The sequence below is a fragment of the Dyadobacter sp. 22481 genome (genome assembly GCF_052044875.1).
Lineage (GTDB): Bacteria > Bacteroidota > Bacteroidia > Cytophagales > Spirosomataceae > Dyadobacter > Dyadobacter endophyticus.
On the sequence record NZ_JBQENV010000001.1, the window covers coordinates 461,372 to 519,042 of the forward strand.

A 57,671-nucleotide genomic window follows, 5' to 3' on the forward strand; every position below is an offset into this window, starting at 1 on the left:
TTGAATTTGGCCTTGAACGACTTGGTGAAATAGTTGGGCGTGGCAAAACCGGCCGTGTAGGAGATCTGCGAAACATTCATATCGCTTTTTTCGAGCAATAGCGCAGCTTTTTCCAATTTGATCGACCGGATAAACTCGATGGGTGTTTGTCCGCTGATTTCCAGTACTTTGGTATAAAGCGTCCCCCGGCTCATGCCCACATGCCGGGCGAGGTTTTCTACACTGAGCTGTGGTGAATTCAGGTTGTCGTCGATATACGAAAGCATGTCGCGGAGCAGTTTTACATCCCCGGATTCGATTGCCACATCACGGCCCGACATTTGTATCTGCCTCGAATACACATCTTTAAGTAGCCGGTTGAGCAGCAGCAGGTTATTGATCTTCACATTCAGTATTTCAAAATTAAAAGGCTTGGTCAGGTAATCGTTTGCCCCGGAGCTGAGCCCTTTCAATTGCTGTTCTTCGCCGCTCGACGCCGTTAGGAGAATGATCGGGATGTGGCTGGTCCGTTTATCGGATTTGATTTTTTCGCTCATGGCCAGCCCATCCATTTCCGGCATCGCGATGTCGCTGACGATCAGCTCGGGGTGGTAGCTCAATGCTTTTTGCCAGCCTTCCCGGCCATCAGCCGCTTCCAGCACACGGTAATGCGTTTCCAGGTTCTCTTTGAGATAATGCCTGAACTCCACATTATCCTCCACGATCAGGATTCGGGGCAAGTCGTTGCCCGGCAAGTCGTTGCCCGGCAAATCGTTGCGCGGCAAACCGTTGCGCGGCATTTCATCGGGGGCTGGCGGTATTTTACCGGCCGGTTCGGCGACTTTTTCAGGTAGAACAATGTCCGCGAAAGGAGCCGCGGCTGCATCCGCCGGCGTAATTTCGACGGGGTTGAACACCAATGTTTCACAAGGCAGCCCGACAGTAAAAATGCTGCCCTTACCCGCATTGTTGCCGACGGTGATGAACCCGCCATGCATTTGCACAAACTCCCTGACAATGGAAAGACCGATCCCGCTGCCCTGATTGAGTACCGAAGCGTCGGCCTCGTCCTGGAAGAACCGGTCGAATATTTTTTCGTGATTTTCGGTCGAAATACCGATGCCGGTGTCGGATACCTTGATATACAGCCAGTTTTGCTGCGAATCGTCGGTGCTGCATTTCAATTGCAATGCCACCTCGCCGCCCTCGGGTGTAAATTTGAATGCATTCGAAAGCAAGTTAAATAGTACGCGCTCCATTTTGCCGGCGTCGAAATCGATCAGTAAATGTTCCACAGCACTGTCGAAAGTGAAACGGATCCTTTTCCGCTGCGAAAGGTCGCTGAACGAATCGCAGGCGTCGCGGATGAACGGCACGATGTCGGCGCGTCGCAAATCGGCTTTCAGTTCCTGTTCCTGCAAGTTTTTGAAATCCAGCAGCTGGTCAACCAGATTGAGCAGTCGTTTGGCGTTGCGTCGGATGGCCGCAATTTGCGGCTGATGCCGTTGCTCCTGGCCGAGCAGGTTGTCGACGGGTGCGAGGATGAGCGAAATAGGCGTGCGGAATTCATGACTGAGGTTAGTCAGAAACTTAATTTTGAGCCTGTCCAGCTCTTGGGCGCGTTCGGTTTCCCGGCGGGCCTGCTCTTCCCTGAATTTCCGGTGCAGCCTGCGGATACCGCGCCGCCGCATGAGGAACACCGCCGCAACGGGCGCCAGCACATAGAAAATGTAGGCATAAATGGTAAGGTAGAACGGCGGCTTCACAATCACGGCGACAGTCGCCGGTGGAGAGCTCCAATCACTGTCGTCGCTGCTGGCCTGTACTTCGAAGCGGTAATCGCCGGGACTGAGGTTGGTATAACTGGCGGTAGTTGCCTTGCCCGCCTGCTGCCACTCGTTTTGCAGTCCCACAAGCCGGTACCGGTAGGCGGTCTGTTCGGGGTTGGTGTAGTTGAGTGCCCCGTAAGCGATGGAAAAATTCTGTTTGTAATCGAGCCGGATCGACTGCGCGACGGAAATATCGGCATCGATCATACCCGAATCTGCGGAGGTAATGGTGCGGTTTCCTACTTTCAGGTCCCTTAAGATCACCGGAGTTTGGCCCTGGTTCCTTTTCAGGCCATGGGTATCGATGTAGTTGAAACCCGCAATGCCGCCGAAAAAGAGCAGGTTATCGGACGTGCGCAGGCCTGCCCCTAATGCGAAAGTGTTGTTTTGCAGGCCATTATGCGTGGTATAGTTGGTAAATTTCTTCTTATGTATATCAAAAAAACTGATCCCTTCATTGGTACTCACCCAGATACGCCCCTGCGCGTCCTCCAACACCTTGTTGATCATGCCGCTCGAAAGCCCCTCATTGACGCCGAATGTGATGAATTTTCGTGTTTTCGGATTAAATAAAGCGAGACCTTCGCCGCCGGTACCGGCCCAGATGTTTCCTCGGCTGTCTTCCAGGAGCGAGAGTACATTGTTGCTGGGCAATGCGGCTTTGTCGCGATCGAGCAGTAAGGAAGTGCGCCTATCGGGGTCAAAAACAGCGATGCCGGTACCGTGCGACGCGATCCACATTTTGCCGTGCCGATCTTCCAGAATATCGCGGATGTAGGCATTCAGCGGGATAATACGATTTGGCAGGGAAATATTCTGGTCAAAAAGCCGTTCAAACTGCTCCGTTTCGGGGTGGAATATATTCACTCCTCCGCCATTGGTACCGATCCACAGCCTTCCTTTTTTGTCTTTGGTAAGGGCAAAAATGTTGTTGTTGCCCAGCGAACCGGCTTCCGTGCCCTGCGTGAACTGCTCGTACCGGCCGGTAGCGGGGTTGAGCCGGAAAAGTCCGTCCTGAAATGTGCCGATCCAGAGCGCATCGGGCGCGGTCAGTTTCAGCGACAGCACGGCAAGCCCCGATGAAGCGGCCTTGTTCCTCGGATGAATGGCGTATTTGCGGAAAAGGTTGGTTTTGCGGTCGTACAGGTTCACCCCGCCGTCGTCGGTGCCAACGAAAATGCGGCCATCGGAATGCTCGGCGAAGGAAGTCACAAACGGAGCACTGAGGCCGTACGGGTCGTAAGGATCACAACGTTTCAAGCCGAAAAGCATGAGGTTGCGATCGTATTTGTTGACACCGCCTTTGTAGGTGCCCAGCCAGGTAATGCCCGCAGGATCGGTGAGAATGCTGCGTATAGACTTGTTCGTTATGCTGAACGGCGTGCGCGGGTCGGGTGAGCGGTGCGTAATGCCGCCCGTGCGGGTATCAATGATGTTCAATCCGCCGTCGGTGCCGACCCAGACTTCCTCCCGGCTTTGCGCGGCAACCGAGAAGATCATATTGTTGCTGATCGAATGGCTGTTTCCCGGTTGATAGCTGAAACGCCGGATTTGTTTCCCTTCCGCAGAAAGGACAAACAGGCCATTCTGCGTGCCGACCCACATGCTGCCGGTACTGTCCTCTTCAATGGACGTTACAAATTCTGCCCCCGCCTGATAGCTTTCGGCAGCGCGGTAGTCTATGGAGAGGAAGCGATTATGTTTGTTCAAATACCTGAAAAGCCCATTGCCAGTACCGACCCACATTTGCTGTTGACGGTCGCGGAATATCCGGTGTACGTGCTTCCCCGCTACCTGCGCCGGAGTACCGGGAACAGCTGCGAAAGTTTTGATCTCAAATGTAAGAGGATCGACGATAATCAGGCCCTGCGTAGTTCCTATCCATATTTTGCCCTGTCCATCCTCGCATATCGAATTGATACTGTGATAGGTTTTGATCCGGACGAACGAATCTTTCCGGCGGTCGTACAGATGCAGGGAGCCCATGATCGTCCCGACCCATATGCGGCCCGCTTGATCTTCGTAGAGCGCCGAAATGTCGTTCGATTTAAGGGAGTTCGGATCTGTTTTCCGGTGCCTGTAAACGGTGAAACCTGTCCCGTCGAATTTGTTAAGGCCGTCGTCGGTAGCGAACCAGAGCAACCCGTAACGGTCTTTCAGGATTGCGGTGACCGTGTTGGAAGAAAGCCCGTCCATGGAAGTAATGGCTGTAAAACGAGGCTGTTCGTTTTGGCCCATGGCCGTCCTGCCGGTGCCGATGAACAGCAGCAGGAAGCAAATCGGCAGGAGCAGGAAAGGCCTGGTCTGTTTCAATTTCAATGCTTTAAATAGAGGTCAGTGATAAAGACGAAAGAAAGGTGCTTTTCTCCTCGTCAGGAATGGGTTAAATGCAACTTTGTCCCTGAATCGGCCACTTCTCGCCCTGTTTTGAACATTTGTTCCCATAGTTTGAACAAATGTGCTCACGGGCCGCCTCACGGCCATGCTACTTTTGTCCATTGCCAGGTTACCATAAATTATTGGAATCATTATGTTCTAAAAATATATTGTCAAAATGACAAATAAAAATTTTCAACAAAAACCCTGCAAGCCTATGCGCTACTTTTTACAGAACAAGAGAAACCGGCTCGAAGCATTAGCGACCATAGGATGGCCGATAATGCTCATGGCGACGCTGGGCCACGCGGCCCCCGTCCGTGCATCGGAAACCGATTTGAACAAACGGTTGGCAAGGCAGGCCAGCCATGTCGTTGCGGATGTGGAGATAACGGGCAAGGTTACTGGCGAGACGGGCGATGCATTGCCTGGCGCGAATATCCTCATTAAAGGCACCACACGTGGCACGAGCGCCGACGAGAATGGTAATTTCAGAATTTCGATCCCCGATAATGAGAGCACTGTACTCGTATTTTCGCTGGTGGGTTACGCTAGCAAAGAAGTGGTGACGGGCAATCAGAAGATCATCAACGTGTCGCTCGCACCCGATCACAAGGTGCTGGAAGAAGTGGTGGTGGTCGGCTACGGAACGCAACGCAAACGGGATGTGACCGGCTCGGTGGTGTCCGTAAGCGAGTCAACCCTCAAAGAAGTGCCCGCGCCCAACCTGATCAGCCAGCTTAAAGGCCGTGCGGCGGGGGTGTCCATTATCAGCAATGGCAGCACGCCCGGCTCGCAGGGGCAGATCAGAATCAGGGGCAATAGGACGCTTACGACAAGTTCCGGATCCAGCGATGGGCTGGACGGCCCGTTGGTGGTGGTCGACGGAATACCTTTCGGAGGGTTGAACGACATCAATCCCGACGATATCGTAAGCCTGGAAGTATTGAAAGACGCTTCTGCAACGGCTATTTACGGCTCGCGCGGCGCGGGTGGTGTGATCCTCGTGACAACCAAAAGAGGGAAGGTAGGCAAGCCCGTTTTCAGTTACGACGGTTACCACGGAGAGACCCGCATTATGGGTAAATTCAATGTCATGAACGGCGCTGAATATGCCCAGTTCAAAACCGACGCGGCGAAATACAACCGCAGCAGCCCCGGCACATCGGGTTATCTGCTCACTCCTAAGGAGCAGGAAGCCCTGGCCAACGGCGTGTCTACCGACTGGCAGGACCTGATCTACAAGCCGGGTTTCATGTCCAATCACCAGCTTGGCATGCAGGGCGGCGTTGAAAACACGCAGTATTCGCTCGGGCTGGGGTATTTCAATGAAACGGGCATTATCCCTAATCAGAGTTTCCAGCGCTTCAACCTCCGCGCGACCGTTGACCAGCGCATTGGGAAGAATATCAAAATCGGGCTGAACACGCTGAATACCCTCACCTACCAGAACACGCCCGGTGGTGGCGGCGTACCAGGCGGATTGGTACGCCTGACTCCGCTGGCGTCACCTTACAATGCCGATGGCAGCGTCAATATGTTCCCGTCGGAGGGCTCGATCGATGCTGCCGGCGTGAGTCCGCTCACGATTCTGACCAAAAAGGATTCGTACCTTGGCCGTACGCGCTCGGTGCGGACGTTCAATAGCCTCTATGCGGAGGTGACCATTTTGCCGGGTTTGAAATACCGGTTTAATGCGGGTTTGAATTTCAGTCAGTCGAATTACAATGGCTACAATGGCCCGCTCACGTATTTCAATTCTGCGACGGTACAATCCTCGTCGACAGCCGAGATCAGCAATACCGAGTACTGGGACGTGAACCTGCAACATTTGCTTTATTATGACAAAACATTTGCAGATAAGCACAAACTGGGCTTCACCGCACTTTATGAATATACTAAAAACCACTCATTAGGGAGCCGCTTCACGGTGACGGGCGTTCCGGCGGATTACATTAAAACTTCGAACTTCTCGCTGGCATCCGGCCAACCGGTTGCCAATTCGGATTTCGGTAACTCGTTTTCGGAAACCGGCCTGCTTTCCTACATGGGCAGGATCAATTACAGCTATGACGACCGCTATTTGCTCACGTTGACATTGCGCAGAGATGGCTCTTCCACCTTGTCGCCCGGTAATCAGTACTTCAACTATCCGGCCGTGGGGGTGGGTTGGAATGTGATCGAGGAAGGATTTATGAAAAGCATTGCCTTTGTTTCCAACCTGAAACTGCGTGGCGGCTGGGGGGTATCGGGGAACCGGAATGTGGGCGCGTATTCGACGCTGGGCGCATTGTCGGCCGGGTATTACAACTTCGGGACCGGTACCGCAGGGCAGCAACTGGCCTACACCGTTACCAGCCTTCCCGCGAGCAACCTAAGTTGGCAATCAACCTCTCAGGTCGATATTGGTATCGACTTCGGGTTTCTGAACAACCGCATTACCGGCTCCGTGGACTGGTACCATCAGAAAACCAAGAATATCCTGCTCTCCGTACCGCTTCCTCCAAGCAATGGAGCCGGTTCCACATTGAAAAACCTGGGTAAAACAGAGGGTAAGGGACTGGAAGTGGCTGTCACTTTTGAAATTGCCCGAAAACCGAAAGGGTTCAACTGGAGCGTGGACGCGACCTATTTCTTCAACCGCGAGAAAATCACGCAGCTGACCACCCCGCAGGAAAAGGCTAACCTGGGCGCGGGATGGTTCGTAGGACAGCCGCTTTCGGTGATTTATGATTATAAAAAACTGGGTATATGGCAGCTCAGCGACGCCGAGAATGGTACTTTGGCTAAACAGACCTCTCCCTTGCAATATCCGGGGCAGATCAGGGTCCAGGACTTGAATGCGGACGGGAAAATCGACGCGAACGATCGGCAGATCCTCGGTAATTTCCAGCCTAAATGGGAGGGAGGGCTTACTAACCGTTTCAGTTTCAAAAACTTCGACGCGTCCATCGTTACCTATGCGCGGATGGGTATGAAAGTGCTTGTCCCTTACCTTACCGGCAACTCTACGGGTTCGGGTGGGTTTGCATTCTTCAACCAAAGCCGCGTCAACCAGGTGAAAGTCGACTACTGGACTGATACCAACCCCACCAACGCATTCCCGGCGCCCGACGCCAGCAGCGCGGTCGCCAACTTCGGTTCGACGCTGGGGTATTACGACGGCTCGTTCATCAAATGCCGCAGCATTAACCTCGGGTATACGTTCGCCAGCGACATTATCAAAAAGATCGGGGCTACGTCAGCCCGTATTTACGTCAACCTGACGAACCCGTTCATTATCTATTCACCGCTGGTGAAAGACAATCTGGCTGTCGATCCGGAAGGGAACAGCTATGCCAGCGGTCAGTCGACGCTTAACCCGCAAGGGGCCAGTGAGCGTGGGGCACCGGAGCGGCAGATTTCCGTAAACCTTAATAATCCGCCGGTAAGGCAATTCACCGTGGGCGTAAACCTTAAATTCTGATCCGACTATGAAATCCATAAAAGTTTTAATCACCGCGGGCCTGGTCACATTGCTGGGTTCCGGTTGTGAAAAAGTGCTCGAAGAGCATCCGCAATCCCAGATCGTCCCTTCGTATTTCAATAGCCCGTCGGGTGTGCTCGGCGGCATTGCCGGGGTGTACAACGACATTCGTAGTCAATGGGGTACCGAAGGTTTTACCGTGGAAATGCAGGCCGGTACCGATGAGTTTATCCAGGGCCTCAGCGCTGGTACGCCCATTCCTTATACTTACAATGGGCTGAACGGCAGTAATTTCGGGTCGGCCTGGGGCGTCGCATTTCAGGATATCAATACATTGAACGGCGTATTGCAATACGGCCAGACGATCGACCTCCCCGAAGCTACCCGGAAGCAATACCTGGCCCAGGCGAAGTTCCTAAGGGCATTCTGGTATTTCTATCTGGTCCAAACCTGGGGAGATGTGCCCTTGCATACCGAGTTTATTACCGTGCCTTCGCAGGCCGCATCGCGCCAGCCAGCGGCGCAGGTTTATGAGTTGATAATTAAAGATCTGACCGAAGCTGCGGTCGACTTGCCTAACCAGCCGACCGCGCCGTTTTTGGGGAAGGCGGCTACCAAGGCGGTGGCGCAATTCCTGCTCGCAAAAGCATACCTTACCCGAGGCTGGCTGAACAACACCGCGGCCGATTTTACGAAAGCAGCCGCATTGTGCGACGAGATCATCGCCAACAAATCGGCTTACGGGCTGGATTTATGGCAGGATTACGGCGACGCATTCGTGGCCGGCAATGATTACGGGAAGGAAACCATGTTCGTCAGCGACCACGTCCTCGACCCTAAATACGGCTATTACAGCGTAGGTGGTGCGGCCGGCGGGGGTGCGGCACAGAACCTTTCGCCGTGGTTTACCAACTGGAATTACCCGAACAACAGCGGTATCAACTCATTTAAAAATGCCGCTGGCGCGTTTGTCAACAGCGGTACTTCGGGCATGATCCGCGACTCGTATTACGGTCGCCCTTATATACGTATGCGCCCGAACTCCGACAAATGGCCCACCGGCCCACACGCAGGCAAGAACTATTTCCTCGACCAGGCGTTTACCAAGCGCGACGTTGACTCCCGTTTTGCCAATTCTTTCTACACGGTTTATATTTCCAATACCTCCATCACCAATGCGGCTAATGCGGCCAACAACAGCCGGGGGATCGGTTATACCACCGTCGTTGGCTCGGATACGGCTGTATGGCTGCCGGATTACGAGGTGCCCGGTGCCCCGCAGTTCGTTGGCACGAGGCCATTCAAGGGCATTGTGGTGCCGCCGAGTCTTTGGAACAACGGTATTTTCCCTGCATTAAAGAAATTCATGGACCCGAGCCGCGGTGCCAACTTTAATGATCCCTCCACTCGTCCCTGCGTCTTGTACCGCTTTTCGGATGTGTACATGACTGGCGCGGAGGCCTATTTCAAAACTGGTGACGCCGCGAAGGCTGCCGCCCTGATCAACGTCGTACGCCAGCGCGCGGCATTCCGCAAAAGCAACACCACCGCGCAGAATGCAGCCGCAGCCGCAGCCATGGCTATTACCGCTGCCGACGTGACCCTGGATTTCATCCTCGACGAGCGTAGCCGCGAGTTTTTCGGAGAATGGCAGCGCTGGCACGACCTCGTACGTACGCGCTCGCTTGTGCGCCGCGTGCAGGAATGGAACCAGGAGGCGGCACAATATGTGAAGGAATTCAATATGTTAAGGCCAATTCCACAGTCTCAGATCGATAGAGTTGTGGACGGGCCTGCTTTTCCTCAAAATTCAGGATATTAAACCGTATTAATCAGCATTCTATATGACCCGCAGCTTTTTATCAGCCGGACTACTGGCTCTGGCGGCTATGGTTGGCCCCGGCCTGGGAACGGGCTTTTGTCAGCACGCCAAGGTGAAGCCATTGATCAGCGACCTGTTCACCGCCGATCCGTCCGCGCATGTTTTCAACGGCAGGATTTACATTTACCCATCCCACGATATCGAGGCGAATGTGCCTCAGGACGATGAAGGCGGGCATTTCAACATGCGGGATTACCACGTGTATTCGATGGATAACATCGGCGGCAAGGTGACCGACCACGGTGTGGTGCTGGACCTGAAAGACATTCCCTGGGCAGGGCGCCAGCTGTGGGCGCCCGATGCGGCATTTAGGAACGGTACTTATTATTTGTACTTTCCTGTGAAAGATAAGGAGGATGTTTTCCGGATCGGAGTGGCTACTGCCCAATCGCCCGCGGGCCCTTTCAAGGCTGAGGCAAAGCCTATTCCGGGTAGTTACAGCATCGACCCGGCCGTTTTTACCGATACCGATGGGCAGACTTATATGTACTTCGGGGGCATCTGGGGCGGGCAGCTGCAACGCTGGCATTCGGGGAAGTACGACAAGTCGCTTTCCACCGACCTGGGCAAGGGCCACGACCAGGAGCCTGCATTAAGCGCCAAAGTGGCGAAGATGAGTGGCGATATGCTCACGTTCGCCGAAACGCCGCGCGACGTGCAGATCCTGGACGAGCAAGGAAAACCGCTGCTCGGTGGCGATCACGATCGCCGGTTTTTCGAAGGGGCATGGATGCACAAGTACAACGGCAAATACTACTTTTCGTATTCTACCGGCGATACCCACTTGCTCTGTTATGCCGAAAGCAACTCGCCTTACGGGCCATTTACTTACAAAGGCGTGATCATGAAACCGGTGGAAGGCTGGACGACCCACCATTCCATTGTAGAATTCAAAGGAAAATGGTACATCTTTTACCACGACACCGAGATTTCCGGCAAGACACACCTGCGTAACGTGAAGGTACGCGAGCTCGTGCGTGGCGCGGATGGCGCGATCCTACCGATCGTCCCTTAAAATAATACCGATTATTTTGGTAAAACGGATGCCGGTACTGGCTTTTAAAAGCTGTACCGGCGTGTTCGTGCCGATGACCTATCCCAAAGCATTCAATCATACAAGCTATGCAAATCGAAAGACGCGATTTTTTATCGACACTAACACTGGCCGGGGCCGCTACGTTGTTCTCCGGTAACCCGCTTATCGCAGCAACTTCCCCGAAAAAGGACAAGCTCGGCATTGCGCTCGTGGGTCTGGGCTATTACAGTACCGACCTGCTTGCTCCCGCGCTGCAACTGACCGAAAAGTGCTATCTCGCGGGCATCGTCACCGGCACGCCCGCGAAAGCCGAAACCTGGAAAGCCAAATACAATATTCCCGACAAGAACATTTACAATTACCAGAACTTCGACCAGATTGCTAAAAACCCGGATATCGACATTGTGTATGTCGTATTGCCGCCCTCGATGCACCGCGAATATGTGGTAAGGGCAGCCAAAGCCGGTAAACATGTGTTTTGCGAGAAGCCCATGGCGCCGTCCGTAGCCGACTGTGAAGCGATGATCGCGGCCTGCAAGAGCAATAAAGTGAAGCTCGCGATCGGCTACCGTTGCCAGCACGACCCGAATATCCAGACTTACATGAAGGTAGCAAAGGAACAGAAGTTCGGGAAAGTAAAAATGGTCAACAGCGCCGCCGGGTATTTCGATGCCCGTACCGACCACTGGAAGCAGAAAAAGGCACTTGGGGGTGGTTGTATGGGCGATATGGGCGTGTATGCTTTGCAGGGTGCGCGCCTGGCCACGGGCGAAGAGCCTGTCAGCGTGATCGCCCAGGCTTCGACCACCCGGCCCGACATTTACAAGGAAGTGGAAGAAACAATGATGTTTATGCTCGATTTTCCGAGCGGGGCCAGGGCTGCCTGCCAGACCAGTTTCGGCATTAACATGAATTACCTGCAAGTAAACTACGAAAAAGGCTGGCTGAAAATGGAGCCGCAATCGGGTTACAACGGGAACAAGGGCAGCATGTCGGACGGAACGATTATCAATTTCCCGATCAAAAGCCAGCAGGCGAAGCAAATGGACGAAGACTGCCTGGCCATTATAAACAACACCGACCTGATCGCCCCCGGCGAGGAAGGGCTGCGCGACATACGTGTCGTGGAAGCGATTTACAAATCGGTAGCATCGGGTAAGAGCGTCAGAATTTAAATTTATACAAATAATTATGCTCAAAATTTTCCTGTTTCTGATCCCGTTTCTGGCGGGTTGGGGGGCTTTTGCCCAAAACAATACCGCGAAGGAAATGCCGAAGGGCTTCGATGTGCCCCGGCAGGGTGTTGCGGCCGGGCGAATCGATACGGTAAGCTACAAGTCGAAGACTGTGGGCACGGTGCGGAAAGCGCTGGTGTACACGCCGCCCGGCTATTCCAAAAGGGTTAGATACCCGGTTTTGTACCTTTTGCACGGTATTGGCGGGGATGAAAAGGAGTGGCTCAAAGGCGGTAATCCGCAGCTGATCCTGGACAACTTGTATGCCGACGGGAAGATTGAGCCGATGATCGTGGTAATGCCCAATGGCCGTGCGATGAAGGACGACCGCGCCACCGGCAACATCATGGCGGCCGATAAGGTGGCGGCATTTACGACGTTCGAGCAGGATTTGCTCACAGACCTGATCCCGTTTGTCGAAAGCAAATATCCCGTACTTACCGATCGCGAGCACCGCGCCATCGCCGGGTTGTCGATGGGCGGCGGGCAGTCGCTGAATTTCGGGCTCGGGAATCTCGACAAATTTGCCTGGGTGGGCGGCTTTTCTTCCGCTCCCAACACCAAAAAGCCCGAAGAACTGATCCCGGACCCGGCGGCTGCACGGCGAAAGTTGAAGTTGTTGTGGCTATCTTGCGGCGACGACGACCGGCTAATCACTTTCAGTAAGCGTACACACGACTACCTGTTCGTGAACGACGTGCCGCATGTGTACTATGTAGAGCCAGGCGTGCACGATTTCAAGGTTTGGAAGAATGGGCTGTTTATGTTTTCACAGTTTCTTTTCAAACCGGTGGACATCAAAAGTCTCAATCAATACACTATCCTCGGTTCACCGGCTGAAACCAATATCCGCTCGGCGAAATATCCGCAAATCCTGCCCGATAACCGGGTCGTGTTCCGTACCAAGGCGCCGGGTGCACAGCGGGTGCAGGTGGATTTGGGTAAAAAGTACGATATGGTGAAAGATACCGCCGGTTTCTGGTCTGTCACGACCGATTCTATCGGGGAAGGCTTTCATTATTATTCGCTTCTGATCGACGGCGTTGCGCTGGCCGACCCGGCCAGTGAAACCTTCTACGGAATGGGCCGCATGGCGAGCGGCATTGAAATACCGTTTAAAGGAGGCGGGTATTATGCGCTCCGCGATGTGCCGCATGGGGATATCCGTGTGAAAAAGTACTTGTCGAAAGCTTCCAACGCCTGGCGCGAAATGTGCGTGTACACCCCGCCAGGTTACGACCAGTTGGCCGAAAAGCTGCCGGTACTTTACCTGTTGCACGGTGGGGGTGAAGACCAGCGCGGCTGGGCAACCCAGGGCCGGACTGGCCTCATTCTGGATAACCTCATCGCCGAAGGCAAAGCCAAACCGATGGTGGTGGTCATGATGGATGGTAACATGGGCGGTGGCGGCGGCATTGCAGGTTTTAATGAGAATGCATTGAAAATGTTTGAAAATGAACTGAAACAAGGTGTTATGCCATTTGTTGAGGGCAATTTCAGCGTGAGAACCGACGCACAGGGCCGGGCGCTGGCGGGCCTTTCGATGGGCGGTTTGCAGACTTTGTATGCGGGCGTGAAAAATACCGACCAGTTTGCCTACCTGGGTGTATTTAGCTCGGGTTGGTTTGCCAACAACGCGGAGCTTTCGAAGTCGCATTATGCTTTGATCGAAGGTAATTCGAATAATATCAACACTAATCTGAAACATTTCCGCATTTCGATGGGTGGCCAAAAGGACATCGCCTACGAGAATTGCAAGGTAATGCTGGCGAAGTACGACAAGGCGGGCATTCGCTACCAGTACAGCGAATATCCCGGAGGGCATACCTGGCCGGTATGGCGGCACGACCTGTTCGAATTTGCGCAGGTGCTTTTCAAGTGATTCAGGTCAAAAGCAATTTTTGGATTATGAAAAAATACAATTTGCAGGCCGTGCTATCTGCCATGTTGGGCTGCGGGTTTTTGGTCCTGGCCACAGAACAGGCATTTGCCCAGAAAGCTTTGAAGGATGCTTACCAGGACTATTTCCCGGTCGGTGTAGCGGTGGCTCCAAGGAATTTGTCTGGCCCGGAAGCGGAGCTGATCGTCAGGCAGTTCAACAGCATCACCCCTGAAAATGCGATGAAAATGGGGCCGATCCATCCCGAGCCGGATCGCTATGCCTGGGAGGCGCCCGATGCGATTGTGGCATTTGCGCAGCAGAACGGTATGAAAGTGCGGGGCCACACGCTCTGCTGGCATAATCAGACGCCAAAATGGTTTTTTACCGATGCCGCGGGCAAGCAGGTAACGCGCGAAGTGCTCCTGGAACGCTTGAAACAGCATATTACCGACGTAGTAAGCCGCTATAAGGGCCGCATTTACGCCTGGGATGTGGTGAACGAGGCGGTGCCTGACACGGGAACGGCCATTTACCGCCCATCGAAGTTTTATGAGATCATCGGGGAAGATTATATTGAAAAGGCATTTGAATATGCCCACGCCGCCGATCCTTCCGCGAAGTTGTTTTACAATGATTATAATACCGAGAGCAGCGCCAAACGGGCGAAGATATTTGAGCTACTCAAAAAACTGAAAGCGAAGAATGTGCCCGTCCACGGCGTGGGATTACAGGGGCATTGGTCTGTGTATGAGCCTTCTGAGGCGGAACTGCAAGAGTCGATCAGCCGGTTTGCCAGCCTGGGCCTGGCGGTTCAGATCACTGAACTGGACGTTTCCATTCATGCAAAAGAACACGGCAGACGCGAACTGACCGAGGCCGACAAAACCGTGCTCACGCCTGAGATTCTCGCCAAACAGGCAGCGCAATACGAAATGCTTTTCAAAATATTCCGCAAAAACCGCGGCGTGCTTACCGGCATTACTTTCTGGAATGTATCCGACAAGACCACCTGGCTGGACAATTTCCCGGTACGCGGCAGGAAGGATTACCCGCTGCTGTTCGATGAAAAGCTTCAACCGAAGGCCTATTTTAATAGGATTGTTGATTTTTAAAATGAATGGGGATGGTTTGCCTAGCGCTTTAATTGGTTTCGACTGTCAGGCACGCGTTTTCGAGTTCTTTTTTCTTGCATGCCTGGGTGGAAATAGCCTCATTTTCATGAGAAAGCGCAGCTGTTTCTAGTTAATTCAAAAACACCCTAAATTGCAGCAATTAAGCCACTTTTCATCCTTCAATACATCTCAACATCTACAATGAACAACACCCGTCGTAAATTTATCGCAAGTTCCGTCACACTGGCAGCAGGCGCTGCCGCGTCGGTAGCTGCGCCCGCCGCACCTGCGAAAGGCAAAACGCCATTGGTTCACCATGTATTTTTCTGGCTTAAAAACCCCGGCTCCGTGGCCGATCGTGACCGGATCATCGAAGGCCTGAAAACATTGCGGAAGATCGAGGCTATTAAGGAGCTCCGTATCGGCGTAGTGGCGAGTACCGAGAAAAGGGACGTCGTCGACAACAGCTGGGGGGTGTCGGAACTGATGTTTTTTGAAGATCTTGCCGGCCAGGCCAGTTATCAGGACCACCCGATCCACCAAAAGTTCATCAAGGATTGCAGCCACCTTTGGGACAAGGTGATCGTGTACGACGCGATGGACGTTTAGGTAAAACAAAAAATGAAAGTGGGTGTCCCGATTGGATTTGAGACACCCGCTTTTGCTTTTTACTAATCCATAATACTCGATGATGCGGCGATTTTGATGTCGGCATGCTGCCAGGATTTGCCGAAAGCGGATTTTGCCGCTTGCGCTTCGGTGGTGTTTTTTTGTTGTTCCAAAGCATTGTAGAGACCAATCAGCGCCCAGCCGTTTTTCTTCCAGGTCAGTAAATCCTGGCGATAGACGCGTTCGGCTTCTGCATTCTTTCCGGCTTTAAGCAGCACCGCGCCCAGGTGGTGCCGGACCGAGAAAAACCAGTCGGGCGGCTCATTGTAGTTGAGGTTGTCTTCGATGGCAATGGCCTCTCTGAGCAGCGAGGCTGACTTGTCGAGCTGATTTTGCTGTGCTGCTAGGCCGGCCGACAGCACTTTGGACGCGATTTGTACCAGGTCCGCCGAAGTGTTGATATTCCAGATGGTGAGGTGTTTCAGGGTGGTGTCGGCTGCCAATGCACCGAGTGCCTTCACTTCTTCCTGCGCGTGGGGCAGGTCATGTTTTCCTAAAAAAGCCATTCCCCTCGCGTAATGCCAGATTGCCCGCGGGTAAACCAGATCTTTTGCCGGGCTCGGCTCTGCAAGAAGGGTGTCCCACATCGAAAATTTCGCAGCAACATAATAGGGGATGGTATAATAATGCTGCAGCGTGCCCCAGCCGGGTTGGCGCATTACCTCCTTCGCGGTGTATTGCTGTACTTTCCGTGCAGCCAGCCAAGCCAGCTCCGAGTTGCCTTCCAGTGTAGCGGTAGCGGCCAGGAAGTGGTAATTGTGCGGAAAATAGGCGAGTGGGTAGGCACCTTGCGCATGGCAGGTGGTAATGTAGCTGCTGTCGGCCTCTACCGAGCGGACGTTGGAAAGCGAGCCCAGATGGTAGTCGCCGGTATTGATGTAAACATGCGACGGCATATGGAGCAGGTGACCGGCACCGGGAACCAGAGAATCGAGCAGCGCGGCAGAAGCCAGGGCTTTTTCAGGCGTTGCGGAAGCCTCCTGTGCGTGTATGTACAGGTGATGCGCGCCCGGGTGCTGCGGGTTCTTTTGTAGCAGGCCTTCCAGAACAGCTACCAGCGCCGGTGTCCAGGATTTCGGAGCCTTCGTTTTTTTTTCGTACAGGTCCCAGGGGTGCAGGTCCATCTGCGCCTCGGCATACAACGCCCCGATATCAGGATCGGAAGGAAATTGCGTGTATACTTTTTTCATGGCCGCGGCATAAGCAATGTCCAGCGAAGCTCTGTCGGCGGGAGGTACTTTGGCATAACGTGCGGCGAGCGCGCCGATCAGCGCCTTTTCTTTCGGCGTGCAGTTGGCTGCCAGCCGTTGTGCTTTCTCGCCCGCAGCCCAGGCGCGCTCGAAATTGTCTTCCTCCATACCTGCATTATAATTGGGTCCGAGCACGTAGGCGAAACCCCAGTAGGCCATGGCGCAGGTCGAATCGAGCCGGGTGGCTTCATAAAACGACCGGGCAGCTTCCGCGTGGTTGAAGCCGTAGGAGAGCATCATTCCCTGGTTGAAATAGGCCTGTGCTTCCGGGTTGGTAGTCGAAATTTTGAAATTGACGCCTTGCAATCCGCTCAGGATCGGCGCCTTTTTTTTCGAACGGTACCATTCGGCGTCGGTGGTTTGGGGATTGTAACACACCGTGATCCTGTCGGATACGGGTTTTTCTTTTTCCTCCTTCTTTTTGAAGCAGGCCGAAAGAATAACAACGAGTGCGAGGTAACAATGGCCGTGCTTCATGAGCGTAGAAGTTTGAGTCACAGATCATGTTTAGGTAAAATAGGCCGCGGGGCGCGGTATATGCAAATATAGAAAATATCACACTGGAAATGAGTGTGTTGTCCTGTTATTAGTAAACGGCAGGACGGGGGCTGGTTGAATGGGCAATGAGGAAGCGGGGCGAATAACCCTGAATGCTATACGCTGCTATTTTTTTCTCACATATTTGCTAATTCCCCCGTTACATGACTCGATCGTCATCTCGTCGCCTGTTTGGGTGATGATCAGCTTCGGGCAGGCCCAGCAGTCGACCAAGCCACAATCCAGGTCATGAGGCACGTCCTTAAGCGGTTTTACTTCGAACGCCTTTCCATTGACCAGGTACTCAGACGCGGCGCAACAAGATGCATATCCGTCGTACAGCATCACGCCATCGAAACGGATCGAAAAGGCTCTCTGCGGCTCGTTGGTCATGTTTTTAATAACTGTTGAATCGCCGGAAGTATACCGGGTTTCAATCATATGCCATTCGCCGACAATGCCGGAGATTTCCGGTTGAGGTTCGGGATCTCTATTGCGTTTGCACTGGGCAAAGGCTAATGCGAGTACGAGAAGAAGTAATAGTCTGTTCATAATGCTGACAATTTATAGCCAGGACGCTCATGGCGGACGAAGCGTTGGAATGCGGGAAAATTCCCTGTGGCCGAAATGACAACTAGTTATTTAGTATTTATTTTAATTGCTTAGTTGTATTACTAAAAAGTTAGTAATAAATTCACCTGACGAAGGAAAACTTCCCATCACTTATAAGCGACCTGGGTGAGCTGGAAGATCCCATTAACAAAAGAAGAGCGAAAGATAAACTATCCCATATTTATGGATGCACTTCATTATCTGCTTAAAGTGAACTTATGCTGGATTATTTTCTACATAGTCTACTGGGCACTATTTCGAAACCATACCTTCTTTATGGCGAACAGACTCTACCTAATCGCGTCGCTTTTCGCAGGCATGCTCATACCCGCGGTAGAAATGCGTGGGCAAGTCGGCCTTTTGCCAGCAGAGAGCCCGCTCGTAAGCGCTGCAAATTTGTCCGCTACTTCGAATGCGGTGCATGGATCCACGGTCCCCGATTGGCAGCTGGTTATTCCGTTTGTGTATCTGGCGGGTGTGTCGCTTATGCTTTTACTTTTATTAAGGGCATTGATCCGCATTTATCTCGTCATTCGATCGGCAGTGCCGGTGCCAACGGAGGAATGCAGACTTTTAATAAATCAGGGCGGGAAGGTCGGCAGCGGTTCGTTTTCGTTTCTGAGATGGATGGTCGTCTCACCGGAAGATTATGAAGAGTATTTTGAATCCATATTCGCCCATGAATTGGTCCATATCCGGCAATGGCACTCATTGGATATATTGTTAATCGAGGTGTTAAAGGTATTCTTTTGGTTTAACCCCGTGCTGTGGTTGTACAAGTCCTCGCTCGAACAGCTCCACGAATTCCTCGCTGACGAGGGCGCGGAGGATAAAGATCGCTACGCGACTTTTATGATATCCTATGCCCGTCGGGCCTTGTCTGCGGCGGTAACAAGCAATTTCTTCCACAAATCACTTTTAAAGCAACGAATTCAGATGATCTACAAGCAACGTACACCTGGATGGATGGGATGGAAATACGTGTCCATTTTCCCCTTATTGGCGGCAACAGTCATGCTGATGGCGACCAGAAATTACGAACATTCAAAGCCGGCGATTGAAAAGCAAGCGGATAGTCAACAAAAGGTGAACCCCGGTAGTGTGGGCATCTTGCCTTTATTGAACGATGATGCAACGCTTGTTTCAGATAAAAGTAAACCTGACGACAAATTGCTCAAAAAGCCAAAAATCGGCGTAGCTGTGTCTTTTGCAGGCGTGCACGAAGCTACGGACGCTGGTCAGCAAAATCTGATAGATTCCTTATCTGAGCTCAGAACGCTCATTTCCAGATTGACTACGGCTGTATCCAACGATGATTTGAGAAATGCGGATAGTCTCAGAAAGGAAATTAATCCTATCATCTGGTCTGAATCCGCACGCATGCGGAAGGAGCAAACGGAGGCCAAGTTACGTTCGCAGGGATTCGCCGCATTGAACGATGCTCAGCAATCGTCAAATGTGCTCGACCGTCTGCGGAGTGGGATGATCGAGACTTCTCAGGAGCATTTTGAAGCCCAGTGGGATTATTTTGGTAAAATACGGAAGCAATTTGAGGAGGTTCTGACCAGCCTGAGGAATAAGATAAATGACGCAACCGCCGAAGAAGAAAAAAGGACACAGGACCAGATCATCGACGATCTGATCACTGAGGGTGTCGCTACCGACAAAGAAAACCTGAGCTTCCGGCTTCACAACATGTTCCTGATCGTCAATGGCGTAGAGCAGTCCGAAGAACTTCATCAAAAACTCAAATCCAGATATATCAAATACAGCTGGATGGAGTGGGTATATAAATGGGACGGTACCACAGGACATCGCTTTACTGGTGTTCGTTTCAACGGTTGAAAGGTTTGCCTGGCCTGGATTTTTACCTTTACTTTATCCGGTTAACCCAGACGTATCGTAAAGGGAACAAAGCTGACCATTGTGAAACAGGCTACAATCAAGAAATTCCACTCATTCCTGAAATTTAAAAGAGGGCTGACTGCGTACAGTTTAAGGAAGTTCAAGCTGTATGAAGTCATTATCTTCTGGCTTAAAAATATCCTGACCAGGTCGCAATTTCTGATATTATCCGGGATATTGGTGGGTTGCAGTGCCGGATTGGCAGGCGTAATCCTCAAATCACTGGTGCACGGCATTCATAATCTGATCACGCACAGGGTGCATTTTGAGACGCAGATCCTGTTTTATGCGGTGTTCCCTTTCCTGGGGATCGTGCTCACCTCCATTGTCGTGATCCTGTTCTTCGGCGGTAATGACCGCAAAGGCATTCCGGCTATCCTGCATGAAATCGCCCAGAATTCCAGTATCGTCGCCCCGGTGAAAATGTACTCGCAAATAGTGCAAAGTGCCATTACTGTGGGGCTTGGAGGTTCTGCGGGACTAGAAAGCCCCATTGCCGTAACTGGCTCGGCGATCGGGTCCAATTTCGCACAAACCTACAAGCTCGATTACCGCGAGCGGACCTTGTTATTGGCGGCCGGGGCCACAGCCGGGATCGCGTCGGCCTTCAACGCGCCGATCGCCGGGATGATGTTCGCCGTGGAAATATTGCTAACCGGTGTGGTTTTTACGGACTTTATTCCCCTCGTACTGGCGGCAGTTTGCGGTAATGTGCTTTCCAGAATGCTGCTCAATGAGGAGACCCTGTTCCATTTCAGCAGCCGCCACCCCTTCAATTACCACAACCTGCCCTTTTACCTTGTGCTGGGTGTTTTGTGTGGACTTTATGCCCGGTACTTTGTGGTAATCGGGCATCAGGTGGAGCGATTTTTTGCCAATCTCAAAGGCGGGAGGCTCAGAAAGGCGATGATAGGAGGAGCGGTGCTGTCGACGCTCTGCGTTTTGTACCCGCCGCTTTTCGGGGAAGGTTACGAAACAATCAAGGCGCTGGTCAACGGGCAGGTCGGCGAATTGATGGAAAACAGCTTCTTCGGTATTGTCGGTGAACAGCGGTGGGCTGTCGTCGTGTTCCTCACGATCGTGTGCCTTTTGAAGGCCTTTGCAAGCTCCATCACTATTTTCAGCGGCGGTAATGGCGGTAACTTTGCCCCCTCGCTTTTTGCAGGCGGCACGCTCGGGTTCGTATTTGCCTTGTTCTGCAACTTCATCGGCATATCCGACGTGCCGGTGGCGAACCTGGTACTGGTAGGAATGGCGGGTGTCATGAGCGGGGTTCTTTACGCCCCTCTGACGGCAATATTTCTGATCGCCGAGTCCAGCTCGGGATACGATCTCTTTATTCCTTTGATGGTAGTGGGAGTTATGTCCTTTCTGATCTCCAAATGGTTTTCGGCCATCTCTCCCGATTTGAAAAGGCTGGCCGATGAGGGCAAGATATTCACGCGGGAACACGACCGGAACCTGCTTTCACAGCTGAATACGCTGGATTTCATCGACAAGGACGTACCCGTGGTGAACATAGACCTGCCATTTGAAAACTTTGTGGATGCATTGCACGAAAACCGGCATAACCACATGGCCGTGGTAGACAGCGAGGGTATTTTACGCGGAATAATCCTCGTTAAAGAGCTGCATCCTTACCTGTTTGCTTCGGGCGAAGAAACCGGTTTGACTGTCGCTTCCTTCATGCGGGAGCCGGCTGCAACGGTTGCGGAGACAGAGCCTGTTGCCCGGATCGTAACCAAATTTGATCAGACCGGCTCCTGGCATTTGCCCGTCACCGATCCCAAAGGCCGTTACATCGGTTTCATTGCAAAATCGAGGTTGCTCGACCGTTACCGCAGCCTGCTGCAAGCGCATTCGGGGTAGTTTTGGCTTTGTTTAAAGTAATACTTTTTTAACTTGCCTGGCCATACGCTATGAAAGCGGGCCGCACTATCCGGCATTTTCCACCAGAACTCTTCTCCTTATGGCATTATACAAATACCTTCCTGGCACACTTGTAATCCTGAGCCTGTTCTGCGGTTGTCGCAACAAAGAAAAGGAGCGCGGGCTTGACTTGCGGGAGCAGCGAATACTTGCAAGAGAGAAAGAGTTCGCGACCAAAGAGGCCGATTATCAGTCGCTTCTGCGCATGCGCGACAGCCTGCTCACCAGGAGAGATACAGCCGTTATCATCCAGCACTGGCCCGACGATATTGCCGGACTCTGGAATAGCAAGTCGGTTTGCCGCGAATCCAATTGCAGTGACTATGTCATCGGCGACCAGCGGTCCAATACCTGGGAATTTATCAGTGACTCAACCGGGCTTTACACTCGTGTGATCAATAATAATAAGGTCGTCCGGGTGTTTTCTGCGAAGTTTGACAGTACCAGCATCCAGCTCCATTACGCCAGCGACACTTCGGCAAGCAAAAATCTTGAATTGACGGTGGAACTCACGCGGGAAAATAAAAACCTTATCAAGGGAATGCAAACCGCGGGTATCGACAAATCGTGTACTGCGAAATTTTCAATCGAGCTGAACCGCTTGACAAACCGCTAAATTATGCCGCTGCTCAACATCCACATCGGCAGTTTACCGATCGAAGACCCGGTATTGAAGTTTCTGCTTGAACTGATCATCATACTAGGTGCACCACTGCTGCTCAATAAAATCAAGGTACCGCATTTGCTGGGCCTGCTGATTGCCGGTGCCCTGGTAGGGCCCAACGGCCTGAACCTTCTGTCGCGCGACAGCAGCGTAGTCGTTACCGGTACTACAGGCCTGCTTTACATCATGTTCCTGGCTGGGCTCGAAATCGATATGGGCGATTTCAAGAAGAACATGGGCAAGAGCATCACATTTACCGTGTTCACGTTTGCCGTTCCGTTTATTCTGGGAATGGCAGGCGGTTATTATGTACTGGATTTTCCGTTACTTACCTGCGTACTGTTTGCCAGTCTTTTTTCTTCACACACACTCATTTCTTATCCACTGGTGAGCAAAATGGGCGTTGCGAAAAACTTGTCGGTTAATATCACCGTAGGAGGGACGATGCTGACGGATGTCCTTTCGCTCCTGGTGCTGGCCGTGGTGGTGGGTATGACGCAGGGTGAAGTAAATAGTGCATTCTGGTTGCGCCTGGGCCTTTCCGTGCTGGCGTTCAGCCTCACCGTATTATTTGTTTTTCCAATAATAGGAAGATGGTTTTTCAAAAAGGTCGACGACAAAATCTCCCAATACATATTTGTGCTGGTGATGATCTACCTCGCAGCCGTGTTGGCGGAACTTGCCGGCATCGAAGCGATAATCGGTGCTTTTTTTGCCGGGCTTGCGCTCAACAGGCTTATTCCTCATACGTCAGCCCTGATGAACCGGGTGGAGTTTGTCGGTAACGCTATGTTCATTCCCTTTTTCCTGATCAGTGTGGGAATGCTGATCGATTTTTCGGTTTTCTTCAAAAGTTTGGAAACCCTCGGTGTGGCGGCAGTAATGCTCGTTGCTTCTATTGGCGGAAAGTATCTGGCGGCGGTATTGACGCAGAAGACATTCAGGTTGACGAAGGATGAAGGCATGATCATTTTCGGGTTGAGTTCGGCGTCGGCGGCGGCAACGCTGGCGGCTGTGATGGTGGGTTATAACATCATTCTCTCCGAAACTGAAAGCGGCGAGCCGGTCCGTCTGTTGAGTGAACACGTGCTCAATGGCAGTATCCTGCTGATACTCATTTCCTGTACGGTTTCGTCGTTTGTGTCGATGTCGAGCGCGGCAAAGATCGCGGAGGCCGATAACGAGGCTACGGCGTCGGGTGTGAATCCGGAGACTGAAAATATTCTGATCGCCGTCAACTATGAGGAGACGGTGGAAAAGTCGGTGAACCTTGGCTTACTCATCAAGGCAACGCATAACAGAAACAGGCTGTTCGCATTGAATGTGATCAATGACGAAAAGAATGAGTCGTCTGTCAGGAATGCGGAAAAAACACTCCACGCGGCAGTGACGATGGCCGCGGCCGCCGACATCCGGATCCAGCCGCTTACCCGGTACGACAGCGATGCGGCAACGGGTATCAGCAATGTGATCAAAGAACAGAGGATAACCGATCTGATACTCGCATTGCAGCCCGACAAAGGTCTGACGCCTTCGTTCGTTTACAACCTTACCAATGGCTATTTGCAGAATGAAAATGTCAACACGCTGATCTACCATGCGGTTCAGCCCATTTCGACCATCAAAAAATACTTTGTTCTCATCCCGCCCAGAGCGGATAAGGAGCCCGGATTTTTCCATGCCCTGCTCCGCGTATGGAACATCGGGAAGTCGTCGGGCTCGGAAATGGCTTTCTATACCAGCGCCCCGATCATCAGTATCATCGAAAGGGTAGCCAAAAAATCCGCCATTGAACTATCGTCGCACACGATCGACTACTGGGGCGAGGCCGAGGAGGCTATCGCCGGGATCTCGGCCGACGAGGGGCTGATATTGTTTATGGCCAAACGGGGAATGGTATCCTTTTTTCCGAGAATGGGCCAGGTGCCCGACATCCTGAACCAGCACGCATTGACAAACAATTTCTTGCTCATTTATCCATTCTCACAACAAAATGCCGACGAGACTGAAAAGCGGTCCGTCAGCAACCACGACGATTTTGTCGAGATCGGCCGGATGATCGGTAAAATCTTTCCCGGGTAGCGCGTTTATACAACCTGATCCGTACAAGCAAGTTATTTGAGCCGTGGAGGAAATCGGCGGGGGGCGGTAACGCGTCATCTTTGTATCGTTAAAACCAACGAAAAAAGATGACAACGATCACAAAAATAAACCTTGGCCAGAATGGGCCGCTTGTTTCTAAACTTGGATTGGGCTGTATGCGGATGTCGCCCGTTTGGGGAGGCGTGGGCAGTGACGAGTCCGAAAGCATTGCTACCATTCAAACGGCGCTGGATCATGGCATTAATTTCCTGAATACGGGGGATTTTTACGCCGCGGGTCACAATGAATTGCTGGTGGGTAAAGCCATCAAAGGCCGCCGCGACGATGCTTTCATCAGTGTCAAGTTCGGGGCTATTTTTTACAATAACCAATGGCTTGGATTGGACCTTCGCCCGGTGGCCATCAAAAACTTCATCAACTATTCACTCGTGCGTCTGGGGATTGATACCATCGATCTCTACCAGCCATGCAGGCTGGATAACAGCGTTCCGGTGGAAGACGTGATCGGTACAGTCGCCGACCTGATCACGGAAGGGAAAGTGCGGTACCTGGGTGTCTCCGAAATTACCGCTGAGCAACTGCGTCAGGCGCATAGCGTCCATCCGGTAACCGCTTTGGAAATAGGCTATTCATTGGCCGACCGGCAAATCGAAAGCGACCTGCTTCCGACGGCCAAAGAGCTGGGCATCGGCGTTGTAGCGTTTGCCAATACGGCCGAGGGGCTTCTGACGGGGGAAATGCACGCTCCGCTCGCAGCCGGCAGTTACCAGCACCACTTTCCGCGTTTCCAGGGAGAGAACCTTATCCAAAACCTGGCAACGGTGGAGGTATTAAAACAAATGGCAAGGGATAAAGGGTACACGGCGACGCAGCTGGCGATCGCCTGGGTGAATGCGCAGGGTGACCATATCATGCCGCTGGTGAGCATGAACCGGAGGGCGCGACTGTCGGAAAACGTGGAGGCGATGGAAATCGGGTTTACCCCAGAGGAAATGGATGTGCTTAATACGCACTTTGCACCTGGCGCAATAGTAGGAGGAACCTATCTTCAACGATAGCGGGGCTATTTTCAAGCCTTGGTTTTTAATATCTTTACGGCGTGACGAATCCAACTGAAATAATCCCGGGTGTTATCTTTTACTCTTATTTCTCGAAACAGAGGAAAGATAAAGTGGCATTTATGGAACACAATACATTGATATTGCAGGTCTCGGGCCGTTTTTCCTTGGAAACGGCCACGCAGAAGGTATCGATGGGCGCCGGCGAGATGCTGCTGGTACAAAAGAATCAGTTAGGCGAAATTACCAAGACCCCCCTGGACGGGGAAGATTATCAGACCATCGTTATTTGCTTGCAGGAGGACATGCTGCGGACGATTGCGCTCGAAGAGCAGGTCGAAACGGGGCACAAATACTCCGGGCCGCCCAATGTGCTCATCCCGGGAAACGACTTTTTGCGTGCCTTCTTTCAGTCGGTAATCCCTTATGTCCGCAACCCGCACGAGGCTGTAACCACCAGCCTTGGGATGCTCAAAGTGAAAGAAGCGGTGCATTTGCTGATGCACGCCATGCCGGAGCTGGAAGAAATGCTGTTCGATTTTTCGGAGCCCTATAAAATGGATCTGGAAAAATTCATGCTCAGCAATTTCCATTACAATGTGCCGGTCGAAAAGTTTGCGAGGCTTACCGGAAGAAGCCTGGCGGGTTTCAAGCGCGATTTTCAGCGGCTATTCGGTATGTCCCCGCGGCACTGGCTTCAAGAACGAAGGCTTGCGGAAGCCCGGTACCTGATCGAGACCAAGAACAAGAAGCCGTCGGCGATTTACCTCGACCTCGGGTTTGAAAGTCTTTCACATTTCTCACATTCATTCAAGAAAAAATTCGGTAAGACGCCTACCGAGTGGTCGGTTTAGGGTTTACGCGATTGCCCCCTTCTTTTGGCAGGTTTGCACCCGGACTTCCATTGAATGTCAATGTACTTTTGTTTAGTCAGATCACGATTTCGCTGAATCAGAAAAACTAAATAGAGGAGAAAACATGGGAAAGATCATTGCTATTACCCAAATTTCGGTCGACGGCGTCATGCAGGCGCCTGGCGGGCCCGATGAAGACCCGAGCAGCGGGTTCACGCACGGTGGCTGGTTTATGCATTACGGGGACGATCTGCTGAATAAGACCATCAATGAAACCATCGCAGGAGAGTTTGAAATGCTTTTGGGGCGCCGTACCTACGACATCTTTGCGTCGTACTGGCCTCAGCACGACGACAATCCGATCGGAAAAGCGTTCAACAAAGCAAAGAAATACATTGCCACACGCACGCTTGACCAAACCCACTGGCACAACGCCCAGGTTGTACACGACGTGGAAGAAATCGGACGGCTGCGGGCTTCGGACGGGCCTGATATCCATATCTGGGGCAGCGGCAATTTGCTGCAAACGCTCATCTCCGCCGGGCTCGTCGATGAGCACCGCTTGTGGATCGCTCCGGTGGTGCTTGGCGGAGGAAAGCGGTTGTTTGAAAACGGCGTTCCCGCGGGCCGTCTCGCGCTGGTCGGCACGCAAATCACCTCGACGGGCATGATTATCAATACCTATCGCCCCTCAGGACCGCTTCCGGGTGCCTAGTTCTTCGCCTTATTTTCGCTACGTATATCGATATCCGCACGGCAACCCGGCCTGGCTAGTCAGTCAGGCCAAGTTGCTGTTTGATAAATGCGTAATCTTTCAAATCAGCTATGTTGATACGTCCGCGGGCGTTGATCTGATCACCAGCATCACCGCGCCCGCGGGAGGTGTTTTGTGCTGATCCATTTTACGTCGTAATTTGAACTATAAAACAAATACTGTCCATCCGGGGTGAGGTAGGAGCAGTATTCATAGCTGTCGGTATTGAATCGGGTGCCCATGTTTTCAGCGGTTGCCCAGGTGCCGTCTTCATTGCGGAGTGCGTAGTAGAGGTCACCGCTTCCATGCGAATCTTTCCGGTCGACGGACGTGAAGAGGAGGTACCGCTCATCCGGTGCGATCATCGGATCATGTTCCATCTTGACGGAATTGATAGCCGGGCCGAGGTTTTCAGGCTGCGTGAAATTGCCGTTCACGTACCGGCTCACGTATATATCGTGCGATCCGAGTGCGCCCTGCCGGTCGGACGCAAAGTACAGATTACCATTAGCGGCAAGCGATACATAATATTCGGTACTGTCTGAATTTACGGCCTCCACATTTTCGGGTTTCGTCCAGGAGCCGTCCGGCCGGGGGCGGACCCGCCAAATATCATAGTCGGAAATGGTGTCTCCGGCGACTTTGGGCCGGTTCGAAATATAATACAGCGTCCCGTCGCTGGTGATGAAGGGATCAGCCTGCGAATAGCGAAGCTCATTGAACGGGGCCAACCGGGGTTTGCTCCACGATTCTGCTTGCAGCTCCGTTACATATATCATCCATTTACCCTTGCCTGATCTTGAAAAATAGAAGGACTTCCCATCCGGCGAAAAGGCTGAGTTGAAATCGAGCGAATCGCTGCTGACAATGCCGGGCAGGAAAGGCATCGCGATGGAGTCGGGCTGTGGCGTAGGATAGCCGATCGTCGCTTGTTGTCCCCCGTCGCGGGTGCATTGCAGGATGGTGAATGCGGTTGCGATGAGCAGAAGATGTCTGATGTATTTGCCGGAGCTCATGTGTTATGGCGGGCTTTGGTTTTCCTGTAATAGTATTCGAGCGATTTTTCGCGGCTGCCGCACACATTCATATCGCACCATTTACGCTTTCCGTTTTTAGAAGTGTCCAGAAAAAGCCACCCGCAGCGTGGGCATTCTTTTATCCTTTCAAAACCATCGCGGGTAAGGATATCAAATGCGGATTTCAGGACGGGAAGCAGCGGCTCGTTCAAAGAAACCCCTTTGCCGTCTAAATGTATCTCGGCACCGGCGGGGCCGAACGTTAAATGAATCCTTTGGAACGCGATTGATAGCCTCTGATTGAACGCATCGGTCACCGTAACGTCGGGCGGGGTGTCTTTGGCAATGGCCGAAAATAAACCGTAGAGCATTTCGCGGGCTTCAATCATGTCTTGAAGCACCGCCAGGGCAGCGTCCGGCTCCTGCACGGCATATTCACTAAGAGCCCGTAACTGCTTCCCGTCAAGCGATTCCGCCTTTGCGGACCACGTTAAAACATCCTCAAATGTTTCCAGGTAGTCGAATTCAGGCGCCGGTTTTCGGGTATTGACAGTGTTTACGAAATTAAACACCAGGCATCCTCCATCCATTTGCAGGTTATCCAACGTCCTCATCATGTCTGTCCGGCTGATTGTTAATTTACATTCCATTCAAAAATAGCTATTTTACCAGTAAAACTATTTTTAATGGTAAAATAAAATTTTCGCTATTTTGGCGGCCTGATAGGGCGTTCGCCCGCCGTTGACAAACAGGAACATAGAAACCAGCACGTTATGCACAAAAAATTCAATCTGACGTCCTTCAATCTGTACGAGTTTCTCAAACACCAAAATTCCCATGGTTTCAATGTTCCGTTCTTTCTGGCCGACAGGCATACCTATCAAAGCGCTCATGTAAATTTCCCGTTCCGGACATTCACGTTTGGTCTGGGCGTTACGTATTCTGGCGAAGGTGACGTGTTCAAGATCGGCAGTACCGACTACCTGGTTACGGGCGGGTGCCTTACGACCGTAGGGCCGGGGATGGTTTGCCAGTGGACGGGCAACTATACGGCCGAGCACGATACGGTCTATTTTACGGAAGAGCTGTTGGCGGGTTTACAAAACAACTCGTTTCTGCATTCGCTTTCATTCTTCTTCCACGGGGGCAGGCATGTGATCAGGCTCTCGGACGACCAGACCCGAAAAATGGCGTCGTTGTTTAGTCTGCTCAAAGAATTAAGAGACGACAAAAGTGCAGTTCCGGGTATCGTCCATTCCTTGCTGATGCTGGCCGAATCGTTCCATTCCGAGCTGTCTGGTCAGCCGCAAAACGCCGGCAGCCCGAACGGCATTTCGAATCGGGTTTCCAACGGCATTTCCAACAAAGAAAAAATAGCCCAGGCATTCAGGAAGCTGGTCGCGGAGCATTTCCCGGAGCATAAGGAAGTTGCATTTTACGCGACTGCATTGCATATCACCCCGAAATACCTGAGTGAAGTCTTGCAGTCGGAATTAGGCAAGCCCGCAAAGGCATTCATCGACGAATATGTGGTGATGGAAGCCAAAAGTTTGCTGAAACAAACGTCCTTGTCGATCCAGGAGATTTGCTACTGGCTGGGCTTCGAGGACGCTTCGCATTTCAATAAGTCGTTCAAAAAGCAGACAAATACAACGCCGACCGAATACCGGAAAAACTGATTTGTTCAGCGGAGTTTTTTACTATCTTTCCCGAAATCCTTCCTAACGGCACCCCGCTTCATAGCTATACCTTTGTTTTACTCAAACAACAGGACGCCATGAAAAAACTTCGCATGCTCATTTTTACAGCGCTCGTACTGAGCCCGGTGATCACTTTTTCACAAACCAAAAAAAACGCAACTATGAAAAACATGGAGGTATTTAAAGTATCGGTTTCGCAGCAAGTACTGGATGATCTGAAAAGCCGTTTGCAGAACACCCGCTGGCCGGGAGAGGCGGAGGGCTCGGGCTGGCACTTCGGTACCAGCGAGGTATATTTGAAGGAACTGGTGCAATACTGGCTTACCACCTACGACTGGCGCAAGCAGGAAGCCGAACTCAACAAATACCCGCAATACATTGCCGACGTGAATGGGGTGAAGGTCCATTTTCAATATATCAAAGGCAAAGGCAAGAATTCCAAGCCGCTCATCCTGACGCACGGCTGGCCCGACAGCTATTACCGGTTCCACAAGATCATCCCGCTCCTGACCGAAGGGGAACAGAGTTTCGACCTGGTGATCCCTTCCATTCCGGGCTTCGGATTTTCGGGTAAAGTGGCCCTTACCACCGAAGCAGTTGCCGATTTATGGAAAGAGTTGATGACCGGTAACCTGGGTTATGAAAAATTCTATGCGGCCGGCGGAGATGTGGGAATGGGTGTTACGAAAGCATTGGCCTCCAAATATCCCGGGATTGTCGCTGGGGTGCATTTTACGGACGTTGGCTACCCCATGGGCCAGGAAGACCCCGCTACGATGACCGAGGCTGAAAAACAGTTCGCGCAGTTTGTACAGCAATGGTGGTACAGCGAAGGTGCTTATGCGATGGTACATGCCACCAAACCGCAATCGCTTGCCTACGGACTGAACGATTCGCCTACCGGACTCGCTGCCTGGATCCTCAGCTTTGGCAGTGCCGGGGCTTCTCCCGAAATCCTGGAAGGCGCATTTGGCGGCCGGGACGGGTTGCTTACCAACGTGATGATTTATTGGGTGACACAAACCATCGCTACCTCGGTGAGGATGTACAAGGCCGATGCGATAGCGCAATGGAGTGGTGCCCAGCCATTACAAAAATCGAATGTACCGGCGGGTGTGGCCCTGTTCCCCCGGGAGGCCCAGTTCCCGAAAGAGTGGGCAGAACGTTTCGTGAACGTCGTCAGTTTCCGGAAAATGAGCGAGGGCGGTCACTTTGCAGCGTTAGAGGTGCCGGACGTTTTCGCAACCGAACTGAGAAGTTTCTTTTACAGCATTGATTAGCCATAAATAGGATGTATTAAATGCCGGCGGAGCGTTTGCTGATAAACGCTCCGCCGGCATTTGGCTTATTTTTTAATGATTTTCTTTGAAACCGTGTACCCGTTTCCCATCGTTACCCGAACCACGTAAAGTCCGGCAGGAAGGCGTTTTGAATCAATGTAGCGTTGGTTCTTCGCCCGCTGAACCACGGTGCCGTTCGCATTGATCACTTCGATGTCACAGTTATGGGATACTCCGCTGACGGTAATAATGTTCTCGGTAGGGTTGGGGCCGACAGTTACCAGCACGCTTTCGGGAATTCGAACGGGTATCGTTTTGGAAAAAGCATAGGTTCCGTCGGTATCGACCTGCTTCAGTCGATAATAGACCATATCGGCTGGTGGTTCGGGAATGTCAGTAAACTGGTATTCCGAAACCCCGGCGACTGACCGGAAAGGGGCAGTAACCCGTCCCGTATAGTGGAACGTTTTAGCATCCCGCGCCGATTCCACGTCGAAATGGTCGTGCATGGTTTCAAATGAGGTAGCCCAGCTTAATGTGACCTGGTTTTGTTCCGTCAGCGCGGCACTGAAGCGGATAAGATGGACCGGCAGGCCCGAGCCGACGGTTACGACGCCCGGTACCCGCACATCGCTCGGGCAGTCGGCGCGCAGGCATGAAGCGTAATAGGTTTTGGATTCTTCCAGGACGGGCGTGGTATAACTGTTGCCTGACGCCAGGTGGTTGCCATTTGACGGGGCATCATACCAATTTATTAACCCATTGCAGCCCGTTGCAGTGAGGGTAGCAGTGGTCCCTTTCGGAATGCTCAACGGGGCGATGACCGGGTCCAGCCCTTTGCTGTTGATCAGCCCCGATCGCAGGGATTCCAGGGCATTCCGCATCCGGGTACGCTGGTCGTTGGTGAACTGCGACTGGCACTCGAAACTATTGTAACCCATGTAATTTTTGAGGACATTGCCGTACGGACTATTGTTGTTGCACGCATTGAGCGGATTGGGATTTCCTAAACAGAGATAATTGGAGCTTTGATTGACCGGCTCGGTATCGCAGATATTGTCACCCTGTGCGCTGCAATTGTCGTTCAGGGGGCATTCAACTGTACCCAGATCTCCCTCGCCGATCCCTCTCGCGAACGTGTGACCAAGAAACAGGGCGTGCCCCAGCTCGTGCGCGAGTAATTTGGTATTGAAGTATGCCGACATTACCATCATTCCATCATTTGGCGAGTAGGCGCCCGTTGGATATGCTGCGAATGCGCCTGCCTGGTCCATGTAGTTGACCACCCATATGTTGTAGTATTCCAGATTACTCCAGTAACTCATGGGATATACCTGATCATAAGGCAAGCCGTTGCCGCCGAAACCTGTGACGCCAAATTGGGTATAGGCTGCATTGTTGGTGTAAATCCTGTTAATTCCCGTAGACGGTGTACACTGAGGTGACCTGACGGCCAGCTGAAACTGAATTTGGACATCCACCCCGTCCGATTCGGGGAGCTGGTTTCTGAACATCTTACTCACCTCGGCAATCCCGTCGATCACCTGCTGGTCGGTCAGCAGGGAATAGCCGATAGGTTCAATAATATGCACAACGACCGGAATCGTATAAACCTGGTCGACGGCATTTGTGCGGCTGGCCTTTTTGGCGGCAATGTAGGCCGCAAGACTTTGTTGTGCATGGTTAAAAATTTGTTTCTGGGAATTAGATAGGATCAGCTTTTGATGTTGTGACGTAGAAGAGCAGATGGGACTGGCCAGCGGTTGGGCATGTAAAACTGCGATTGACAGCGATAGCGCCGCAACGATGATCGCGCAGCAGGCCCGGTTGGGCATAAGCCTGGTAATGTTTTTCATGGTAATGGATGCTTAGGGTTCACACGAAAATCATTCGGTAATAAATATAACTATATTTTAAATCAATATAATTATTCTCCGTGAGGCGATTCTGGAAACCAATGCGCGCGAAAGGTCGGTGTATAATGATTCAGACACTGCTCAATTACAGCACGTTGCGCAGGCGGCCCAACAAAAACAGCCGACTCAGTGAGCCGGCTGTTTCCATTCTAACCATTATTGTTCTTTAATTAAAACCCGGGATTATTTGGCAGCAAATTCGGGTTCACGTCCGATTCTTGTCTCGGTACCGGGAACAGCAGTTGCTTTTCGCTGAAAGTAGCGCCGAAAACGGTTTTGTGGCCCACGAAATTGTCCCAGTTGCCGGTGACGTCGTTGCGTACTTTGCGTGTCCTGATCATGTCGAACCACATTTTGTTTTCAAAACACAATTCAAAATAACGTTGCGACCACACTTCCTGTTCGAATGCAGTCTGGTTCAACCCTGAAACAGGTGCCAGGTTAGCGCGGGCACGGATCGCATTCACATACTCGACCGCCTTTGCGTTAGGCGTGCCCTCTGCGCGGTTGGACGCTTCCGCGTACATCAGGTACACGTCCGCGAGGCGGTAAAGCGTGTAATTCAGGTCGGATTTAATCGTGCTCGTGATCGCATTGGCATCGAACCACTTATAGATGTAGGTATTCTTGAATTTCACGGGCTGGCCGGTTTTGATGCTCGGAGCAGTGGTGTAAAAGAATTGCTTCTCTTCCACGCGCTTGTCGCCCTTCGGGAACGACTTGATAAACTCGGGCGTCGGGTAAACCGAGCCATATTCATCCGCATACTTCGAAATGCCTGAATAATTCGGGATCGTAAGCGGCGTGAGCGGGTTGGTCAGCGGCACACTGGCAGCATATTGCACCTGGAAAATGAATTCGCCCAGGTTTTTGTTTGCCGGGTTGATCATGTCGGTGTAATTTTTGAAAAGTGTATAACCGCCTTTCTGAATCACATTGAGCGACCGCTTCGCCGATTCGGCATAGTACTGCTGGCCACCGTTGATCGCCGCGCCGGCGTAGGTCAGGTACACGTCCGCCAACAGCGATTCCACTGCCGACATTGATACATTTCCCGTCGTATTCGACCACGGTAACGAGGATGCTTCCGCAGCGAGCAGGTCGGGGATGATGATCTTGTCATAAATGTCCTTCGCCGGGGTACGTGCGACGTTCAGGTCGAGGTTTGTAGGAACGGCGGTTACCGCAGGCACCGCGCCGTACATCCGCACCAGGTAAAAGTAGTACAATGCACGCAGCGTGTGGACCTCCGCAAGCATATTGTTCTTTTGTTCGTCGGTAAGTCCGGCCGCATTAATGCCCGGGATGCTTTGCAAAGCCAGGTTACAGGCACCCACGCCGAGGTACATTTGCTGCCACCAGGTGTCGAAGTAGAACGAAGTATTAGTATAACCCAGGTTCTGGTAGTTCACAAATCCGGTCTGGCCGAGATCGCTGTTGGCCTTGCCGGTCATGAATTCGAGCAAATTGTAGGTGTTCCCGCCATAGGAAGCAGGCTGGCCGGCCAAAAGCCCCTGCAAGTTAACATACGCGGAATTCGCATAAGCCCGGGCCACTTTGCTGCTGGACGCCTCCGATTCGGGTGTCAGGAAGCCGGTCGGGTTCTCCTCGAGAAAATCCGAGCAGGAACCCAGGGTCAGCAATGATGCTGCCAGCAATATATTTTTCAGCACTTTCATATCTTTTGTAGTTGCGGTTTAAAAAGTAAGTGTCAAGCCCAGGTTCCAAACCCTTGGGCGGGGATTGGAGAAGAAATCCAGGTTTTGCGAGAAGGCGGTATTAGCCCCGTAGCCGGAATTGAATGTATCCACCTCGGGGTCGTAACCGGTGTATTTCGTGATCACAAACAGGTTCTGGACACTTGCGTACAGGCGCAGACGGTCAATTCTCAGCTTTTCAAGAACAGGGTCGTTGAACGAGTAGCCTAGCATGAAGTTCTGGCCGCGGATAAACGAGCCGTTTTCAACCCACCAGGTATCGAAATGCGAATCCTGCGCGAACTTGTAGTTCCGCACCTGCGAGATCATCGTGTTCTGGTTTGTAGGTGTCCATGCATTCAGCACGGTTGCGAGGCTGTTAGCGATGGTCTGCCTGTCTTCCACCGAGTGCTTGAATGTCGCTGCGGTATTCAGGCCTTCGACAAACCGGATGTTGAATGAAAAATCCCAGCCTTTGTACTTCATGGTACTGTTGAAGCTGCCGGTCCATTTAGGCGTCGTGCGGCCGATAATGCTGTAATAATTGCTGCCGTCGGCATTGTAAATGTACTTTCTGTCGCCTGGTTTCAGGTTATGCTCCGCGGCCAGGGCTGCTTCATCGGTGCTGTAAGTTCCGAGCCTTGTCATACCGTACAATGAACCGATCGGCTCGCCTACGCGCAGGATGTTGGTCTGCCCGAGGAAGTTGGGGCCGGGGAAAATGTCGGCATTACCACGGTTCAATTTCAGGATCTTGTTCGCATTGGTGGCGAAAATAAAGTTGGTGGTCCAGGAGAAGTTGCGCGTCTCGATGTTCGTCGTATTCAAGCTCACTTCAAAGCCCGAGTTCCGTACCGAACCTACGTTTTGGTACACATTCGCATTCACTTCACCGGCCGACCACGGAATAGGCGCTTGAAGCAGCAGGTCTTTTGTCACGCGGTTGTAATAATCCACCGTCAGGTCGATTTTTTGTCCCAGACCCAGTTCAACACCCGCATCGAATTGCAGCGATTTCTCCCATTTCAAATTGGGGTTACCCAAATAGCTCGGCAGCAAAGTCGATTGCAATGCTCCGTTCAGCACCGTGCTGGTTGCATTGGTAGTGCCTGGCTGAATTTGTGCAATAGATTGATATTGACCGATTTCCTGGTTGCCCGAAAGCCCGTAGCTGGTGCGTACTTTCAAATTGGTGATCGTCTTGTTGCCTTTCAGGAAAGCCTCTTCCGAAACGCGCCACGCGGCACCTACCGAAGGGAAAAACGCATATTTATTGTTCGCACCGAATTTCGATGATCCATCATAGCGACCGGTCGCCGTGAACAGGTACTTCTCGTCGAGGTTGTAGGTCGCCCGGGCGAAGTAGGAGTTCATGGCCCATTTGTAATCGGCTGAGGTAGAGGAGCTCCTTACAGAACCGGAACCTAGCGTGTGCCATTGGAAGATGTCGTCGATAAAGTTCTGGGTTTCAACAAAATCGGTTTCCTGGTTGTACTGCTGCCACGAAGCGCCGAGCAATGCCGTAAACCGGTGGCGCTGGTTGATCGTCTTGTTCCAGGTCAGGTAGTTTTCCGATTGCCAGTAAGTGTTCAGATAGCCCCGGATGTTCGCGACCCCGCCCTGGTCGGCCGACATGTGCGCCAGGTTTTGGGAAGAGAAGTAATTGTTTTTCTGCGATTGCAGATTAAATCCGAGGTCGGTTTTGAAATCCAGGTCCTTGGTGATGTGGAATAGCAAATAGGTATTGCCCAGGGATTGGAGCGTGTTGTTGATGGTATACCGATTGTTGGCGATGTTCACGGGGTTGGGGCCACCTTCCAACCCGGCGATGTCGTTGTTGCCGGCCCAGGTACCGTCGGGATATTTAACAGGTAGGATAGGTACCTCCTCCGACACCATGCGGGGCACATTCAACGAGCCGTTGCCGTCGGACACCATGCGCTGGCGGCTGTCGATCAGTGACAGGCTTCCGCCCACTTTCAGCCACTTGTTGATATCGCTGTCAACGGTAAATCGAAGGTTGTACCGCTTGAATGCGGAAGTGGCCATTAGACCATTCTGGTTCAGGTAGCCCAGCGAAAGGCTGAATAGGGTTTTATCGTTACCCCCCTGGAAGTTAAGCGAATGATTGGTGGAAATGGCCGGCTTGTACACTTCTTTCTCCCAGTTGGTATTGTACAATGGCTTGTCGTTGGCATCGAACAGCAACGGGAAATTGGCGTGGTTGAGCAACGCAGGGGGCGTCCAGGTGCCGCCGGCCGGGTCGAATTTGGTACCATTGGCATAGGCCTCGTTGTAGACCTTCACAAACTCATCGGAATTTAGCGTTTTGACATGGCGGTAAAGATCACTTACATTGACATTCCCGTCATAAGAAACCTTCATTCCGCCCGCCCGTCCGCGTTTGGTCGTGATCATGATCACGCCATTGGCACCTCTCGCACCGTAAATGGCTGTCGACGAGGCATCTTTGAGCACTTCGAGCGAAGCAATATCATTCGGATTGATCGAGTTTCCGTCCACACCGATCACCCCATCCACCACGTAAAGCGGGTCGATATTGGAGTTGATGGAGCCGATACCGCGAACGCGCACTTTTGCCGCCGCACCGGGTGCATTGCTGTTTACGCTCACCTCGACACCCGCAATTTTACCTTGAAGGGCCTGCGAAACGTTGGGTACCGGCTTGTCCATCAGCTGCTCACCTTTGATGGTGGCCACAGCGCCTGTAAGATCCGATTTGCGTACGGTACCGTACCCGATCACGACCACTTCGCTCAGCGCTTTCGCGTCCGTAGCCAGGTTTACATCGATTACCGACTGGCTCCCGACGGTAATTTCCTGGCTGGTGAAGCCTACAAAGCTGAATACCAGTACGCTGGATTCACCAGGGACATTAATTTCGTAATTTCCGGAAGCATCTGTGGAGGTTCCGATGCCGGTTCCTTTAATGAGCACATTCACGCCGGGCAGTGGAGAGGCGTCTTTAGAATCGAGTACTTTACCTGTAATTTTCTTATCGGCGGCAAAAATGTTTCCGCCGGCGTTGGCGCAAAGCGAGACCAGGAGCAAAAGGTTTAGCAGGATTATCTTTATAATCCCTCCCGACCGGTCGACGGGCGGTTGTACATAACTTTTCATGTAGAAATCAGTTAGTTTTTATCAAGCGTTTCATTTCAAAAAAATAGGTAGAGGAGCGTCCGTACGGGCGGGACGGGGAGCGGATATTTGTCATGATTTAAAAAAAGGTTTAGTAATGATTTCCGGTTTTAGTAAATTCCGAACATAGCAAAGCCATCGCCTTTTGCTTTGTAGCTGGCGTAGTTCGGTTTCTTGTCAGGGGGAGGGGATATTAATATTTTAAAAAAATATAGTCCAAAAGAGGGCAGTGCAGATTTAAACGCCGTTAAAATGACCTTAAATTAGGATTAAAATGCACCCTGGATTTGGGTGCCGGAAAGGGACAAACAAACGAAAATAGCGCACTAACGGCGAAGCCCGGCAATGATTACCAGCCTATTAATCCAGAATATCGAACGCCACGTACACCTCGACGTCGGGGAGATTGAATTGGTCCTTTCCCTGTTTCAGCCGAAGCAATTGAAGCGAAAAGCATTTTTGCTGCGGCAAGGCGAAGTGTGCCGGTCGGAGCATTTCATCATGAAAGGGTGTGTTAAAATATATTCTATCGATGAAAATGGATTTGAGCACATTCTGATGTTTGGGGCCGAAGGCTGGTGGGTAGGCGATTTGTTCAGCTTTCTGACGGGGAAGGAAAGCCGTTATCACATCGAGGCACTGGAAGATACCCAACTGCTGCAAATCACGAAGCCCGACCTCGACCTGCTTTACGAAAAGGTCCCTAAAATGGAGCGGTTTTTCAGGATTCTCCTGCAAAATGCATTCATTGCCCATATGGAACGGATCGATCAATCACTTTCGCTCGATGCGGCGGGGCGCTACCAGCATTTTGTGCGTAAATACCCCGCTTTCGGACAGCGTATTCCGCAAAAGCAGATCGCTGCGTACCTCGGCATCACTCCTGTATTTCTCAGTATGCTTCGAAAAAAGTTAATGGAAGGCTGATTTCTTCAACTACTTTAATTTTTTAGGCGCACGCTTTCCGGTCCTTTGCTGCTTCAAATAACCATTAGCAAAGTAATGAAAGCAATCATTTTCAAAGCAAATAACGACTGGACAGGTCTAGTTCTACGCCTTACCATAGGCCTCGTTCTCTTTCCCCACGGCGCGCAAAAAGTACTGGGTTGGTTCGGCGGCCCGGGTTTCAAAGGCGAAATGCAGTTTTTTACCCAAACCCTGCATATTCCCTGGCTCGTGGGCTTCCTGGTGATCCTGATCGAATTCGCGGGTGCGATCGCATTAATCGCCGGTTTCGCTTCCAGGCTTTGGTCTGCGGCTATCATCGGATTGTTTACCGGGATTATTTTCGTCGGGCAGCACGCACAGAACGGCTTTTTTATGAACTGGTTCGGTAACCAGCAGGGTGAGGGCTACGAGTACCATTTGCTCGTGATCGGGCTGGCGCTGGCGATTATCGCGGAGGGCAGCGGGAGGTTTTCGGTGGACAGGAAGCTGTTACCTGCCGGCTAATTTGCCAGGCCCGAATTCTAGCTACAAATGGTGTAAAGTAGGTCTGCTACATTTATTGTTTTTGTAGCTTTTGTTAACCAGGTGAAAACAGCAGGTCTTGTCTTAGGGTTACTTTTTTTGCTGTGCATCCGACCGTGTGCAGCCCAGCCGAACGCTGCCCGACCGAGCGCGGCCCGACCGAATGCCGCCCATCCTTACGTTGCCTGGGTGAAACACTATAGCCCGGCAGAGGGGCTGGCGCATCGGGAAGTGAACGCCATTTTTCAGGACCGGCAGGGGTTTATGTGGTTCGGTACCAAGTATGGGCTCAGCCGTTTAGACGGAAAGACATTTACGAACTTCACCAAAGACCGCAGTGGGCTTGCATTTGATGATATACAATCTATTGCGCAGGACGCCGACGGGATATTGTGGCTGATGGGCCCTTTCGGGGAATCGCGTATTTCTCTTTTCAATCCGCTAACGGGGAAAACCATCTCTTTTGAAGAGAAATTCGGCAAAAAATACCTGAATAGCCACCTGAACGTTCCGCAGCGCCTGCTGGCGACCCCGGATGGGACCATCTTTTTTGCAAACTACCAGTCTGCTATATTGTCTTCCTACCGCTCAAAATCCGGTTTGAAGTCCGTTCGTTTGAAACAGTTCAAGCAATTGACGCTCCTGCGAGCAACGGTTCACAACACGGTTTGGTGCATTGCCGATGGGAAGAACCTGGTCGAGCTTACCGCAGAGGGGCGGGTCCTTCGGGAATATAAGCACTCGGTGAACCTGATCGCGAATTGTATGGGGCAACGCAATGCCGGTAGCGAATTTTGCTATCTGCTTGTAACGCTGTCCCGCGATTTCGCTTACCATTTTTACAGGATAGACGAGGCGGGCAACCGGCATGAATTACCGCGTGCCCAGCTTCCGGTTTTGTCCCAGGCACTTTTTCCGGTTTGTTACATTTTTGATAAAACCGGCGACATGTGGGACGGAACACGTCTTCGCGATTCGACGGGCGCAGTTCTCCTGGATATCAACGATCAGTTGTCGGGGGAAGCGGTAGTCAATCGGAGCTTTTTTGTTGATCGGAACGGTTCGATGTGGCTGGGGACAAGTTTTGGAGTGTATCAGGTGAAAGTAGCACCCAATTACTTTCGCAGGCTGTTTTACAATGCGACCTACACGGGCGAGAAAACGGCGGCGATTCGCGGCATTACCGTTGCGGGAGATGCCGTTTACGCCAGTCTTGAAAAATTCGGACTCTATTCGAGCAGCTTAAATGGAGGATCGGTTAAGAAACTGCTGAGTGAGCCGCGCTATGGCCCAACCGTGGCGCTTGTCGACAATCTCCCTGGTCGGGTAATGCTTGGATTGGGCAATGCGCTGATTGACTATGGGTTCAAAAGCGGGGCGGGAGCGGCATTTGAATTACCCGGTAATGTGACAATTTGGGCTGTGCGCCACTTTGGTGAAGACCGGTGGCTGATCGGTGGCCGCCTGGGACTGTGGTTAGGTGATTCAAAAGCCGGTAAGGTCGAGTCATTCACGAAATTCAACCAGTTCAAGGAGCTGGCGCAGTCGCACGTACTGTACATAGCCCCCGACCGGAAAGGCACTTTCTGGATTTGCTCGGGAACCGGTTTGTATACGGCTGATCCGGTGAAAGGCATTACCGGCCGCTATTGGAGCGGTGGTAAAGGCGAGTTCTACCTGCCGGCGGATGTTTACGAGTATTTTTACGAGGATCAGAATGGCGTCTTTTGGTTGGGAACGGCTAATGCGGGCATGATACGCTGGGACAGGCCGCGGAACAAATACCGCCAGTTCCGGCGCTCTGAAGGGTTGTCCAACGACAATATCCACGCGATCTATCCCGACAGACGTGGGCATCTCTGGCTAAGCAGCGACAACGGCATTATGCAGTTCGACCCGGGGAGACTCACCACCCGGACGTATTTTACCCAAGACGGCCTTACCCATAATGAATTTAACCGCATTGCGCATTTTCAGGACAAGGCCGGCAATATCTATTTCGGAGGACTAAACGGCGTCACCGCATTCAATCCCCGGGATTTTGAGTCCGAAAAACCGACGAATCCGCTGAGTATGCGCGTGGTCTCGTTCCGGCAATTTGATAACTCGCTCGGCGAGCTCAAAGACAAAACGGAAGAGCTTGCTCAAACGCAGAAAATCGTCGTGCAGCCAGGCGAGCATACTGCCGTGCTCGAATTTGCCATGCTGAATTTTACCGACGCGGAAAAGAACGTTTATACCTATCGGTTACAAGGGCTGGACAATGCGTGGACGCAGCAGACCGAATCGACACTGAGGCTTGGGACACTGCCTTACGGCATTTATCAACTGTTGATCAAAGGTCAGGCGGCCGATGGACAATGGTCGGCCAACACGCTGACTTTTGCTGTCGAAGTATTGAAGCCGTTTTATCTGCAAACCTGGTTTTTGGTGCTGGCGGCGCTGGTTTTAATGGCTGGCATCTGGGGTTGGCTCAAATGGCGGATCTGGAATCATCAGCAGGAGCAGGTACGACTGGAAGCGGAGATCAGGCACGCCACAGCGCGCATCGAACAGGATAAGAAGGTTATCGAGCATCAGGCCCGGTCGCTGCATGAGCTCAATGAGGCAAAATCCCGCTTTTTTGCCAATATCTCTCACGAATTCCGGACGCCTCTGACGGTGATACTTGGTATGACTTCCGAACTGAAACGTTATGGGCCTGATGAGCTTTTGAAGCGGAGCCCTCGCGCGGCCGACCTGATCGAACGGAATGGGAGCAGTTTATTGCGGCTGATCAATCAGATCCTGGACCTTTCGAAACTCGAATCCGGGGCGATGCTATGGCAGCCCATCCGGTCGGATTTGGTCAGGTTCGCGCGGTATGTGGCCGAGTCTTTCGATACGATGGCCGCAGGAAAGGATATTCAAATGCATTTTTGTTCCGACGAGGCATTTCTGGAAGCCGATTTTGATAAAGATAAATTGCAGGACATCCTATCCAACCTCCTGACTAACGCCATCAAGTTTACACCGGCAGGAGGGGATATTTATCTGCGGCTGACCCTGGACGACAAGGACCCATTAGTTGGCACGGAATGTTATGAGGCCGTTCCGGTAGGGAGCCAGTCGGATGGCGAATGGATTTCAATTCGTGTACGAAATACCGGTTTGGGTATCGAGGCCGATAAGTTACCCTTGATCTTTGACCGGTTTTTCCAGGTTTCAGGCCAACCGGCTTCCGAAACTGGGGGGACCGGCATTGGCCTCGCGCTCGTGCGGGAGCTGGTATCCCTGATGCACGGCGGGCTGGCAGTCCGAAGTGTGCCTGGCGAAGGCGCCGAGTTTGTTGTACGTTTCCGGCGGACCCGCCGAGCCCCGTTTGTTTTATTGCCGCAGCAGCCGAAGGCCATTTTCAGCAAGCCCGACGTGCCTGAAGCAACTGACGTGACCAGCGAAACGGATGAGGAGAAACCGGTGCTGCTACTTGTGGAAGACAACGAGGATGTGGCTGCTTACATCGTATCTTCACTCAATATCCATTACCAGATTATCCGGGCAGAAAACGGTCAGGCGGGCATCGATTTTGCTTTGGAAAGTATTCCAGATCTGATCCTGACGGACGTAATGATGCCCCTGAAAGATGGTTATGAACTGTGCGATACGCTGAAAAACAACCCGGCGACGAGCCATATTCCAATCGTCATGCTGACGGCCCGGGCCGGGATGAACGACCGGATCAGCGGCCTCCGGCGCGGTGCGGATGCATATCTTACCAAGCCTTATCAACGGGAGGAATTGGAGGTGGTGTTGGGCAATCTGCTCGAATCGCGGCGGCGCCTGCGCGTATATTACAGCCAGCACGCGATGGAGTCGTTGGAGCCTGGTACGGCTTTCGTCGAAGAAAACGAGTCGCTGGAAAACCTGTTTTTACAAAAGTTGCGCTCGGCGCTGGAAGGGCAGTGGGAAAACAGCCCGTCGTCGATGGAAGCCATTTATCACGAGATGGGTATGAGCCGCTCTTCGCTCCACAGGAAGATGATCGCGCTCACAGGTATGTCGGTTACGCGCTACGACCGTTCGCTACGGCTTACGCAGGCGCGTCAATTGCTGACTACCCGCCCCATGACCATTTCCGAAGTTGCCTATGCCGTCGGGTTCGAAGACCCTAAGTATTTCAGCCGGCTGTTTTCCGAAGAATTTGAGTATTCTCCCACGGAATTCCGGCGTCTGAAACAATAATCCACCTTTTTGGGTATATTCTCCACCTGCTTGGCTGCGGCCTTGAATAGCTTTGTAACAAGGATTTAGCGCGATGGCACCCTCTTTCACACTGGCACGCCTGCACACTGAATAATACCATTTAAGCGTCCTCTTCAATTGCTAATTACTCAACGTTGATCGATAGGCTCAGCAGGTGGGAGTTATTCCCGCCTTGCTGCTGCCCCAACAGCATTCAGTTTTTGGAAAACCCTATAAATAACTAAATCGAAAGGAAATGGAAAAGATAACGGTATTTTCTTTTACGATACGCTCAACAGGACATTTATCAGTAAGCTTGTCGCGATTAAAATATGGCAGGAGTAGAAACGCTGGGCATTTATGCCGCCTAATCTGCACGTTTGGGAAATGTTCATCAAGCCGGAGGAAATAAAATCACTTTTAGTTAAAAGCGGGTTCGAATGGAAAGAGCACCACGGGTCCGAACCTAATGTATCTATCCCCAAAATGCTGGGTTATCTCAGGAAACGGGTCAAAGGAGAATGGACTTTCGTAGAGCTCGGTCAAAAGTTCAAATTGGTAGGAAGCAAGGACATGAATATACTCTATGCCGGTTATGCCATCAAGAAATAGAATTGGCGCCCTGCAAACGTGTGTGCAGGGCGCCAATATGTTATACTACCGGGTCCCAGCCCTTCGCATACTCGCGTGACCACAATTTCTCAGCTTCTTTGTCGCCGATAATGTGCCCGTTCTTAGGGTCGATTTTCAGGTCGCGACCCACGCGCCAGGCGATATTGCCGAGCTGCATTGCCACCACACTCTTGTAGCCCAGCTCTACATCGCAGTTCGGTTTGCGGTTGTTGCGGATCGCGTCCAGGAAGTCGGCCACATGGAGGTTGTCCATACCGAGGCTCGGGCTGGCGAGGTTACGGCCTTGCATTCCCGCTTCTTCGGTGGGTGAGTTCACCTCTTTGATCAGTTTGCCATCGAGATCGTAGACCTTGTAGCTGTCGCCGCCGGTGTCGAGACTACCGTTTTCACCGTAAAAAATAATCCCGCGGTCCTGGCCTTCGATCTTGCGCCCATTCGAGCTTCTCGATTCCCAGATCAGCGAAATGCGGCCTGGATAATCCATCGCGATCACCTGCGTGTCGGGTGTTTCCCAATCGTCCTTGAACTCGTACCGTCCGCCCACTGAGCTAACACGCGTCGGGAAGTCGACGCCGAGCCCCCAGCGGGCTACATCCACCTCATGCGTACCGTTGTTGAGGGCCTCGCCGGTACCCCAATGCCAGAACCAGTGCCAATCGTAATGGATCAGGCCTTCTTTGTACGGCATACGCGGTGCAGGCCCCTGCCAGAGTTCATAGTCGAGCCAGGAAGGAACGGTACCCGGTTTCAGATAAGTCGCCTTTCTTTTATTGGTATACCATGTTTTGGCTAAATACACGCGACCTATAATGCCCTGGTGCAACTGCTTGATGCCTTCCGTGAGCACCGGCGCGGACCTGCGCTGCGCGCCCATCTGTACGACGCGCTTGTACTTGCGCGCCGCCTCGACCGCCAGCTCGCCCTCGCGCGGGTTGTGGCTCAGTGGCTTCTCTACATACACGTGCTTGCCCGCCTGGCAGCCCATGATCGTCAGCGGGGCGTGCCAGTGGTCCGGCGTAGCAATATATATGGCATCTATCGATTTGTCTTCCAGTACCTTGCGGCAGTCCTTCTCCGATTTGGGTTTGGCGGTTTGTTTGGCATCCATAACGGCCTCTACGGCTTTCGGGATTGCCCGTTCGTCCACGTCGCAAATGGTACCTACTTCTGCATTTTTCTGACTTGCGAATGTGCCGCTCATGCTTTTGCCCCGGCTGTTGACCCCGATCGTCGCTATGCGGATGAGGTCGTTCGCACCGATAATGCGGTTATAGCTCCTCGCGCTGAAACCCATGGCCGTTCCGCCGATGGCGATCCCCAGCGAGCCTGCCGCGGTAGTTTTTAAAAATTCACGTCTGTTAGCCATGACTGGTAATGTGTTGATCCGAATTACTAAGTATTGCCGCGCCGGTATATACCTTTCCGCCGCGTGCAAATCCGAAGATTTTCGTGTCGTCAGAAGGCTTTGAAAAAAAGCAGTAGGAAGGAAGCGGCCGGTGCGGGGATTTTGCTGAATAATAAAAAAGATACGCAGGAGGAGCATTCACTAGTAATAAATTCAGAAAATGATGTTTAGTTTGAAGAATGGACGGCCAGGGTAGCAGGATGTCCATCATGCAGGTATTCTTTTATGGAGAAGCGGCAGGAAGCCGTATATCAAGTAATGTCATGTTTCTAAACAAGATCAAATCCCAGGAATCAGGAGTGGTACTTTACGGTATCACGCCACCCAAAGCCGACACCACTGCTGAACGCATTGCCGAGATTGCCCAGAAGACTATTGAGCGGTTAGCAGCGCTCGATATTGATGCGCTGGTCGTGTATGATGTGCAGGATGAATCGGCCCGCACCAAAGAGGAAAGGCCTTTCCCGTTCCTGAACTCGCTTGATCCGCTCATTTTTGCCTCGGAATATCTGGGCACGCTCGACGTCCCGAAAATAATATACCGTCCTGCCGGCAAGTTTTCCGGAGAGGAGCTGTCCGAATGGCTCGAAGCGCTGCACAAGCAAAGTTTCTACCCTGTGTTTGTCGGCGTTCCCGCTCCCGATTTTCCAGTAAAGACCAGTCTTCCAGAAGCTTATAAAATCTGGCGCAAAAATGAAGAAACGTCCGTTATCGGTGCTGTAACCATTCCCGAGCGCCATAAAGTGCTGCGAGATGAAGATGTGCGGATACTGGATAAGATGGAAAGCGGGGTGTCTTATTTCATTTCACAGTGTGTTTTTAACCTCGAGTATGCAAAGCAGGTGATCGACGACCTGGCCCTTAGTTGCGACCGCCAGCAGATAGCCCCGCCTACGATTATTTTCACGATTACGGCATGCGGGTCCGAAAAAACGCTGCATTTCATGGATTGGCTGGGCATTAATGTGCCCGAAGAGCTGAAAGAAGATCTTCGAAAGTCCGATGATATGCTTGAAAGGTCGGTCAATATATGCCTTGACATTGCTTCCGAGCTTACCACATTCTGCATGCAGCGGTCCATTCCCTTCGGTTTCAATATCGAGAGCGTGGCTATCCGCAAAGCAGAAATCGAAGCTTCCATTTACATGGCAAGCCAGATTAGCCAAATGCTGAAAGACAGAGGTGTAAGGAAGTCGGTTAATACACTAAAAGTAATCGGAACTACAACTTAAACCTGACCGATATGTTTGCCCGTATCAGGCCACGGCCATCGGCTGTTTAACGGGCAGGCTGATCGTGAAGCGGGAGCCTTTACCCGGGGTGCTTTCGGCGGAAATCCTTCCGTGATGCCTTTCGATGATTTTCCGGGTGATTGACAGCCCGATCCCGGAACCCTCGTACTGGTCTTTGTTATTGAGCCGTTCGAACAGGGAGAATATCCTTTCGTGGTATTGCTTTTCAAAGCCGATGCCATTATCGGCAACGACAATGTGGTAAAGAGCAACCTCGTCTGGTCCGTCGGAAGGAGCATTCGTCGGCGTACAGAATATCCGGATTACCGGCGGCTGGTCGTGCCGGGAAAACTTAATGGAGTTGCTGATCAGGTTCTGGAAAACCTGCTTAATCTGCGCCCGGTTTCCTTCGAGGACCGGCAGCCGTTCTACGACCACTTCGGCATTCCGCTCCTGTAACAGCAATTCGTAATCGTCCAGGATTTCAGCGATTATCGCTTCCAGATTCACCTCATCAAAGGCGTGAGGGCTTGTCGACAGGCTGGAATAATTCAGAATATCCGATGCCATCGAACGCATTCTTTGCGAAGACGAAATGATTTTATCGAGGTATTTGCGGCTTTCCGGGGGAAGCTCCTTCGCATGCCGGTCCCTGATCATGTTAGAGAAAATCAATATTTTCCGCAGAGGCTCCTGAAGGTCATGAGAGGCGATCGAAGCGAACTGTTGGAGGTCGTGATTGCTCGCTTCCAGTTCCCCGTTGGCGATAGTCAGGCGTTCGTTATTCTCTTTAAGCAAGCCCTGGATCCTTTTTTGAAAAGTAAGGTTCGTGACGATCACGCTCAACGACAGCCCCTCGTCCAGTTGCAGCACCGCAAGGGATAGCTGGCACGGTACTGCGTCGCTATCCCGGCAAATCTTAACTTCGATCTGCATATCCTTGTTCCAGGCCATACCGAACGCATCTTTGAACTCCGGTTGGCAATCATCAGAAACAAATGATTCGAAAACCTTTCCGACGATGTCCGATAAAGTGGCGTCCAGCATGGACGCGAACCGCGAATTGGCGTAGAGAATAATGCCGTCTTCGTTCAAGGTTACGGCGCCCTCGTTCATCTTCTCGATAAAGAGGCGGTAGGAGTGGTCGGCGGTTTTGAGTGTGTAAAGCTGGTGTCCGGCTTTGGCGTCGTTAACCACCAGGGCGTCCACCTGACCCGTGCGTATCGCGTCGATGGTGTCGGTGGCTTCCTCCAATCGCCGGCTTAGCTCGGCGTTTTCCCGAAGCAGTTGTTCGTAAGTTTTCAGATCGCCCATATCATTCGCCGGAAATACCAAGACCTTTCAAAACTTTCTGCGTATCGGACATATCCCCGATGAGCCGCCGCTCGGGAAAAGGCCTTGATTTGATCAGCATCGGCAGGGCCACAAGCTGTTCCTGCGAGGCAAGCGACTTCTCCTGATGAACATCTATCACCCGGAGCGTATATCTTTCCTTGATGTATTGTTCACAGATTTCCCTAAGATTCGCTACCGCCCGTATCGAATTGGAGGAAGCACCGGCTATATACAGGTTTAGCTCGAAGTGATTGTCCACCTCGTCGCCATCATCCCAATCCTGTTTCTGGTGTATTCCTTGAATCATCTCACTTAGTTTGCCGGGCGAATATTGAGTCCTACCAATACTTTTTCTTCATTAGAAAGGTCTCCGATGATCTTACGAATAGGCTCGGGGACCTTTTTGACGAGCGTCGGAATGGCTAGTATCTGATCGCCTTCGGCCAGTTGCGGTTGAACCAGTAAGTCGATCACTTCTATCACATATTTATCTTTCAGGTGCTCCTCGCAGTATTTTTTAAGATTTGCGAGCGCGGTCACGGACCGGGCGGTTTTCCCGGCGACGTACAGTCTGAGCTCCCATATTTCCTCATTTACCTCCATAATACGGTGTTAAAGCAAATTGTCGCGCTTGTGCGTGAGTTCTTTGCGATTGTCGTTTAGAATGCTCTTTTTGAGCTCGTCCTCGATATAACTTTTGTTAAGCTCTTCCTGTACCGACTCGAATTCTTCCTTCAAAGCCGCGATCCTCGATTCGAGGACCAGTCTTTTGCGTTCGATCTCCCGGTCTTTTCTCGAAATGGCATGGTCGTGAATGGCTTCGGAGGTTCTTTCCAACAATTGTTGTGTCTCCCGTGCGGAGCCCGTCAGCACGCCTACGGGGCCGAGGAATACATCTACCAGTTTAAGGCCTTCGTCCGTAATGACAAACTCCCTTACCTGGTTAGAATGCTTCATCCCACGCGATTTCATGACGTACAATCCACGGTTGCGCTCACCATTGGACTCGATGTCCCTCACGAGTATCCAAACGTCCACCAGGGACGAGATGCTCTCGTCGGTTTGTTCAGCTTTGCCGTCATTGAGTGCCAGCGCTGTAAACATGACGGTAATCTGCTGGCTTTGCAGAAAATCGATGAGGCGTGTGAGCAGGCTCTTTACCTCGCTGGTTGAGCCGACTGTAATGAGATTGCTGATCGGGTCGAGGACGACCACGTTGGGTTTGAACTTTTCGACGAGCCTTATGATGTTCAGCAAATGCATTTCGAGACCGTTAAGCGTGGGCCTGGATGCACTGAATAGCAGCAGGCCGCTATCCAGGTGACTTTGCAGATCGATATTAATCGATCGCATGTTGCGAACGATCTGGTGCGGCGATTCTTCGAATGCAAAATAGATGGCACGTCCGCCGTCTTTACACGTGCTGTCGATAAAACTCCCCGCTATGCTGGTTTTTCCCGTACCCGCCGTGCCGGAAACCAATACGCTGCTGCCCTTGAAGAAGCCCTTTCCGTTGAGCATTTTGTCCAGTGCGGGAATGCCTGATGATAACCTTTCGACCGAGGTCGGATGGTTCAGTTGCAGTGAAGTGACAGGTAACACGGAAATGCCTTCATCGTCGATCAGAAACGGATATTCGTTGGTGCCGTGAATCGTGCCGCGGTATTTTACGATCCTTAGAATGCGGGTAGATATCTTGTTTTCAATCCGGTGATCGAGCAGGATTACACAATCCGACACATATTCTTCGAGGCCCTGGCGTGTAAGGGATGCCTCCCCTTTTTCGCCGGTAATGATCGTTGTTACCTTCTTTTCTTTAAGCCATTCGAACAGCCTGCGGAGCTCGGCTCTTAATACGCCCTGATTGGTCAACCCTGCGAAGAGGCTTTCGATGGTATCCAGCACCACGCGCTTGGCACCAATACTGTCTATCGCATATCCGAGCCGAATAAAGAGGCCTTCCAGATTGTATTCACCAGTCTCTTCGATCTCACTGCGTTCAACACGCACGTGATCGATCCGGATTTTCCCGTCGGCCTGCAATTGGTTCAAGTCGAATCCCAGGGATGCTACATTGACGGCCAGTTCTTCTGCTTTTTCTTCAAAAGCCACAAAAACACCAGGTTCGTTATACCGTGTAGCACCGTGAACCAGGAATTCCATCGAGAACAGGGTTTTCCCTGACCCGGCAGCGCCGCAAATCAGTGTTGGCCTGCCGGAGGGCAATCCGCCCGCAGTTATTTCGTCGAGGCCGCGCATGCCGCTGCTCGATTTGGGGAGTGTACGATGCATTTTGGTTGATTCTGAGGGTTCCAAACTCATGGTCAATTCTTGAATGGTCTGTTAAATGAAACACTTTCCGGGAAAACGCCCCCAGAGGAGTGCTCCACAGAAAGATTTCAATAAAAACCATGCCTGAACAATGAACGTATACCCTGCATATGGCAAAGGCACCGCCGGACGACGTATCGCCTGGCAGTGCCTTTGGGGAATATTCAACGTCTATTATTGACCCGCTGCCGGCTCACTGTAAAAGAAGTCGTCCATGATCACCAGATCGTCGTTGGCATTGTATTTGTACCCGCCGGAAATGCCCGCCGAACCGGAGGTAATCGTAACCCTTGTCACTTTGTTGTCGGGAAAAACGACGCCAAGGAATGAGAAGCCGTTGCCGTCCGTTCTGGTAGGTACTTTGAACTTACCCAGGCTTTTATCTCCTTCGAAAAACTCAATACTGCTGATGTTGTCGCGGTCCACATCGGAGAATATGGCTCCGAAGCCCCTCACGAATGCGGCATTGGACGTGCCGGGTATTTTGAAAGTCAGGTCCATTTTGTTGCTGCCGATAGCGGCAAACGTGCGGGCCGGGCTGAACGCCTTGAATTGCTCGCTATGGCCGGAAACCGCGTCGCTGAAATCCTTGTCGCTTACCCGCAAGCCTTTACCGGGCGTGGAGAAGATAACGCCGCGCTTTCTGCCGGCGGGCAGAGCGGGGTCGGTACTGTTGAAAAAGTCACCAGGGAAATTGTCGGTATTTGTCTGGTTGTCGGGTACGGCGTCCCAGTTGATCTCCCGGCGGCCGGTTGTATTGACGGTCGTGTTCAGCGGATTGCCCAGTAATGTCCTAAATGCCGAGATTTGCGTGTTAATATCGCCGCTGCCTTTGATTTCAGTGAAATTGATCGCCGGCGAGGGGTTTTGATCGTCATTGTCTGAACTACAAGCGGAGACTAATGCGATGCAAGCAAAAAGTGTGACATTGCCCAGAATTGTTTTGAATGATGTTTTCATGGATAATTGAATTGATATGGATATAGAATGGAATCGAAAAATTCTTGAAAGCATTAATTCATACAAAGTGTGGCCTGATCAGCCGGGACCGGACTTTTGATTTTTAGAAACAGATTGATCCCGAGTGGTTCCTGCTCAACGGTGATCAGCTCCCGCTGTACCCCGGCCTGGAGAGAGAGACTGACCAATTTTTCGCGGCTCCGGTGAATGAGGAACCATTCCCCGAAGAGCTCCATATACCCGCGGCTCGGATTTTGCTCGGAGAAATTACCGATCAGGATCTCCCCGCCCGGGCGCAGCATGGTCAGCAGTCGTTTCAGCGCCAACACAAACAGCCGGTCTTCGAAATAATCAAACAACCCCGCCGACCAGATCACATCGTACTTTTCGGCACTGGAAAAACGCAGGATATTCTTTTGGTTGAAATTGATCTGTTCAGCGTATGGGCTGCACAGCCCGGAAGCAAACGCGATGGCGTCCGCATCGATGTCCACACAGGTAGTAACCAGCATGTCCGGCCCAACCTGGGTATATAGCTCGTAAAGATCACGCGCGGGACCGCTGGCGACATTCAGCAGGTGAAGCGGGGTTTTCCGGCCGTCGATCTTGCGTGTTAACTGCTGTTTAAAAAAAACCTTTCTGTTGCGGACGGCCCCGGTTGCGATGTTATGGTGGAAATACCGGTCCCAGCGCTCATATGATTTGTGGCAGGAGTGATGATGCGTATAGATCATGTCGATCAGCCGGAAATCACCTGCATAGCCCAACGGCTTTCTGTATACGTATCCGTGGATCGTTTCCGCCCGGAATTCGTCGTGAAACAAGCCTTGCAGAAACGTCAGCGTAGTGCTATCAAGCTGGCCCGCCAGCTTCATCTGATATAAGTTATCCATCAATGCATCCAGCAGTGGATATTCGGATTCCTGCGGCCCTCCGGCAGCCAGCATGTCAACCAGAACACTGACGGCATCGGATGCGGTTACACGACGGGTGGGTGCAGGGGCGGTGAGCACAATAGAGTCCCCGTCAGCGTCCCGAAGAGACGCGAAGCTTTGATTCTGCATGATTCAGTTGAGTTTGGTGTAAGTATGTGCTAAAAAAAGGGAAATGCTTAGAATGCTGCCGAGGCGGGTATCATGGTTTTTCTTGTGAGGTAGTCGCGCGCGGCATCGGCGTCGTCGAGCCAGGGGAACAAGGCGGGCGGATGGTTGAAACCGTTCACGAAATCGGAAGCGACCTCGGGATGGCGGGCGGCTGCCTGCAGAATTTCGACCACGTGGGGTGCGGGCGGTGCCAGAAAAATGTCGCAAAAACGGTTGACATGCTGCGAATACTGCCAGAATTCTTCAAAAGTCCGGTTCATCCATTCTACATCGAACGGGGCATCACCCCGGTTAATGATCGCCTGCGCATAAGTATTCGCCATTTTAGAGGCATTATTCCCGCCCTGGCCTACTATCGGGTCGTTGAGGATAACAGTGTCGCCCACACCGAGCACGGCCGCCGTCGAATTGAGCTGTACAACGGGCTTTCTGACCACGGGTGTGAAGGAGCCTTTCAGAAAAGCGTTGTTGCCGACAAGTGCCGCATTTTCAAATGCGGGATACCGCCAGGGCAGGAGCGTGCGCATCATTTCCTTTGCTTTGTCGAGGATCGCCGCCGCCGAATCGGCTTCGTCGAAAACGTCCATCGGACCCCCCGGAATGCTTTCGAGAAGCAGGAAGGCGCATTGAATGTCGTCCTTTTGGTAAAACGGTGCCGTAATAATCTCCCCGGCACCCATTACCGCGTCCAGCGTGATCGCATTGAACCGGGTTCTGTGTGTGTGTTCGAAATCGTTGATATGGATCTGCACAAGCTTGCGGGCCGGCACCTGGTGTGTCGACCGTTCTTCGTCTTTTGTAAACAGCCTCGCCAGAGGGCCTTTGCCGGATGAAACGACGACGAGATCGAACTGTGCCGTGCATGCCAGCAGGTCGGAGGGGGTGGTGTCGCTTACAATGAACTTGCCGCCGAGTTTTTCGAACAGTTTGATCCATTGATAAAATTTCAAACGCTGATCGATGGAAGCGCCTGGTTTGCTGGTGCGCGATTGGATTCCGAAAGCAAAGTCGCCGGCGGGGGTACCAAAGTTGATATTGAACCCGGTCGAATGGAAAGCGGTGTCGGCCCAGAGATCGAGGCCCAGCTCCTTCTCCAGTTGCAGGGTATCGTTGAAAAGGTAGGTGGCGCCGGTTGGCGGCCCGTTGAAGATCTCCTCTGCCGAACGCTCCGAAATGATGGTCACGTCATATCCGCTTCTGACCAGTCTGATACCAAGGTGTAGTCCCGATTGGCCCGCGCCCATAATTGCTATCTTTCTCATTGTCCGATGTGTTTGATTTCATTTGATGCTGACAAAGGTACAGTCACCGACTGGTGCCAAGTGGTAAGAACTCCTTAAAAAGTATAAAAAAATATAAAAATCAGGCAGGCTCCATTTGACGGTATTGCCTGGAAGTTACCTTTGCATTGCTTTGAAACTGAATATTTTAAGATGTAATGAGTCTCGACAATATACAAGTGCCGGACTACCGGGTCACGCAGGAACTTTATAAAGACCGGAGCCGCGTTTTTTTTTCGGCGGTGCGTGAAAGCACGGGCGAAAAAGTCATTTTAAAAGCAGTCCCCGTTTCCGCCGGGAGCGAGCAGGTGTACGACCGGTCGTCCGAGGGATTCGCCTGGCTGAATACCCGGCGGTTCGACCGCATTCTGAATACCCGGCGGTTCGTACGGACAGAAAGCTACCACATTACCGAATTGGACTATTTCGACGGTATGCTGTTAGAGCAATATCTGGATACCAATGAAATAGACATTCCCACCGGCATTGCGATCGCAGAAGAGCTCGTTCTGATCGTGGAGGAACTGCATTACCAGGGCATTACGCACTCCGACCTCCGCCCGGCACACTTGTTGATCGATCCTTCGACAGCAAGCATCCGGCTCGCAGACATGCTCCATGCACGGCCATTGGCCACCGATCCTGGCGTCTTGGGCCACCACTCGGCTATCGATCTACATTACATTGCCCCCGAACAAAGCGGGCTTATCGACGTCCCTGTCGATTATCGCTCCGAGTATTACCACCTGGGCGTGTTGTTTTACCGCCTTTTCACCGGCAAATTGCCGTTTGACAGCACCGACCCGAATGAACTCGTACATGCGCACATTGCGCGTACGCCCGGGCGCCTTTCCGAAGGACCGTCCGCGCTTTCAAGCATTGTACTGAAACTGTTGGCGAAGAAGCCGGAAGACCGTTATCAGACCACCCGCGGCATACTGGCGGACCTGGCGATCTGTAAAAGCAATGGGCTTTTGTCGGAAGATTTTGTGGCCGGCAAGGCCGATCAACCCGGCGTTTTCAGAATATCCGACGGCCTTTACGGGCGCGCGGATGAGGTGGCGCAGATACTGGCCGCCTACGCACGCATTCACGAGGCCAATGAGCTGGTGCTGGTATCGGGGCAATCGGGGATCGGGAAATCGTCGCTGGTCGCCGCCGTGCAGCAACGATTGGAAGCCGCCGGGGCGCTCTTTATTTCCGGGAAATTTGATCAGTATGTCCAAAATATTCCGTTCGAAGGGGTGATCAAATCCTTCAAAGAGCTGGTGTGCAAGATATCGCAGGGCGATGCAGCTCACTGGAAAAAGACCATTACAGGCGCGCTAGGGCCTTTTGGGCAGATTATTGTTGACGTTATCCCCGAGTTGCAACATCTCATTGGGCGCCAGCCTGCCGTAGAACGCCTTTCGCCGCTGGAAGCGCAGAACCGGTTCGTAAATGTATTTACCAATTTTATTAATGTTTTTACCAAACCAGAACACCCGCTGGTTATATTCCTCGACGATTTACATTGGGCCGACCTTTCCAGCCTGCGTTTCCTGAGCCGCGTTACGCATTCGGTAGAGGGGAGGAATCTGCTCATCATTGGCACCTATCGCGACAATGAAGTCCCGGCCGCGCACCCCCTCCGGACGGCCATCCGGGAACTCGATAAAAGCCAGTCCCGCCTGACCCGGATCGCACTTCTTCCTTTGCGTAAAGAGACCATTTCAGAACTCGTGGCTGATACTTTTTCATGTCCCGCAAGTGCAGCAATGCCATTGGCGGAGGTGGTTCTGGCGGGAACGTTGGGTAATCCCTACTTTGTGTCGGAAACCCTTCAAAGGTACTATCACCAGGCGATGATCACCTACGATGCGAAGGAGAAGAAATGGTTATGGGACCTGGAACGGCTAAACAGCGACACGAAATCGGTTTCCTCCCAGCATTTGCTGGCCACTAAGATCACCAGCCTTTCCCCCGCGGCCCGGAAAGCGCTGACCACCGCCTCCTGCATCGGTACCGAGTTCGATCTGGTGGTGTTGTCGGCGCTGCTGGACAAAACCCCGCAGGAAACGGGGGAGGATGTCCAGGAGGCTGTAACCGAACACCTGCTCCGCGTCGTCGCAAGCCGGCAGCCGGCAGCGCATTACCTGGTTCAAAACAGATACATTTTTGTGCACGATCAGGTTCAGGCTGCGGCCTATGACCTGCTTACGGTTGGGGAACAGACCGATACCCACCTGAACACCGGCTATTTTCTCCTCGAAAGGCTTTCGGCGGAGGAACGGGGACAGCAGCTTTTCGAGATAGTCAATCACCTGAATTACTGCCCCGAATACGAGGCCGCCTCCGAGCGCCGCCGGATCGCCCGCCTTAATTGTGACGCCGGCGAAAAGGCCAAGGCATCGGCAGCCTATTCGGTGGCATTCGCCTATTTTAAAAAGGGCAGGGAGCTGCTTAGGCAGGAAGACTGGCAGGATGATTACCCGCTTGCGTTCTCCCTCGGTATTCAATGCGCAGAGAGCGCTTATCTGGCAGGTCATCACGAGGTTTGCCTGGCCATCGCGGGGGAGATACTTGCCCGTGCCAACCGGCTCGAAGACAAGGTAGAAATCTACGACGTTCAGATCCGGTGTCTTATTTCAAGTGAACAGGAAGGCGCTGCTATTGAAATTGCCCTCGCTGTTCTGCGCGAGCTGGGCATCCGTTTTCCCGGCCGACCCGGCAATGTGCATATTATTACTGCCTATCTGAAATCGAAATGGTGGCTGCGCGGGAGAACGATCGAATCGCTGTTGCTGCTGCCGGCCATGACGGATGTTCGCGCGCTGGCGGCTATGCGGGTGTTGCAGAACATCACCGCCATAGTGTATGCCAGGATCCCCGCGCTGTATCCGCTGATGGTCATCAAAATGGTGGAGCTTTCACTCAGGCATGGTGTGGCGGCGGAATCGGCGATCACATTTGCAACCTATGGGGCGATAGTCAATGCCGTTGAAACGAATCCCACGGCCTGTTACCGCTATGGCAATCTTGCGCTGAAACTGGCCGAGCAAGCCGGCGGCGTAGCGCGCGAGCGGACTTTGCTGGTGTACAACATCGTGAACCGCCCGTGGGGCCAGCATATCAACGATTCCCTCGAACCATTGCGGAAGTCGTACCTGACGGGCATTGAAATGGGTGATCTCGAGTATTGCACCTATGCGTCTAACAGCTACGCCTTTCATTTAATGCTGTCTGGGAAAAACCTGCATTGGGTCAAGCATGAGATCATGCGGTTCAATGAGCCGCCGCGGGCACTTTCCCGCGAGCACACAACCCATCACAACGAGCCATTTATCCAGATAATCGCCAGCCTCCTCGGCAACACCGACGACCCCGCGACACTTTCAGGGCCTTATTTTGATGAAAAACCTGATTTTGCGGCAATCCTGGCTCAAAAGGACCGGTCACGGATGTTTGCCTGTTTTGTCTATAAAATGATTATCGCATACCTCGACGGAAACCCATCCCGGGCAATGCTGCATGCTACACATGCCTCAGTTTACCTCGATGCCGTAAAGGCATCACTTTTTGATCCGCTGTACACTTTCTTTCTGGGGTTGGTCAATGTGGGCTTACATCGCGCGGGCGACCGTAACCCGCGACATATCCGTTCGGCCAAAGCCCAGTTGAGAAAGCTGCAAAAGCTGGCGGGAACGGTTCCCGTCAATTTTGCGCACCGCTATTACCTGCTCGATGCCGAGATTATGGCCATTGAAGGTAAAGGCAGCCAAGCCATTGCCTGTTTCGACCAGGCCATCGTCACGGCGCAGG

38 protein-coding genes (2 of these 38 running past the window's edge) are annotated in these 57,671 nt (G+C 52.2%); 22 read left to right on the forward strand and 16 right to left on the reverse strand.

Translation table 11 applies throughout. From position 1 onward, the window contains the following. On the reverse strand, window positions 1-4,121 hold the 5' portion of the coding sequence (locus ACTJJJ_RS01690; protein WP_440701264.1) for a hybrid sensor histidine kinase/response regulator transcription factor. It extends 61 nt beyond the left edge of the window; the window shows 4,121 of its 4,182 coding nt (coding positions 1-4,121); it begins with the start codon at window positions 4,119-4,121; the stop codon falls past the left edge of the window. 280 nt (window positions 4,122-4,401) lie between these two features. On the opposite strand from ACTJJJ_RS01690, the gene ACTJJJ_RS01695 reads away from it, so the two are divergent. The 7 genes from ACTJJJ_RS01695 (at window position 4,402) to ACTJJJ_RS01725 (ending at window position 15,406) form a co-directional block, all read left to right on the forward strand. Continuing rightward, complete coding sequence (locus ACTJJJ_RS01695; protein WP_440701265.1) at window positions 4,402-7,650, forward strand: SusC/RagA family TonB-linked outer membrane protein; 3,249 nt, start codon at window positions 4,402-4,404, stop codon at window positions 7,648-7,650. Window positions 7,651-7,657: 7 nt separating this feature from the next. Next, on the forward strand, window positions 7,658-9,472 hold the full coding sequence (locus ACTJJJ_RS01700; protein WP_188931359.1) for a RagB/SusD family nutrient uptake outer membrane protein: 1,815 nt from the start codon (window positions 7,658-7,660) through the stop codon (window positions 9,470-9,472). A gap of 67 nt (window positions 9,473-9,539) precedes the next feature. Then, on the forward strand, window positions 9,540-10,547 hold the full coding sequence (locus ACTJJJ_RS01705; protein ID WP_426295858.1) for a glycoside hydrolase family 43 protein: 1,008 nt from the start codon (window positions 9,540-9,542) through the stop codon (window positions 10,545-10,547). Between the two features lie 107 nt (window positions 10,548-10,654). Next, the gene (locus tag ACTJJJ_RS01710) at window positions 10,655-11,743 is read left to right on the forward strand and encodes a Gfo/Idh/MocA family protein (protein WP_440701266.1); all 1,089 of its coding nucleotides are present in this window, start codon (window positions 10,655-10,657) and stop codon (window positions 11,741-11,743) included. A 16-nt stretch (window positions 11,744-11,759) separates the two neighbouring features. Continuing rightward, a complete protein-coding gene (locus tag ACTJJJ_RS01715; RefSeq protein WP_440701267.1) occupies window positions 11,760-13,685 on the forward strand; it encodes an alpha/beta hydrolase-fold protein in 1,926 nt (641 codons plus the stop codon). Between the two features lie 26 nt (window positions 13,686-13,711). Then, complete coding sequence (locus tag ACTJJJ_RS01720; protein ID WP_188931351.1) at window positions 13,712-14,797, forward strand: endo-1,4-beta-xylanase; 1,086 nt, start codon at window positions 13,712-13,714, stop codon at window positions 14,795-14,797. Between the two features lie 201 nt (window positions 14,798-14,998). Next, a complete protein-coding gene (locus tag ACTJJJ_RS01725; RefSeq protein ID WP_426295065.1) occupies window positions 14,999-15,406 on the forward strand; it encodes a Dabb family protein in 408 nt (135 codons plus the stop codon). A 62-nt stretch (window positions 15,407-15,468) separates the two neighbouring features. Here the strand turns inward: ACTJJJ_RS01725 and ACTJJJ_RS01730 are convergent, their stop codons facing one another. After that, window positions 15,469-17,193, reverse strand: a complete 1,725-nt coding sequence (locus tag ACTJJJ_RS01730; protein WP_188931347.1) for a tetratricopeptide repeat protein — start codon at window positions 17,191-17,193, stop codon at window positions 15,469-15,471. A gap of 186 nt (window positions 17,194-17,379) precedes the next feature. Then, window positions 17,380-17,805, reverse strand: coding sequence for a hypothetical protein (locus ACTJJJ_RS01735; protein ID WP_440701268.1), 426 nt, complete (start codon window positions 17,803-17,805; stop codon window positions 17,380-17,382). Between the two features lie 336 nt (window positions 17,806-18,141). Here ACTJJJ_RS01735 and ACTJJJ_RS01740 point away from each other — a divergent pair, with 336 nt between their 5' ends. The 7 genes from ACTJJJ_RS01740 to ACTJJJ_RS01770 all read left to right on the forward strand — a co-directional run bounded on the left by ACTJJJ_RS01740 (window position 18,142) and on the right by ACTJJJ_RS01770 (window position 27,093). Next, on the forward strand, window positions 18,142-19,710 hold the full coding sequence (locus ACTJJJ_RS01740; protein WP_440701269.1) for a M56 family metallopeptidase: 1,569 nt from the start codon (window positions 18,142-18,144) through the stop codon (window positions 19,708-19,710). Between the two features lie 81 nt (window positions 19,711-19,791). Further along, complete coding sequence (locus tag ACTJJJ_RS01745) at window positions 19,792-21,639, forward strand: chloride channel protein (RefSeq protein ID WP_440701270.1); 1,848 nt, start codon at window positions 19,792-19,794, stop codon at window positions 21,637-21,639. A 100-nt stretch (window positions 21,640-21,739) separates the two neighbouring features. After that, on the forward strand, window positions 21,740-22,315 hold the full coding sequence (locus ACTJJJ_RS01750; RefSeq protein WP_440701271.1) for a hypothetical protein: 576 nt from the start codon (window positions 21,740-21,742) through the stop codon (window positions 22,313-22,315). A gap of 3 nt (window positions 22,316-22,318) precedes the next feature. After that, window positions 22,319-24,445: a cation:proton antiporter gene (locus tag ACTJJJ_RS01755; RefSeq protein ID WP_440701272.1), complete on the forward strand. Its 2,127-nt coding sequence runs from the start codon at window positions 22,319-22,321 to the stop codon at window positions 24,443-24,445. Window positions 24,446-24,552: 107 nt separating this feature from the next. Next, window positions 24,553-25,524 (forward strand): aldo/keto reductase, encoded by a 972-nt coding sequence (locus ACTJJJ_RS01760; protein WP_440701273.1) that lies wholly within the window; start codon window positions 24,553-24,555, stop codon window positions 25,522-25,524. Window positions 25,525-25,646: 122 nt separating this feature from the next. Then, window positions 25,647-26,378, forward strand: coding sequence for a helix-turn-helix domain-containing protein (locus tag ACTJJJ_RS01765; RefSeq protein WP_440701274.1), 732 nt, complete (start codon window positions 25,647-25,649; stop codon window positions 26,376-26,378). Window positions 26,379-26,502: 124 nt separating this feature from the next. Continuing rightward, window positions 26,503-27,093 carry a dihydrofolate reductase family protein gene (locus tag ACTJJJ_RS01770; RefSeq protein WP_440701275.1) on the forward strand — a complete coding sequence of 197 codons (591 nt, stop codon included), beginning with the start codon at window positions 26,503-26,505 and terminating at the stop codon, window positions 27,091-27,093. A 149-nt stretch (window positions 27,094-27,242) separates the two neighbouring features. On the opposite strand, the gene ACTJJJ_RS01775 is transcribed toward ACTJJJ_RS01770, so the two are convergent. Together ACTJJJ_RS01775 and ACTJJJ_RS01780 are read right to left on the reverse strand one after the other, a co-directional pair. Beyond that, entirely contained in the window at window positions 27,243-28,148 is a 906-nt protein-coding gene (locus ACTJJJ_RS01775; protein ID WP_440701276.1) for a hypothetical protein, read from the reverse strand. After that, window positions 28,145-28,765 carry a CGNR zinc finger domain-containing protein gene (locus ACTJJJ_RS01780; protein WP_440701277.1) on the reverse strand — a complete coding sequence of 207 codons (621 nt, stop codon included), beginning with the start codon at window positions 28,763-28,765 and terminating at the stop codon, window positions 28,145-28,147. Before ACTJJJ_RS01780 ends, ACTJJJ_RS01775 begins: the two co-directional genes overlap by 4 nt. A 156-nt stretch (window positions 28,766-28,921) precedes the next feature. Here ACTJJJ_RS01780 and ACTJJJ_RS01785 point away from each other — a divergent pair, with 156 nt between their 5' ends. Next, window positions 28,922-29,827 carry a helix-turn-helix domain-containing protein gene (locus ACTJJJ_RS01785; RefSeq protein ID WP_440701278.1) on the forward strand — a complete coding sequence of 302 codons (906 nt, stop codon included), beginning with the start codon at window positions 28,922-28,924 and terminating at the stop codon, window positions 29,825-29,827. 98 nt (window positions 29,828-29,925) lie between these two features. Further along, window positions 29,926-31,128, forward strand: a complete 1,203-nt coding sequence (locus ACTJJJ_RS01790) for an epoxide hydrolase family protein (protein WP_440701279.1) — start codon at window positions 29,926-29,928, stop codon at window positions 31,126-31,128. Window positions 31,129-31,193: 65 nt separating this feature from the next. Here ACTJJJ_RS01790 and ACTJJJ_RS01795 read toward each other — a convergent pair whose 3' ends face one another. The 3 genes from ACTJJJ_RS01795 to ACTJJJ_RS01805 form a co-directional block, all read right to left on the reverse strand. Continuing rightward, window positions 31,194-32,984 carry a M43 family zinc metalloprotease gene (locus ACTJJJ_RS01795; RefSeq protein WP_440701280.1) on the reverse strand — a complete coding sequence of 597 codons (1,791 nt, stop codon included), beginning with the start codon at window positions 32,982-32,984 and terminating at the stop codon, window positions 31,194-31,196. 230 nt (window positions 32,985-33,214) lie between these two features. Further along, window positions 33,215-34,723: a RagB/SusD family nutrient uptake outer membrane protein gene (locus ACTJJJ_RS01800; RefSeq protein WP_188931311.1), complete on the reverse strand. Its 1,509-nt coding sequence runs from the start codon at window positions 34,721-34,723 to the stop codon at window positions 33,215-33,217. Window positions 34,724-34,741: 18 nt separating this feature from the next. Then, on the reverse strand, window positions 34,742-37,882 hold the full coding sequence (locus ACTJJJ_RS01805) for a SusC/RagA family TonB-linked outer membrane protein (RefSeq protein ID WP_440701281.1): 3,141 nt from the start codon (window positions 37,880-37,882) through the stop codon (window positions 34,742-34,744). 363 nt (window positions 37,883-38,245) lie between these two features. On the opposite strand from ACTJJJ_RS01805, the gene ACTJJJ_RS01810 reads away from it, so the two are divergent. From ACTJJJ_RS01810 to ACTJJJ_RS01825, 4 genes are all read left to right on the forward strand, one after another. Then, complete coding sequence (locus tag ACTJJJ_RS01810) at window positions 38,246-38,827, forward strand: Crp/Fnr family transcriptional regulator (RefSeq protein ID WP_440701282.1); 582 nt, start codon at window positions 38,246-38,248, stop codon at window positions 38,825-38,827. Between the two features lie 75 nt (window positions 38,828-38,902). Then, window positions 38,903-39,352 carry a DoxX family protein gene (locus ACTJJJ_RS01815; RefSeq protein ID WP_426295049.1) on the forward strand — a complete coding sequence of 150 codons (450 nt, stop codon included), beginning with the start codon at window positions 38,903-38,905 and terminating at the stop codon, window positions 39,350-39,352. Window positions 39,353-39,559: 207 nt separating this feature from the next. After that, window positions 39,560-43,591, forward strand: a complete 4,032-nt coding sequence (locus ACTJJJ_RS01820) for a hybrid sensor histidine kinase/response regulator transcription factor (protein WP_440701283.1) — start codon at window positions 39,560-39,562, stop codon at window positions 43,589-43,591. Window positions 43,592-43,951: 360 nt separating this feature from the next. Then, complete coding sequence (locus tag ACTJJJ_RS01825) at window positions 43,952-44,203, forward strand: hypothetical protein (RefSeq protein WP_440701284.1); 252 nt, start codon at window positions 43,952-43,954, stop codon at window positions 44,201-44,203. A 40-nt stretch (window positions 44,204-44,243) separates the two neighbouring features. On the opposite strand, the gene ACTJJJ_RS01830 is transcribed toward ACTJJJ_RS01825, so the two are convergent. Beyond that, window positions 44,244-45,590, reverse strand: coding sequence for a Gfo/Idh/MocA family oxidoreductase (locus tag ACTJJJ_RS01830; RefSeq protein WP_440701285.1), 1,347 nt, complete (start codon window positions 45,588-45,590; stop codon window positions 44,244-44,246). Between the two features lie 218 nt (window positions 45,591-45,808). Here ACTJJJ_RS01830 and ACTJJJ_RS01835 point away from each other — a divergent pair, with 218 nt between their 5' ends. Next, window positions 45,809-46,861, forward strand: coding sequence for a methylenetetrahydrofolate reductase (locus ACTJJJ_RS01835; protein ID WP_440701286.1), 1,053 nt, complete (start codon window positions 45,809-45,811; stop codon window positions 46,859-46,861). Between the two features lie 24 nt (window positions 46,862-46,885). On the opposite strand, the gene ACTJJJ_RS01840 is transcribed toward ACTJJJ_RS01835, so the two are convergent. The 7 genes from ACTJJJ_RS01840 to ACTJJJ_RS01870 form a co-directional block, all read right to left on the reverse strand. Then, the gene (locus ACTJJJ_RS01840; RefSeq protein WP_440701287.1) at window positions 46,886-48,175 is read right to left on the reverse strand and encodes a sensor histidine kinase; all 1,290 of its coding nucleotides are present in this window, start codon (window positions 48,173-48,175) and stop codon (window positions 46,886-46,888) included. Between the two features lies 1 nt (window position 48,176). Further along, a complete protein-coding gene (locus ACTJJJ_RS01845; RefSeq protein WP_188931293.1) occupies window positions 48,177-48,503 on the reverse strand; it encodes a circadian clock KaiB family protein in 327 nt (108 codons plus the stop codon). A gap of 5 nt (window positions 48,504-48,508) precedes the next feature. Continuing rightward, a complete protein-coding gene (locus ACTJJJ_RS01850) occupies window positions 48,509-48,799 on the reverse strand; it encodes a circadian clock KaiB family protein (RefSeq protein WP_188931291.1) in 291 nt (96 codons plus the stop codon). A gap of 9 nt (window positions 48,800-48,808) precedes the next feature. Further along, window positions 48,809-50,488, reverse strand: coding sequence for a circadian clock protein KaiC (kaiC, locus tag ACTJJJ_RS01855; RefSeq protein WP_229221785.1), 1,680 nt, complete (start codon window positions 50,486-50,488; stop codon window positions 48,809-48,811). 213 nt (window positions 50,489-50,701) lie between these two features. Beyond that, window positions 50,702-51,487, reverse strand: a complete 786-nt coding sequence (locus tag ACTJJJ_RS01860; RefSeq protein WP_440701288.1) for a hypothetical protein — start codon at window positions 51,485-51,487, stop codon at window positions 50,702-50,704. Window positions 51,488-51,540: 53 nt separating this feature from the next. After that, the gene (locus tag ACTJJJ_RS01865) at window positions 51,541-52,551 is read right to left on the reverse strand and encodes a class I SAM-dependent methyltransferase (protein WP_440701289.1); all 1,011 of its coding nucleotides are present in this window, start codon (window positions 52,549-52,551) and stop codon (window positions 51,541-51,543) included. A 47-nt stretch (window positions 52,552-52,598) separates the two neighbouring features. After that, complete coding sequence (locus ACTJJJ_RS01870; protein ID WP_440701290.1) at window positions 52,599-53,852, reverse strand: styrene monooxygenase/indole monooxygenase family protein; 1,254 nt, start codon at window positions 53,850-53,852, stop codon at window positions 52,599-52,601. A 176-nt stretch (window positions 53,853-54,028) separates the two neighbouring features. Here ACTJJJ_RS01870 and ACTJJJ_RS01875 point away from each other — a divergent pair, with 176 nt between their 5' ends. Beyond that, window positions 54,029-57,671, forward strand: the 5' portion of a protein-coding gene (locus ACTJJJ_RS01875; RefSeq protein WP_440701291.1) for an AAA family ATPase. 1,964 nt of this gene lie beyond the right edge of the window; the window shows 3,643 of its 5,607 coding nt (coding positions 1-3,643); the start codon lies at window positions 54,029-54,031; the stop codon falls past the right edge of the window.

Excerpts from the sequence above, each read along its gene's own strand:
- ACTJJJ_RS01780 (WP_440701277.1), bottom strand. The coding sequence starts at position 28,765 with ATGATGAGGACGTTGGATAACCTGCAAATGGATGGAGGATGCCTGGTG.
- kaiC (WP_229221785.1), bottom strand. The coding sequence starts at position 50,488 with ATGCATCGTACACTCCCCAAATCGAGCAGCGGCATGCGCGGCCTCGAC.
- ACTJJJ_RS01815 (WP_426295049.1), top strand. The coding sequence starts at position 38,903 with ATGAAAGCAATCATTTTCAAAGCAAATAACGACTGGACAGGTCTAGTT.
- ACTJJJ_RS01700 (WP_188931359.1), top strand. The coding sequence starts at position 7,658 with ATGAAATCCATAAAAGTTTTAATCACCGCGGGCCTGGTCACATTGCTG.
- ACTJJJ_RS01775 (WP_440701276.1), bottom strand. The coding sequence starts at position 28,148 with ATGAGCTCCGGCAAATACATCAGACATCTTCTGCTCATCGCAACCGCA.
- ACTJJJ_RS01825 (WP_440701284.1), top strand. The coding sequence starts at position 43,952 with ATGCCGCCTAATCTGCACGTTTGGGAAATGTTCATCAAGCCGGAGGAA.
- ACTJJJ_RS01795 (WP_440701280.1), bottom strand. The coding sequence starts at position 32,984 with ATGAAAAACATTACCAGGCTTATGCCCAACCGGGCCTGCTGCGCGATC.
- ACTJJJ_RS01765 (WP_440701274.1), top strand. The coding sequence starts at position 25,647 with ATGGAACACAATACATTGATATTGCAGGTCTCGGGCCGTTTTTCCTTG.
- ACTJJJ_RS01835 (WP_440701286.1), top strand. The coding sequence starts at position 45,809 with ATGGACGGCCAGGGTAGCAGGATGTCCATCATGCAGGTATTCTTTTAT.
- ACTJJJ_RS01845 (WP_188931293.1), bottom strand. The coding sequence starts at position 48,503 with ATGATTCAAGGAATACACCAGAAACAGGATTGGGATGATGGCGACGAG.
- ACTJJJ_RS01705 (WP_426295858.1), top strand. The coding sequence starts at position 9,540 with ATGGTTGGCCCCGGCCTGGGAACGGGCTTTTGTCAGCACGCCAAGGTG.
- ACTJJJ_RS01785 (WP_440701278.1), top strand. The coding sequence starts at position 28,922 with ATGCACAAAAAATTCAATCTGACGTCCTTCAATCTGTACGAGTTTCTC.
- ACTJJJ_RS01710 (WP_440701266.1), top strand. The coding sequence starts at position 10,655 with ATGCAAATCGAAAGACGCGATTTTTTATCGACACTAACACTGGCCGGG.
- ACTJJJ_RS01735 (WP_440701268.1), bottom strand. The coding sequence starts at position 17,805 with ATGAACAGACTATTACTTCTTCTCGTACTCGCATTAGCCTTTGCCCAG.
- ACTJJJ_RS01805 (WP_440701281.1), bottom strand. The coding sequence starts at position 37,882 with ATGAAAAGTTATGTACAACCGCCCGTCGACCGGTCGGGAGGGATTATA.
- ACTJJJ_RS01790 (WP_440701279.1), top strand. The coding sequence starts at position 29,926 with ATGAAAAAACTTCGCATGCTCATTTTTACAGCGCTCGTACTGAGCCCG.
- ACTJJJ_RS01810 (WP_440701282.1), top strand. The coding sequence starts at position 38,246 with ATGATTACCAGCCTATTAATCCAGAATATCGAACGCCACGTACACCTC.
- ACTJJJ_RS01770 (WP_440701275.1), top strand. The coding sequence starts at position 26,503 with ATGGGAAAGATCATTGCTATTACCCAAATTTCGGTCGACGGCGTCATG.
- ACTJJJ_RS01760 (WP_440701273.1), top strand. The coding sequence starts at position 24,553 with ATGACAACGATCACAAAAATAAACCTTGGCCAGAATGGGCCGCTTGTT.
- ACTJJJ_RS01695 (WP_440701265.1), top strand. The coding sequence starts at position 4,402 with ATGCGCTACTTTTTACAGAACAAGAGAAACCGGCTCGAAGCATTAGCG.
- ACTJJJ_RS01720 (WP_188931351.1), top strand. The coding sequence starts at position 13,712 with ATGAAAAAATACAATTTGCAGGCCGTGCTATCTGCCATGTTGGGCTGC.
- ACTJJJ_RS01740 (WP_440701269.1), top strand. The coding sequence starts at position 18,142 with ATGGCGAACAGACTCTACCTAATCGCGTCGCTTTTCGCAGGCATGCTC.
- ACTJJJ_RS01715 (WP_440701267.1), top strand. The coding sequence starts at position 11,760 with ATGCTCAAAATTTTCCTGTTTCTGATCCCGTTTCTGGCGGGTTGGGGG.
- ACTJJJ_RS01865 (WP_440701289.1), bottom strand. The coding sequence starts at position 52,551 with ATGCAGAATCAAAGCTTCGCGTCTCTTCGGGACGCTGACGGGGACTCT.
- ACTJJJ_RS01830 (WP_440701285.1), bottom strand. The coding sequence starts at position 45,590 with ATGGCTAACAGACGTGAATTTTTAAAAACTACCGCGGCAGGCTCGCTG.
- ACTJJJ_RS01725 (WP_426295065.1), top strand. The coding sequence starts at position 14,999 with ATGAACAACACCCGTCGTAAATTTATCGCAAGTTCCGTCACACTGGCA.
- ACTJJJ_RS01850 (WP_188931291.1), bottom strand. The coding sequence starts at position 48,799 with ATGGAGGTAAATGAGGAAATATGGGAGCTCAGACTGTACGTCGCCGGG.
- ACTJJJ_RS01800 (WP_188931311.1), bottom strand. The coding sequence starts at position 34,723 with ATGAAAGTGCTGAAAAATATATTGCTGGCAGCATCATTGCTGACCCTG.
- ACTJJJ_RS01870 (WP_440701290.1), bottom strand. The coding sequence starts at position 53,852 with ATGAGAAAGATAGCAATTATGGGCGCGGGCCAATCGGGACTACACCTT.
- ACTJJJ_RS01750 (WP_440701271.1), top strand. The coding sequence starts at position 21,740 with ATGGCATTATACAAATACCTTCCTGGCACACTTGTAATCCTGAGCCTG.
- ACTJJJ_RS01755 (WP_440701272.1), top strand. The coding sequence starts at position 22,319 with ATGCCGCTGCTCAACATCCACATCGGCAGTTTACCGATCGAAGACCCG.
- ACTJJJ_RS01840 (WP_440701287.1), bottom strand. The coding sequence starts at position 48,175 with ATGGGCGATCTGAAAACTTACGAACAACTGCTTCGGGAAAACGCCGAG.
- ACTJJJ_RS01730 (WP_188931347.1), bottom strand. The coding sequence starts at position 17,193 with ATGAAGCACGGCCATTGTTACCTCGCACTCGTTGTTATTCTTTCGGCC.
- ACTJJJ_RS01860 (WP_440701288.1), bottom strand. The coding sequence starts at position 51,487 with ATGAAAACATCATTCAAAACAATTCTGGGCAATGTCACACTTTTTGCT.